59 protein-coding genes, 5 tRNA genes and 1 pseudogene are annotated in these 50,352 nt (G+C 61.4%); 53 read left to right on the plus strand and 12 right to left on the minus strand.

Annotation, left to right across the window (positions count from 1 at the left end):
- Nucleotides 1–113: 113 nt before the first annotated feature.
- On the minus strand, nucleotides 114–362 hold the full coding sequence (locus FWD29_03320) for a YciI family protein (GenBank protein MCL2802977.1): 249 nt from the start codon (nucleotides 360–362) through the stop codon (nucleotides 114–116).
- Nucleotides 363–911: 549 nt separating this feature from the next.
- On the opposite strand from FWD29_03320, the pseudogene FWD29_03325 reads away from it, so the two are divergent.
- Nucleotides 912–1,334, plus strand: a pseudogene (locus FWD29_03325) (metal-dependent transcriptional regulator).
- A 268-nt stretch (nucleotides 1,335–1,602) separates the two neighbouring features.
- Here FWD29_03325 and FWD29_03330 read toward each other — a convergent pair.
- Together FWD29_03330 and FWD29_03335 are read right to left on the minus strand one after the other, a co-directional pair.
- Nucleotides 1,603–2,097 (minus strand): YajQ family cyclic di-GMP-binding protein, encoded by a 495-nt coding sequence (locus FWD29_03330; GenBank protein ID MCL2802978.1) that lies wholly within the window; start codon nucleotides 2,095–2,097, stop codon nucleotides 1,603–1,605.
- Between the two features lie 88 nt (nucleotides 2,098–2,185).
- Entirely contained in the window at nucleotides 2,186–2,626 is a 441-nt protein-coding gene (locus FWD29_03335) for a YbjQ family protein (GenBank protein MCL2802979.1), read from the minus strand.
- A 129-nt stretch (nucleotides 2,627–2,755) separates the two neighbouring features.
- Here FWD29_03335 and FWD29_03340 point away from each other — a divergent pair.
- The 6 genes from FWD29_03340 to FWD29_03365 all read left to right on the plus strand — a co-directional run bounded on the left by FWD29_03340 (nucleotide 2,756) and on the right by FWD29_03365 (nucleotide 8,165).
- Nucleotides 2,756–2,841, plus strand: a tRNA-Tyr gene (locus FWD29_03340).
- 285 nt (nucleotides 2,842–3,126) lie between these two features.
- Nucleotides 3,127–4,212, plus strand: coding sequence for a site-specific integrase (locus tag FWD29_03345; GenBank protein ID MCL2802980.1), 1,086 nt, complete (start codon nucleotides 3,127–3,129; stop codon nucleotides 4,210–4,212).
- A gap of 795 nt (nucleotides 4,213–5,007) precedes the next feature.
- Nucleotides 5,008–5,211: a hypothetical protein gene (locus FWD29_03350; GenBank protein ID MCL2802981.1), complete on the plus strand. Its 204-nt coding sequence runs from the start codon at nucleotides 5,008–5,010 to the stop codon at nucleotides 5,209–5,211.
- Nucleotides 5,212–5,290: 79 nt separating this feature from the next.
- Nucleotides 5,291–6,928, plus strand: coding sequence for a DUF3631 domain-containing protein (locus tag FWD29_03355; GenBank protein MCL2802982.1), 1,638 nt, complete (start codon nucleotides 5,291–5,293; stop codon nucleotides 6,926–6,928).
- A 38-nt stretch (nucleotides 6,929–6,966) separates the two neighbouring features.
- Nucleotides 6,967–7,299, plus strand: a complete 333-nt coding sequence (locus FWD29_03360) for a hypothetical protein (protein ID MCL2802983.1) — start codon at nucleotides 6,967–6,969, stop codon at nucleotides 7,297–7,299.
- A gap of 284 nt (nucleotides 7,300–7,583) precedes the next feature.
- Entirely contained in the window at nucleotides 7,584–8,165 is a 582-nt protein-coding gene (locus FWD29_03365) for a hypothetical protein (protein MCL2802984.1), read from the plus strand.
- Between the two features lie 453 nt (nucleotides 8,166–8,618).
- On the opposite strand, the gene FWD29_03370 is transcribed toward FWD29_03365, so the two are convergent.
- The 4 genes from FWD29_03370 to FWD29_03385 form a co-directional block, all read right to left on the minus strand.
- The gene (locus tag FWD29_03370) at nucleotides 8,619–9,161 is read right to left on the minus strand and encodes a hypothetical protein (GenBank protein ID MCL2802985.1); all 543 of its coding nucleotides are present in this window, start codon (nucleotides 9,159–9,161) and stop codon (nucleotides 8,619–8,621) included.
- Nucleotides 9,162–10,182: 1,021 nt separating this feature from the next.
- Nucleotides 10,183–10,917: a helix-turn-helix domain-containing protein gene (locus FWD29_03375; protein MCL2802986.1), complete on the minus strand. Its 735-nt coding sequence runs from the start codon at nucleotides 10,915–10,917 to the stop codon at nucleotides 10,183–10,185.
- Nucleotides 10,914–11,174 (minus strand): hypothetical protein, encoded by a 261-nt coding sequence (locus FWD29_03380; GenBank protein ID MCL2802987.1) that lies wholly within the window; start codon nucleotides 11,172–11,174, stop codon nucleotides 10,914–10,916. Before FWD29_03380 ends, FWD29_03375 begins: the two co-directional genes overlap by 4 nt.
- The gene (locus tag FWD29_03385) at nucleotides 11,171–11,467 is read right to left on the minus strand and encodes a helix-turn-helix domain-containing protein (protein MCL2802988.1); all 297 of its coding nucleotides are present in this window, start codon (nucleotides 11,465–11,467) and stop codon (nucleotides 11,171–11,173) included. Before FWD29_03385 ends, FWD29_03380 begins: the two co-directional genes overlap by 4 nt.
- Before the next feature lie 272 nt (nucleotides 11,468–11,739).
- On the opposite strand from FWD29_03385, the gene FWD29_03390 reads away from it, so the two are divergent.
- A tRNA-Tyr gene (locus tag FWD29_03390) sits at nucleotides 11,740–11,833 on the plus strand.
- A gap of 35 nt (nucleotides 11,834–11,868) precedes the next feature.
- Here FWD29_03390 and FWD29_03395 read toward each other — a convergent pair.
- A complete protein-coding gene (locus FWD29_03395; GenBank protein MCL2802989.1) occupies nucleotides 11,869–12,117 on the minus strand; it encodes a hypothetical protein in 249 nt (82 codons plus the stop codon).
- 856 nt (nucleotides 12,118–12,973) lie between these two features.
- Here FWD29_03395 and FWD29_03400 point away from each other — a divergent pair.
- From FWD29_03400 to FWD29_03435, 8 genes are all read left to right on the plus strand, one after another.
- Nucleotides 12,974–13,049, plus strand: a tRNA-Thr gene (locus FWD29_03400).
- Nucleotides 13,050–13,066: 17 nt separating this feature from the next.
- Nucleotides 13,067–13,143, plus strand: a tRNA-Met gene (locus tag FWD29_03405).
- A gap of 46 nt (nucleotides 13,144–13,189) precedes the next feature.
- Complete coding sequence (rpmG, locus tag FWD29_03410) at nucleotides 13,190–13,360, plus strand: 50S ribosomal protein L33 (GenBank protein MCL2802990.1); 171 nt, start codon at nucleotides 13,190–13,192, stop codon at nucleotides 13,358–13,360.
- Between the two features lie 2 nt (nucleotides 13,361–13,362).
- Nucleotides 13,363–13,809 carry a MaoC family dehydratase N-terminal domain-containing protein gene (locus FWD29_03415; protein MCL2802991.1) on the plus strand — a complete coding sequence of 149 codons (447 nt, stop codon included), beginning with the start codon at nucleotides 13,363–13,365 and terminating at the stop codon, nucleotides 13,807–13,809.
- Nucleotides 13,806–14,258, plus strand: a complete 453-nt coding sequence (locus tag FWD29_03420) for a MaoC family dehydratase N-terminal domain-containing protein (GenBank protein ID MCL2802992.1) — start codon at nucleotides 13,806–13,808, stop codon at nucleotides 14,256–14,258. The genes FWD29_03415 and FWD29_03420 overlap by 4 nt, the downstream gene beginning before the upstream one ends.
- Nucleotides 14,259–14,316: 58 nt before the next feature.
- On the plus strand, nucleotides 14,317–15,519 hold the full coding sequence (locus FWD29_03425) for an MFS transporter (protein ID MCL2802993.1): 1,203 nt from the start codon (nucleotides 14,317–14,319) through the stop codon (nucleotides 15,517–15,519).
- Nucleotides 15,519–16,604 carry a UDP-N-acetylmuramate dehydrogenase gene (locus FWD29_03430; protein MCL2802994.1) on the plus strand — a complete coding sequence of 362 codons (1,086 nt, stop codon included), beginning with the start codon at nucleotides 15,519–15,521 and terminating at the stop codon, nucleotides 16,602–16,604. Before FWD29_03425 ends, FWD29_03430 begins: the two co-directional genes overlap by 1 nt.
- Entirely contained in the window at nucleotides 16,597–17,637 is a 1,041-nt protein-coding gene (locus tag FWD29_03435; protein ID MCL2802995.1) for an adenosine deaminase, read from the plus strand. The genes FWD29_03430 and FWD29_03435 overlap by 8 nt, the downstream gene beginning before the upstream one ends.
- A 46-nt stretch (nucleotides 17,638–17,683) precedes the next feature.
- Here FWD29_03435 and FWD29_03440 read toward each other — a convergent pair whose 3' ends face one another.
- Nucleotides 17,684–18,892 carry a pyridoxal phosphate-dependent aminotransferase gene (locus FWD29_03440; protein MCL2802996.1) on the minus strand — a complete coding sequence of 403 codons (1,209 nt, stop codon included), beginning with the start codon at nucleotides 18,890–18,892 and terminating at the stop codon, nucleotides 17,684–17,686.
- A gap of 190 nt (nucleotides 18,893–19,082) precedes the next feature.
- Between FWD29_03440 and FWD29_03445 the strand changes: the two genes are divergently transcribed.
- From FWD29_03445 to FWD29_03470, 6 genes are all read left to right on the plus strand, one after another.
- Nucleotides 19,083–19,155: transfer RNA gene (locus FWD29_03445), tRNA-Trp, on the plus strand.
- 64 nt (nucleotides 19,156–19,219) lie between these two features.
- Nucleotides 19,220–19,444, plus strand: coding sequence for a preprotein translocase subunit SecE (gene secE, locus FWD29_03450; protein ID MCL2802997.1), 225 nt, complete (start codon nucleotides 19,220–19,222; stop codon nucleotides 19,442–19,444).
- Between the two features lie 93 nt (nucleotides 19,445–19,537).
- Complete coding sequence (gene nusG, locus FWD29_03455) at nucleotides 19,538–20,383, plus strand: transcription termination/antitermination protein NusG (GenBank protein MCL2802998.1); 846 nt, start codon at nucleotides 19,538–19,540, stop codon at nucleotides 20,381–20,383.
- 58 nt (nucleotides 20,384–20,441) lie between these two features.
- Complete coding sequence (gene rplK / locus FWD29_03460) at nucleotides 20,442–20,873, plus strand: 50S ribosomal protein L11 (GenBank protein ID MCL2802999.1); 432 nt, start codon at nucleotides 20,442–20,444, stop codon at nucleotides 20,871–20,873.
- A 121-nt stretch (nucleotides 20,874–20,994) separates the two neighbouring features.
- Complete coding sequence (gene rplA / locus FWD29_03465) at nucleotides 20,995–21,708, plus strand: 50S ribosomal protein L1 (protein MCL2803000.1); 714 nt, start codon at nucleotides 20,995–20,997, stop codon at nucleotides 21,706–21,708.
- A gap of 294 nt (nucleotides 21,709–22,002) precedes the next feature.
- Complete coding sequence (locus tag FWD29_03470; protein MCL2803001.1) at nucleotides 22,003–23,631, plus strand: CapA family protein; 1,629 nt, start codon at nucleotides 22,003–22,005, stop codon at nucleotides 23,629–23,631.
- Here the strand turns inward: FWD29_03470 and FWD29_03475 are convergent.
- Together FWD29_03475 and FWD29_03480 are read right to left on the minus strand one after the other, a co-directional pair.
- Nucleotides 23,619–24,497, minus strand: a complete 879-nt coding sequence (locus FWD29_03475) for a YwaF family protein (GenBank protein MCL2803002.1) — start codon at nucleotides 24,495–24,497, stop codon at nucleotides 23,619–23,621. The genes FWD29_03470 and FWD29_03475 overlap by 13 nt on opposite strands.
- 2 nt (nucleotides 24,498–24,499) lie before the next feature.
- Nucleotides 24,500–25,318 carry a YwaF family protein gene (locus FWD29_03480; GenBank protein MCL2803003.1) on the minus strand — a complete coding sequence of 273 codons (819 nt, stop codon included), beginning with the start codon at nucleotides 25,316–25,318 and terminating at the stop codon, nucleotides 24,500–24,502.
- 370 nt (nucleotides 25,319–25,688) lie between these two features.
- On the opposite strand from FWD29_03480, the gene rplJ reads away from it, so the two are divergent.
- The 4 genes from rplJ (at nucleotide 25,689) to FWD29_03500 (ending at nucleotide 34,264) form a co-directional block, all read left to right on the plus strand.
- Complete coding sequence (gene rplJ / locus FWD29_03485) at nucleotides 25,689–26,213, plus strand: 50S ribosomal protein L10 (protein MCL2803004.1); 525 nt, start codon at nucleotides 25,689–25,691, stop codon at nucleotides 26,211–26,213.
- Between the two features lie 60 nt (nucleotides 26,214–26,273).
- Nucleotides 26,274–26,666 (plus strand): 50S ribosomal protein L7/L12, encoded by a 393-nt coding sequence (gene rplL / locus FWD29_03490; GenBank protein MCL2803005.1) that lies wholly within the window; start codon nucleotides 26,274–26,276, stop codon nucleotides 26,664–26,666.
- 192 nt (nucleotides 26,667–26,858) lie between these two features.
- A complete protein-coding gene (rpoB, locus tag FWD29_03495) occupies nucleotides 26,859–30,344 on the plus strand; it encodes a DNA-directed RNA polymerase subunit beta (GenBank protein ID MCL2803006.1) in 3,486 nt (1,161 codons plus the stop codon).
- A gap of 44 nt (nucleotides 30,345–30,388) precedes the next feature.
- Nucleotides 30,389–34,264 carry a DNA-directed RNA polymerase subunit beta' gene (locus FWD29_03500; GenBank protein MCL2803007.1) on the plus strand — a complete coding sequence of 1,292 codons (3,876 nt, stop codon included), beginning with the start codon at nucleotides 30,389–30,391 and terminating at the stop codon, nucleotides 34,262–34,264.
- Here FWD29_03500 and FWD29_03505 read toward each other — a convergent pair.
- Nucleotides 34,255–34,443, minus strand: coding sequence for a hypothetical protein (locus tag FWD29_03505; protein ID MCL2803008.1), 189 nt, complete (start codon nucleotides 34,441–34,443; stop codon nucleotides 34,255–34,257). The two genes, FWD29_03500 and FWD29_03505, sit on opposite strands and share 10 nt — an antisense overlap.
- On the opposite strand from FWD29_03505, the gene FWD29_03510 reads away from it, so the two are divergent.
- The 27 genes from FWD29_03510 to FWD29_03640 form a co-directional block, all read left to right on the plus strand.
- Nucleotides 34,434–34,928 (plus strand): prepilin peptidase, encoded by a 495-nt coding sequence (locus tag FWD29_03510; GenBank protein ID MCL2803009.1) that lies wholly within the window; start codon nucleotides 34,434–34,436, stop codon nucleotides 34,926–34,928. The genes FWD29_03505 and FWD29_03510 overlap by 10 nt on opposite strands.
- Before the next feature lie 291 nt (nucleotides 34,929–35,219).
- Nucleotides 35,220–35,594 carry a 30S ribosomal protein S12 gene (gene rpsL, locus FWD29_03515; protein MCL2803010.1) on the plus strand — a complete coding sequence of 125 codons (375 nt, stop codon included), beginning with the start codon at nucleotides 35,220–35,222 and terminating at the stop codon, nucleotides 35,592–35,594.
- Nucleotides 35,594–36,064: a 30S ribosomal protein S7 gene (gene rpsG / locus FWD29_03520; GenBank protein ID MCL2803011.1), complete on the plus strand. Its 471-nt coding sequence runs from the start codon at nucleotides 35,594–35,596 to the stop codon at nucleotides 36,062–36,064. Before rpsL ends, rpsG begins: the two co-directional genes overlap by 1 nt.
- Before the next feature lie 53 nt (nucleotides 36,065–36,117).
- On the plus strand, nucleotides 36,118–38,220 hold the full coding sequence (gene fusA, locus FWD29_03525; GenBank protein MCL2803012.1) for an elongation factor G: 2,103 nt from the start codon (nucleotides 36,118–36,120) through the stop codon (nucleotides 38,218–38,220).
- A 147-nt stretch (nucleotides 38,221–38,367) separates the two neighbouring features.
- On the plus strand, nucleotides 38,368–39,558 hold the full coding sequence (gene tuf, locus FWD29_03530) for an elongation factor Tu (GenBank protein MCL2803013.1): 1,191 nt from the start codon (nucleotides 38,368–38,370) through the stop codon (nucleotides 39,556–39,558).
- Between the two features lie 186 nt (nucleotides 39,559–39,744).
- Nucleotides 39,745–40,116 carry a hypothetical protein gene (locus FWD29_03535; protein MCL2803014.1) on the plus strand — a complete coding sequence of 124 codons (372 nt, stop codon included), beginning with the start codon at nucleotides 39,745–39,747 and terminating at the stop codon, nucleotides 40,114–40,116.
- A 611-nt stretch (nucleotides 40,117–40,727) separates the two neighbouring features.
- Nucleotides 40,728–41,036, plus strand: a complete 309-nt coding sequence (rpsJ, locus tag FWD29_03540; GenBank protein ID MCL2803015.1) for a 30S ribosomal protein S10 — start codon at nucleotides 40,728–40,730, stop codon at nucleotides 41,034–41,036.
- Between the two features lie 18 nt (nucleotides 41,037–41,054).
- Nucleotides 41,055–41,723: a 50S ribosomal protein L3 gene (gene rplC, locus FWD29_03545; protein MCL2803016.1), complete on the plus strand. Its 669-nt coding sequence runs from the start codon at nucleotides 41,055–41,057 to the stop codon at nucleotides 41,721–41,723.
- Complete coding sequence (rplD, locus tag FWD29_03550) at nucleotides 41,723–42,388, plus strand: 50S ribosomal protein L4 (protein MCL2803017.1); 666 nt, start codon at nucleotides 41,723–41,725, stop codon at nucleotides 42,386–42,388. The genes rplC and rplD overlap by 1 nt, the downstream gene beginning before the upstream one ends.
- Nucleotides 42,385–42,696: a 50S ribosomal protein L23 gene (gene rplW, locus FWD29_03555; GenBank protein ID MCL2803018.1), complete on the plus strand. Its 312-nt coding sequence runs from the start codon at nucleotides 42,385–42,387 to the stop codon at nucleotides 42,694–42,696. Before rplD ends, rplW begins: the two co-directional genes overlap by 4 nt.
- A gap of 23 nt (nucleotides 42,697–42,719) precedes the next feature.
- On the plus strand, nucleotides 42,720–43,556 hold the full coding sequence (gene rplB / locus FWD29_03560) for a 50S ribosomal protein L2 (protein ID MCL2803019.1): 837 nt from the start codon (nucleotides 42,720–42,722) through the stop codon (nucleotides 43,554–43,556).
- A 19-nt stretch (nucleotides 43,557–43,575) separates the two neighbouring features.
- On the plus strand, nucleotides 43,576–43,857 hold the full coding sequence (rpsS, locus tag FWD29_03565; protein ID MCL2803020.1) for a 30S ribosomal protein S19: 282 nt from the start codon (nucleotides 43,576–43,578) through the stop codon (nucleotides 43,855–43,857).
- A gap of 19 nt (nucleotides 43,858–43,876) precedes the next feature.
- Nucleotides 43,877–44,275, plus strand: a complete 399-nt coding sequence (gene rplV / locus FWD29_03570; GenBank protein ID MCL2803021.1) for a 50S ribosomal protein L22 — start codon at nucleotides 43,877–43,879, stop codon at nucleotides 44,273–44,275.
- Nucleotides 44,275–45,117 carry a 30S ribosomal protein S3 gene (gene rpsC, locus FWD29_03575; protein ID MCL2803022.1) on the plus strand — a complete coding sequence of 281 codons (843 nt, stop codon included), beginning with the start codon at nucleotides 44,275–44,277 and terminating at the stop codon, nucleotides 45,115–45,117. The genes rplV and rpsC overlap by 1 nt, the downstream gene beginning before the upstream one ends.
- 2 nt (nucleotides 45,118–45,119) lie before the next feature.
- On the plus strand, nucleotides 45,120–45,536 hold the full coding sequence (gene rplP, locus FWD29_03580; protein MCL2803023.1) for a 50S ribosomal protein L16: 417 nt from the start codon (nucleotides 45,120–45,122) through the stop codon (nucleotides 45,534–45,536).
- A gap of 1 nt (nucleotide 45,537) precedes the next feature.
- On the plus strand, nucleotides 45,538–45,789 hold the full coding sequence (rpmC, locus tag FWD29_03585) for a 50S ribosomal protein L29 (GenBank protein MCL2803024.1): 252 nt from the start codon (nucleotides 45,538–45,540) through the stop codon (nucleotides 45,787–45,789).
- A 68-nt stretch (nucleotides 45,790–45,857) separates the two neighbouring features.
- Nucleotides 45,858–46,061, plus strand: coding sequence for a 30S ribosomal protein S17 (gene rpsQ / locus FWD29_03590; GenBank protein ID MCL2803025.1), 204 nt, complete (start codon nucleotides 45,858–45,860; stop codon nucleotides 46,059–46,061).
- A 14-nt stretch (nucleotides 46,062–46,075) separates the two neighbouring features.
- Nucleotides 46,076–46,444 (plus strand): 50S ribosomal protein L14, encoded by a 369-nt coding sequence (gene rplN / locus FWD29_03595; protein MCL2803026.1) that lies wholly within the window; start codon nucleotides 46,076–46,078, stop codon nucleotides 46,442–46,444.
- The gene (gene rplX, locus FWD29_03600) at nucleotides 46,445–46,786 is read left to right on the plus strand and encodes a 50S ribosomal protein L24 (protein ID MCL2803027.1); all 342 of its coding nucleotides are present in this window, start codon (nucleotides 46,445–46,447) and stop codon (nucleotides 46,784–46,786) included.
- Nucleotides 46,786–47,379: a 50S ribosomal protein L5 gene (rplE, locus tag FWD29_03605; GenBank protein ID MCL2803028.1), complete on the plus strand. Its 594-nt coding sequence runs from the start codon at nucleotides 46,786–46,788 to the stop codon at nucleotides 47,377–47,379. The genes rplX and rplE overlap by 1 nt, the downstream gene beginning before the upstream one ends.
- 1 nt (nucleotide 47,380) lies before the next feature.
- Complete coding sequence (locus tag FWD29_03610; protein ID MCL2803029.1) at nucleotides 47,381–47,566, plus strand: type Z 30S ribosomal protein S14; 186 nt, start codon at nucleotides 47,381–47,383, stop codon at nucleotides 47,564–47,566.
- A 64-nt stretch (nucleotides 47,567–47,630) separates the two neighbouring features.
- Complete coding sequence (gene rpsH / locus FWD29_03615) at nucleotides 47,631–48,029, plus strand: 30S ribosomal protein S8 (GenBank protein ID MCL2803030.1); 399 nt, start codon at nucleotides 47,631–47,633, stop codon at nucleotides 48,027–48,029.
- Between the two features lie 18 nt (nucleotides 48,030–48,047).
- Nucleotides 48,048–48,590, plus strand: coding sequence for a 50S ribosomal protein L6 (rplF, locus tag FWD29_03620; protein MCL2803031.1), 543 nt, complete (start codon nucleotides 48,048–48,050; stop codon nucleotides 48,588–48,590).
- A 2-nt stretch (nucleotides 48,591–48,592) separates the two neighbouring features.
- Complete coding sequence (rplR, locus tag FWD29_03625) at nucleotides 48,593–48,952, plus strand: 50S ribosomal protein L18 (GenBank protein MCL2803032.1); 360 nt, start codon at nucleotides 48,593–48,595, stop codon at nucleotides 48,950–48,952.
- Nucleotides 48,953–48,971: 19 nt separating this feature from the next.
- Nucleotides 48,972–49,676: a 30S ribosomal protein S5 gene (rpsE, locus tag FWD29_03630; protein MCL2803033.1), complete on the plus strand. Its 705-nt coding sequence runs from the start codon at nucleotides 48,972–48,974 to the stop codon at nucleotides 49,674–49,676.
- A complete protein-coding gene (rpmD, locus tag FWD29_03635; protein ID MCL2803034.1) occupies nucleotides 49,673–49,855 on the plus strand; it encodes a 50S ribosomal protein L30 in 183 nt (60 codons plus the stop codon). The genes rpsE and rpmD overlap by 4 nt, the downstream gene beginning before the upstream one ends.
- Nucleotides 49,855–50,352 (plus strand): uL15 family ribosomal protein (locus tag FWD29_03640; protein MCL2803035.1); only part of this gene is annotated, 498 nt, incomplete at its 3' end. The genes rpmD and FWD29_03640, both read left to right, overlap by 1 nt.

Raw genomic sequence — 50,352 nt, forward strand, 5'->3', positions numbered from 1 at the left:
GTTCGGGTCACATGCTGGATGCGGCACGCCGTATCCCTGGCAACACTTCAGCCGAAGTCATTGCCCATAGGCCCTGAACAGGCCACAAAAAACAGGCCAAAACCAACGTAACCTCAGTCGCGAGAGGCAACGAGCCCGTCACGGCATACAGGGTCCTGATCTACCATGGCCTCGGCCTCGGCCAAATCGGTGGCCTCGACCAGCAGCAGGCCGGCACGGGGGGCGGCGCCTGTCAATGGTCCGGCCAGCTTGAGCCGACCCTGGTCGAACATCTGGCCCAGCCAGGCCCGGTGGGCTGGCCGGTTCTGCTCCAACTTGGCGGCGTCGTCGCAGTAGCGGTAGATCACGGCGAAGTAGCTCACAGATGCAGCCTACGCCGCCGGTCAATCGACTTGATCGTTTCAATGACGCCTCCAGATCGACTTGACCAATTCAATCAAGGTGGATTGGGTCCACCTGGGGAAACGTCAAGGGCCAATCATCGGGCCGTTCATGTCGATTGGACCGAGTCACACCAGCGTTCAGGTCGATTGGACCGAGTCACACCAGCGTTCATGTCGATTGGACCGAGTCACACCAGCGTTCATATCGATTGGGTGGAGTCACACCAGCGTTCATGTCGATTGGACCGAGTCACACCAGCGTTCATGTCGATTGGACCGAGTCACGCCAGCGTTCATGTCGATTGGGTGGAGTCACACCAGCGTTCAGGTCGATTGGACCGAGTCACACCAGCGTTCATGTCGATTGGGTGGAGTCACACCAGCGTTCAACTCGATCAGGACCTGTCTATTCGACACAGAATCGACCCAGACGGCCCATGGCCGGGCACGGGACCAAGGTGACTGGGCCGCGATAGCGGGCGGGCCGGCATCGGGCGCCTAAGCTAGGTGGCAAGACAAGGGGACCGGATGGAACTAATCGACACCACAGAGATGTACTTGCGCACCATTTACCAGTTGCGCGAGTCAGGTGTGGTGCCGATGCGGGCGAGGATCGCCGAACAGCTGGGCCATTCGGGTCCAACTGTGTCGCAAACTGTGGCCCGGATGGAGCGTGACGGCCTGGTCTGGCTGGGTCAGGACCGGCGCCTGGAGCTGACTGACGACGGTGCCACCAAAGCCATGCGCGTAATGCGTAAACACCGCCTGGCCGAGCGGATGCTAACCGAGATGATTGGCCTGCCTTGGCCCAAGGTCCACGAAGAGGCTTGTCGCTGGGAACACGTTATGAGCCAGGAGGTCGAGCGGCGACTGGTGACGATCCTGCCGCCACCGTTTGTTTCGCCCTTTGGCCTACCGATTCCCGGTCTGGTTGAGCTTGGCGTTGAACCCGTCGCCGCCAGCTCTGGCTGGGAAGTCAATTCGGTGGCGCGCCTGCTTGAGCCGCCCGCCACGGCTGGGCCGCTGGAGGTCCGGCTGGTCATGATTGGCGAAGTGCCGCAGGCTGAATCAGTGTTGCTTGAAAGCTTCGAGGCAGCTGGGTTGTCGCTGGGTTCTGCGGTTGTGATCTGGCCGGACCCAGACGGCGGGTTTGGTATTGGCCTGCCCGATGACGGTCCTTCGGTCCGGCTGACGCCTGTGGAGGGCCGCCACGTGCTGGTCAGCGATAGTTGACGAATTGCAGAGCGGCCTCGAAGTCTTGTTCCTTGACCAGCGCGATTACCGCTTGCAGGTCGTCGCGTGACTTCGAGGTGACGCGCAATTCGTCGCCCTGAATCTGGGTCTTGACTCCGCGCGGTCCTTCGTCGCGGATGGCTTTGGCGATCTTCTTGGCCAACTCGGTGCTGAGACCCTGCTTCAACCTGGCCTCGATTCGGGTTTCCTTGCCGCTGACCCGCGGTTCAGCCGCATCGAGCGCCTTGAGTGAGACGCCGCGCCTGACCAGTTTGGTTTCGAAGACATCCAGCACGGCCTTGACCCGGTCCTCAGCGTTGGCCGCCATTACGATCATGTCCTGGCCTGACCAGGCGATCGAGGCGCCGGTGTTCTTGAAGTCGTAGCGTTGGCGGATCTCTTTGGCCGCCTGGTTCAAGGCGTTGTCGACCTCCTGGTGGTCAACCTTGGAGACAATGTCAAACGAATTATCCTGAGCCATGGCCACCATTGTGGCACTTGACGGCTTCAGCCCGGGTCAGGCGTCAGGGGCCATCCTTGGCACACGAACCGGTACGGACTCGAGTCACCTAAGTCGGTTGGCCCGGCGCCATTGGCTGCGCCGGCGCCGGAGCTTGGTAGCCGGCCTGGCCCAAGCTCTGCCGTTGGGCGGCATCCTGGGCCGATTGCGGCGTGGCCGCATCACCCTGCCCAATTGGCTCAATCATGGCGGCGGTGCCATAGCAGCACAGCTCAGTCCAGGTATCGCCAATCGACGAGGCGCTGTAACGCAAGGCGATCACCGCATTGGCGTTGCGCCGGACGGCCTCTTCAACCATCCGGTTGGTCGCTTCCATCCGGGCCTGGAACAGGTTTTCAGTCATACCTTTGAGTTCTCCGCCAGCCATCGACTTGAAACCGGCTCCCATTTGGGAAAAGACGTTTCGCGACCGGACGGTGACCCCCATCACCTCACCTAACACTGCGGTTACCCGGTAGCCGGGGATGTCGTTCATCGTGACGATCAGCATGGCTGCTCCTCGAATGGTCTTAGTTGGTCTTGTGGCCTTTGGGGCAGCGAAAACTGATTTCCCTCAGGGTTGATCTCATTGTAAAGTTGCCTGGCGTCCGCGACACTGACATCAGTGAGGTGGATGTCCGGCGGGTTGCCCGAGAGGCCAATGGGATCTGACTGTAAATCAGACGCGGAATCGCTTCGGGAGTTCGAATCTCTCACCCGCCACCAGGGCAAACATGCCCAAGACCTGCATCTTCACTTCTAGGCCCCGTTTCGGGGCGTGGTCGCTAGTGTACTCGGTTAGACTTGATTTGACGCTGCATCTTGCATGTATGTTGCACGCATCTTGCACGCCGGGAAGGGGCTTCGATGGGCAAACGTACTTGGGGGCGGGTCAGGAAGCTGCCATCAGGGAAGTGGCAAGCCGGATTCGCCCTACCTAAGGGGTACACATACAGCCTGGAAGACGGTAAAACCTACCAAGTCCCGCCTGGCAGGGTCTACCACGGACCAATGACCTATGACACCAAGGACGCTGCGGATGCGTGGCTGTCCAAGACGCGGACCGCCCTTGGCGACAGCACCTGGATCCCACCAGACGCGCCCAAGACCGAGCCGGCAAGGGTTTGGACGTTCGCCGAGTGGGCAGGCGAGGTAATGAAGGCAAAGCGCGCGAAGCTCAAACCCAAGACCTTGGCAGATTATGAGCGCTGGCTGGACAAGTACCTAATGCCGGCTTTCGGAGGTGTGCCCTTGGGGCAGATAACTCCGGACATGGTGACTGAATGGCACTCTGGCTTGGCACCAGATCACCCGGAGAGGCACACCGGCGAGACCCTGCGTGCCTCGGTCTATCGGTTGCTGTCCAGCATCATGAACCAAGCGGTCAAAGCTAAACCACCGCTACTCGAAGACAACCCCTGCCAGATTGACAGTGCGGCGGATCCACCGGAGCCAGAGTTGAGGGACCTTCCAACGCCCCGTGAAATCGCCAACGCAGCGGACGCGATGCCGGAGGCGTACCGGCTCACTGTTCTATTGGCCGCCTACTGCGCGTTGCGTAGTGGTGAGGTCCGCGCGCTTCAACGACGGGACATCGACCTTCGCGGGAAACAGGCTTGGCTACGTGTGAGGCGAAACAAGGTCGGCCAGGTGGTTGGTACACCAAAGACAAGGACTGGACGCCGGACGGTGCCAATTCCAAGCGGCCTTGTGCCAGTGGTGAAGGCTCACTTGGCGGACAATGTCGAGGCCCCGGGCGATGCCTGGCTGTTTGAGGGACCACGCGGCGGGCCGCTCGCAGAAAGCACCTTCAACACGTACTGGCGCGAGGCACGCGGAAAGGCCGGGATTGGGCCCGGTGACCGTGACGATGAAGATCCCGGCGTAGACTTCCACTCCCTGCGCCGCTGGTGGGCCACCTATGCCCAGGTAGAGGCCGGCGCCACTGACCGGCAAGTCATGGAACAGCTCGGGCAGACCAGTCTTGCTGTGGTGAAGCGGTACGTGAGAGACGTTGAGGCGAAGCGGCACGAGATTTCGGAGGCTGTCGCCGGCCTGCTCGAAGACGCAGCGCCGGACCGAGAGACCTCGGTCTAGGTGGTTCGAGCGCCGGCAGGCAGTGAAAATACCCAGGCTGGTACAAGACTGTAGACATCGGCCAATGGCCCGCCCGTGACCCCGTTCAATCACGCCGCGCCCAGGGTTGGGGCGGGGCCGGGCTTTGCATATGCCGTGCGTAACCTGGGCCGGTCTGACCGAGTGGCGTAGCGGACCCGTGCCACCCACCGGGCAATTGGACGTTTTTGTCTGAGGTCTACAGTTCGGAGGCCCCTTAGAATTGGGCATCTGCGGCTTCAGGGCATTGCCGACACGCTGGACGGCAATAGATAGGAGCGGACGATACCGTCCAATGGTAGTCTCAATGTAATCGCCTTGAAGGGCGCTTCCAAGACCGCAGACCGAGGAAGACGAAGGTCTGCGATGCCAAAAAACGGCAGCTTGCCTACCTACCTATCAGTGGATCAGTTCGCCTATGAGACTGACACATGCACTAAAACAGTGCGCCGGCAAATACGAAAAGGCACCATTCCGGCCAAACGTTTCGGTGATCGAATTCTAATCCCCCGGTCTGCCCTCGATAACCTGCCTGATGTTCCCAATGCGGGCACCTATTCAAGGCGGGTGGCATGACTAATGGGCGAAAAGAAAGTGGCCGCCCTTTCGGACGGCCACAATCATAACCACGTAGTCGGAAAGTCGGAACCCAACCAGACCAAAACAATTCTACCCGACGGTGCAGACATTGGCGAGGAATTCCTGGCTAGTGTCCGTGCAAACGGTGATGCAATAGCCGCGAAGGAACGCAAGAGAGCGTCGATAACCCTGGACCAGATGCAACGGGATATGTACCCGCTGCGGGCACCAAAACCGACGTTGACGCGGGCACAAAGATGGCTTGAAGACGTTGGAAAACTGCCCCCCGAATCGGTGCGCCGGCAGATGGCGCTGGTCTTGGTTGAGGCGGATAGGTGGTCGGTTGAGGTGATTGGCTGCGCCTTGCAGGTTGAACCCCGAATAAGGCAGGTGGCAGCATGAGCGGCGCTGCGCCATTCCGTTTGGTGACCTGCCTCAACCGGTGCCCTTTGCGGTGGTGTGGTTGGCAGTGTTGGCAGGCATGCCACCGGGTGAATTGTCGGCATCGGCGGTGCGGGCCATGACCGGGCAACTGGGCCCGGATCCCAGGTTTGATGAACCGGCCCTGTTCGATGGCCCGGACGATCCCGGCCCGTTGGATGCTGGCGTCGAGGGTCTTGTCGAGCTGGCCAGAGACGCCGACCAAGAGTCGGACGGAACCCACCAGGCCGTGAACCTCATACATCGAACCGGGCGCGGGGCTGCCCTGCTGAACGATGTAGAGGCGTTTCTTGCCAGCTATGTCGCCTACCCCAGCGCCGCGGCCAAAGTCGCGCACACGCTTTGGATCGCTCACACCTGGCTAATGGACCGGTGGGAGTCAACGCCCCGGATCGCGTTTCTCTCACCAGAGCCGGGGTCAGGAAAGACCAGGGCGTTAGAGGTGACAGAGCCACTAGTGCCCCGTGCCGTTTTGGCTGTCAACTGCACGCCCGCCTACCTGTTCCGCAAGGTATCGGATCCGGCGGGGCCGCCAACCCTGCTATATGACGAAATAGACACGGTCTTTGGCCCCAAAGCCAAGGACAACGAGGACGTCCGCGCCATGCTGAACTCAGGGCATCGACGCGGCGCCACTGCTGGCCGGTGTGTGGTACGCGGCGTCAAAGTTGAGACTGAAGAGCTGCCCGCCTATTGTGCTGTCGCCCTGGCTGGAATCGGCAACCTGCCAGACACCATCACGGCCAGATCAATCGTGGTCAAGATGCGCAGACGTGCGCGTGGCGAGGTTATCAAACCATGGCGGCAAAGACTGACCAGCGAGCCCGCCACAAACCTGGCGGTCCGGCTTTTGGAATGGGTCGAGACAATCCCAGCGGTCATTGAGGATTGGCCAGTCATGCCGCTTGGGGTCGAGGATCGTAACGCCGACATATGGGAAGCGCTCCTAGCGGTGGCCGATTTCGCCGGAGGTGACTGGCCAGATCGTGCCCGCGCGGCGGCCGTGACTCTGGTGGCGGAATCGGGCGACGACAGGCTGACCCTTGGCGTGACCCTGTTACGGGATTTGCAGACGGTTTTCGCCGGCCGTGACAGGTTGCCAACCGAGACCATCCTTAACGGCCTCTTGGCCATAGAGGAATCACCTTGGAGTGACCTACGGGGCAAGCCGCTCGATTCCCGCAAACTGGCCGTGTTGCTGCGCCGGTTTGAGGTGAAGCCGGGTAAACACCGGGACGGCGAATCGACTTTCCGAGGCTATTTGGCGGCCGACCTCAAAGACCCTTGGTCGAGGTACCTTCCCCCGTTACCTGGAAAGACCGGAACGGACGGAACAAGTGGAACGGACCAGGTCAACAGCCCGGTATCTGTTCCACACGACGGCCGTGCTCCGGATCGGGCGCCACAAGACGCCGGTCCATGTTCCACCAACGTACCCGGAACAGTCGAACCATGTGGCACAGCCGGCGAGACCGTCACCAGCACTGTTCCAGGCGATCCGCCTGTTCCGCCATCTGGCGGTCACGGGCAGGCGAGCCCGGCGGGTCAACAATCCGGGGCATCTCTGGCCGGGCAGTGCGTCGACTGCGGTAACCCCCTAGACCGCGCCCTAATTGATGCCGGTGAGACAACGCATGCGGCTTGCATTCCGGGCAGCAACCAACTAGCGAACCAGTAAGCGGACCACGAACACTAATCAATGGAAGGACAACGTCAATGTACGATCCAAACGCAATAGAGCATGACCCGCCCCAACTAAACCGGTCGCATCTAGAAAAAATGACCCCGGAACAAATCATGGACGCCCACGAATGCGGCCAATTCCGGGATCTCATGGAAGGGGCGGAATCGGAAACGACCGTCTCAAAACCAACAGGCGGGATTACCGCTCAAACACCAGAGGCTCTATTCCAGGGTGGCGGCGACGTTGGGGCGCAAAGCGACTCGATAATGCAACAACTCACCAAAACAGACCTTGAAAGCATGACCCCGGAACAAATCATGGACGCCCACAGCAAAGGGCTGTTACGTGACCTGACAGGCAGCTAACAGGGGCACACCAGCAAAGCACTAACAATCCCAGGAACACAGGAGACACGATTATGGTCAATATTCCTATTTCAGACAACTACAGGCGATTCAGCAAAGCGGCCTCAGCTGCTGGGGTCGAATTGTCGGCAGAACTCGCCGAGACCGTCAAGTTCGCCCACCAGGTTTATCGTCGGGCGGGCCGTGACTTGAAGGCATCAAAAAGTAGTGCCGTAGGCGCATATCTTGAGGCGTGCCGTCAGTGCCCAGACCAGCCGATTAGCCACCAGCCGCTACAAGAAGCCGTGTTGCAGGCCGCAGCTGAACAGTACGCCGAGTCAGCGGCATGGCGCGCCTGGACAGCCGTCAAAGAGACCGCTACCCAAGAGTTCGACAAAATAACCGAGGTCTGGCGCCCCGGTTTTCGCAAGTTGGCAACCACCCTGACCAAAACGATGACCGCCCTGGCACTGCCGGACCTTGACGAACGGCACATGGCACAAGTCCTATCGCAAGGTGGCCGTGCCGCCGCAGCGTGGAACGAAGCCCACGAAGCGGCGGCCCAGCTTGAAATGGTTGGCCTGGCTTGGATGGCCCTAGCCGAATTCGTTGGACGCGAAGCCGAGGCCGCCCAAAACTGGAACCTATACGGCATGCCGCGCGAACGCATGGTCAAAGTCAAGTACCTGCCGCTGTGGGGAGTAGACGCTCCCACTGAAACGTGGGACGCAGCAGTCAGAGCCGCTAACAAAGCCAACCGACGGGTCGGCGTTGATGAACTGGCCGGGGCCGGCGCGACGTTGAAGCTAGCGACTTGGGCCGAATATGAGGCCCGCGCCCGCGACTACATTTACCCACCGACAGAAGACACGAAAGACGTGGCCTGACCCCGCGCACCTGCGATAGGCGTCATTGGCTCCTAACTCAGGGCCAGTGGCGCCTATCGGCGCGTAGGATCAAATCGTGCGAAAGGCCCCGGCATGCGCCCAATCCTCGCCCATCCCAGAGCCACCAATGGTTCAAGTTGCCTACTACAACTACGGCGACCCGGTGCCGGACGTTCGCCGCTACACCGGGGAAGGCTGGGTCTACTACTGGACGCTACCTTTCCCGCCCAGGGTTGGGATGCGAGTGATAGTGCCAGCCGTAGGCGCGCGAAAAGCTGCCGTGATAGTCGGTATCGGACCCCCCGCGCGTGACCTGAGAGGAATCAAAATTCAAAGACCCAAAAGGGGTCAAATTTCAGAGACCGTTGACACCTCCAAGCGGAAAAGACACAAGCGCGCCTAGGACTACCGGCGCCAAAAGCTCACCGAGTATCCCGGGTCGGCGTCTGGCGCTTAGACAGATCGCAGACCGCCCCGTGGATCCTTGCGCGCGACGGTATGAGCCTTAGCCCGATCTGCCTTCAACCGGCGGACCTCGCCCCGCTCGGTAGCCTCGCCAGCCCGCTCAGTTTCGATACGCAACCGCATTAGCGCCAACGGGGACAACCCAAGCCTGTCTTCCAACTGGCGACACTCAGACTGTGCCGACATGTCACCACTCTCAGCCCGCAACAGCAGCCGACAATACCTAGCCACCACCCGCTCAGACCCGGACTCCAGCCACAACACGGCCTGGGGGCGAGCCCAAAGCTCACGCCAAACGGCTAGCTCTGCTTCTAAGCGCTCATCGGCCACCATCTGCGCCCGGTCAACCTTCAACTGGTGACGGTTCACCGCCGCCTGGGCACTCGCCTTAGCCCGACCCTGGGCGGCGGCCAGCTTCCCATCCAACGCGGCCTGCCGGTCCAACATCACCTGTAACTCGGCCTGGGCCCGTGCCCCAGGGCCCAACGGCCAGGGCGGCGGTTCAGGCAGCCGATCATTAGCCCCCAACACGCGGAACGGGTATCGGGCAGCGTTACGACTACGCGCCCTTAGCGACGGATGCTTTGGAGCAGGACCAGGCATAACGAACCACCTTCAAGGCTCTGGTCTGCGTTCCGATTCTACCAACCGGGACGCCGCGACCGGTGATAGTGGCACGGTCAAACCGGCCTGGGGAACTTTGGCGCCACTTTTTCTACCTCACCCGCGGTCCTATAGGGCGCGGTTTTTTGGGGGGTGCCCCCCTATTGGGGGTGGGGGGTGGTTAGTGGCGTAGTGTGCCGTGTGTTGCTGCGGTTTTCCGGTCGTGGCATGGTTTGCAGAGGCCTTGCCCGTGTTCGGGTGCGTTTGGGTTTTTTCCGGCGCGTTTCAGTTCGTCGCGTTCGAGTGGTGCGTGATCTGCGATTGTTGAGCGTTGTCCGCATTGGCCTTTGTGTGGGCACCAGGGGGCGGCGCATTGGCAGTAGGGGTCGCGTGCGAGAACTTGTTGCCTGAAATTCTTGTGGCCGCGTGTCTTGTATTCGCGGTTGCGGGGGCGTGATGGTGTGGGGTTGGTGTGAGTGCAGTCGGGGCAGTGTCCTGGTTTGTCGGCGAGGTTGGGGCAGTGTGGGTTGCGGCAGGGGTAGGTGGCGGGTGGGGTCATGGGTGGGCCTGGGTGAGGGTGTGGGCCTTGTTGCGGATGGCTTGTTGTGCTTTGTTGGTGTGGTCTTTGTCGGTGCAGTCTAGGCAGGCCCAGGCGACTAGGTAGATGGTGGGGTCACGTGGGAGGTAGTGCCATGTGGTCTGTCCGTGGGGGTGGCCTGGTGGGGGTGGGGCTGGCCCCTACTCCTGGGGGCCGGGGGTTGTCTGTTGGTGCGTGTGGTTGGTTGCTGCTGGTCTCTTTGGTAGTTGCTGCTGGTCTCTTTGGTAGTTGCTGCTGGCCCTGGGGGTGTGTGGGTCTGCCTACCAGGGCAGGGCCTTAGGTGCTGGGAAGGGTAGGCCCCCAGGGTGGGTTGGTGTCCCGCGCCCTGGGGGCCTGTGTCTGTGGTGCGTGTTAGACCGCTACCAGGTCCGACACGTGGGCCCCGATGGCGTCGGCCACGCGCCACAGCTCGCTAATCCCAAAGTCGGAGTGGCCGGCAAGTTTCCGGGACAAGGTCACGCAGGGGATACCTGTCTTTTCGGCAACCTGGCGGCGTGACAAGCCGCTTGCCCGGAGCGCGTCGCGTGTCTTGCCGGCGATCACGGCTCTCAGGGCTGGGGCGTCGAGGTTGGCGGGTGACTTGTGTTTGCGCGCCTTGGCTGCGCGGGCCCTCAGTTCGGCCCGTGTGGCGGTGATAAGCAGCGTGATTGCGTTGTCGGTCTCCGAGTCAATGTTGCTGTTATCCAACAAGCAAACCAACGCCTCTTGTAGGGCGTTGAGTTGACCGGCGTCCAGGTCAATAGTGGCGACGGTTGGCCCGGATTCGTAATCGCCTGAGTCGAGGTGGGCTTCCTCCATGGTCGACCAGTTGAGGCCGAATTGATTGCAGATCTGTTCCTTGTCGCCCGGTCCCATCATGTCATCAGGGCTCCACCATTCGGCTTGGTTGGCGAGGAGGCGCGACGCTGAGTCATTGTCAATTAGGAGGATATCCGCCAACCATTTCGGGGTGATTGGTTTGCCCATTAGTTTGGTCGCATATTTGAGGTTGGCTGTGAATAGGTGGTCTCGCCAGTAGTAGTCGGTGCTATTGGGACGTGTGCCCCTCACTTGGTCGGTTTGCGGTGCCAACGCGGTGCCGGTCATGACATGGCCCCCACGGTGTCGAGGGACCGGACCCATGCAGACAGGTCATCGGCGAGGATCAGGTATCTGCCGGATTTGCCGGTGCTGCTTGGCTGATGCACGCACGGCAGGGGTGGCCAGCCTGTCTCGGTGTTGACTGCCCCAGCCCGGTAGGCGTGGCAAGCGCGGCGGATGGTGGAGACGCTGAGGCAAGTGGCGGTGGCAGCACCTGGCAGGGTGTAAGAAATCTGGCTTAGATTGGTCTTTGTGTTGGTCATGGGTTCTGTCCTTTGCTTGGTTGGTTGACTGCCCAGGTGTCGGGCGCAGCATTGACCGCCTCGCCCGCGAGCAAGTAGTCGGGATCCACTCCCAGGGCGTGGCCGATGCTCTCCAGCTCGTTTGTGTCAAATGGCCGCAGCGCTCGCAGCTTGTATGACAGCGATGCCTTTGGCAGTCCGGTAGCGGCGGCCAGCCCTCCAAGTGAGCGGCTGGCGTGGGCCATGGCTTCATTGACGCGGCGGGCCACTGCCTGCCGTAGCGTCTCGGTGGGGGTTGTAGTTGCGGTGGTCATATGGGTTTCCTTCCAGAGTTGTAGGGGTTGGTTTCCTCGGGTGGTTACCTACGCCGGCCACGATGGGGGTTTTCGGTCTGTGAGTACTCTTGGATTGTCGCCACAGCGCTTGCTGCCGAATCGGCGAGGACGCTGAGGCATTGACCCGGTTGCGGGCCTGACAGCAGGTTCCCAGGTGTTGTGTCGGGCGGGACATGGCCGGGTTAGGATAAGTATTGCGGGCGTCGATTCTGGCTCCTTGGCTTCTGTTAGTTTTGCACGTACATTGCACGGGCGGGGGCCCTAGGGCCTTGACCTGGTGGCCGTGGCTGACTGTAAATCAGACGCGGAATCGCTTCGGGAGTTCGAATCTCTCACCCGCCACCAGGAGGAGGGCCGAGCGAAAGACAGCTCGGTGGCGGCTAGTCTCCCATGCGATTGAAGGCATTTCGCACCTTGATCACGATGCTGGGCGCGACGGTGGCGATCGACGCGCACGCGCTGAGGGCGCCAAGACCACTTTTCCCAGACAGAGTGAGCCACACGAAGGCCACCAAAAATGCGAAAGGCACCAGTCCCTGCAAGACAGTCATAATCAAGAACGCCAGGGACGTTGCCTTGGATTCTAGTGCCTGGCCAGCGATGCGGGACGCCAGGTCGCTCTCGGCCATGCGCAGAATCCTGTCCGCGCTACCAGGTAATGCGTGATCGTAGGCCGCAAAGTCTTCGGGCGGAGGCAGCGGGCCAGATCGGAAAACCTCTGCCGTTGCGTGCTGGACCACTAGGCCTGGGTGGGTTCCCGCCTCATCGCTGTCCTCATCGACTCGCCCACCTGCTGCCAAGAGTCCCTCGTCAGGTTGTTTCTTCGGCTGTTGGGTCCTGCCTGCGTGTCGCGGAACGTCTGGAATGTGGTCTCCGGGTCCGTCGCCATCTGGGCGCTCGCCTTGAGTGCTCGCTGGATCGCTTGGCCGGTGCTCATGTGTCAATTCTATTCCTCTGTGGTTCTACTGTGCCATTCGATGCGTTCCGCTGGGGCTATCTGGGGCCGGTAATGGTCCAACCGTATTCTCCGACGACGCGGCCACGCGTCAAGCTGCCCTGTCTCTCCACATCTTGAACAGCCGGGCTGTTAGGTCGGACTGTCTTGCATATCTGCCGTTGGCATATGCCTCCAATGCCACACCTCAGAGGAAGAAGTCGCGGTGTCAGCATCGAGCCGTGACTTCCTGCCGTCCTCGGGGACTGGCGGGATTTTTTCACTTTGGAGTCTTGCCTGACACAGCTGACCCGGTTTGCTGCTGCGCCTGGCACACTCAATCCCGATGACTGTTTGGGGAGTCAATCAAAGCCAGAGTGACCTGGGCGTTTACCAGGGCGATTGTGCAAAACGTGGCAACGAGTCTCAGGCTGTGTGCCAGGCGCAACAACCAACGCCGGGCAGCCAGGTAGCTGGCTGACTGGTTTGAGGCTTGGCCAGGGGCCAACGTTTTCCGCGGCATGGCAAGGTCGTGTACTCTCTGGGAGGCTGCCCCGATAGCTCAGTCGGCAGAGCGTCTCCATGGTAAGGAGAAGGTCAAGGGTTCGATTCCCTTTCGGGGCTCCACGCGCGTCAGCGCACCGGGCGGGGTAGCTCAGACGGTTAGAGCGCACGACTCATAATCGTGAGGTCGGGGGTTCGATCCCCCCTCCCGCTACCAGGGGGCCTGCCAACCAGCAGGCGGCGAACAGAAGGAGAGCAGAGACATGGCCAGCAAAACGGCGGATGTGCGTCCCAAGATCACCCTTGCATGCACCAACTGCAAAGAGCGCAATTACATCACCAAAAAGAATCGCCGCAACAACCCGGACAGAATGTCGATCAACAAATTCTGCCCGCGCTGTGGCCGCCACACTGAGCACCGCGAGACTCGCTAGCCTTGTCGCCTAACCGCGACTTTGTTGGCCGGGTCTACCGCTCGGATGAGCCCTACCTTGTAGGCCGCGAAAAGCTACGCGAATTCGCCACCGCCGTCGGCATCAAGCACCAGGCTTGTCACAATGTCGCGGCTGCCCAGGCCTTGGGTTACCCAGACATCATTGCCGCCCCGACCTTTGCCGTGGTGGTAGCCCAACGGGCCGAGGCCCAATACGTTGGCGACCCGGCCGCCGGCATCGACTTTGACCGGGTGGTGCACGCCGAAGAAGCCTTCAGCCACAACCGGCCAATCGTGGCCGGTGACGAGCTCAGTACAGCCCTAGAAGTGGTCTCCCTGACCGAGCGGGCCGGCTTGGCCACCATCACCACACAGGTAGACATCACCGATTCGTCCGGTGCCCCAGTAGCCCAGGTGAAATCGGTTTTGGCGCTAGGGGGCGCCCGATGACGGCTCCCGGAGGCGGCATTGGACCTCGCCTTGGCCAGGTGCGGCCCCAGGTGGGCGACAACCTCGGTCCGCTCCTAGTCCAGGTTTCGCGGGCTGACCTGGTCCGTTACGCCGGTGCCAGCGGCGACTTCAATCCGATTCACTTCTCAGACGCCGCCGCCGAGGCGGCCGGTCTTCCCAGTGTCATTGCCCACGGCATGTTCACAATGGGCGCTGCCATTGACCTGGTGGTTGACTGGCTGGGCGACCCGGGTCGCATCTGCGCCTACAACGTCCGTTTCGCCCGCCCGGTACCGGTGCCACCGACTGGTTCGGTCAGCCTTGAGGTATCCGGTCGCATTCGCGCCGTCAATGAAGACACAGCCGAGCTGGTCATAAGCGTGCAACTGGGCGGAACTAGGCTGTTGGGCAAGGCCAGCGCCACTGTGCGTCTGGCACCGGCCGCCTAGCTGATGGCAAGCGGCTAGAGCCAGTCCCAACGACCGGCCAGATCCGGAGGAGTGAGCGTTGACAGCAGAAGTCTCGCGGGCTCGTCTCGGTGTGCTGGCCCTGTTCTTCGCCAATGGCCTGCTCGTCGCCACCGACGCCTCGCGTCTGTGGCTGATCCGCGACCTGCTCAATGCCACCCCTACCCGCATGGGTTTACTGTTGCTAATCAGCTCGGTGGGCGCGGTCTGTTTCATGCCGCTGACCGGCACGGCTTTGACATATCTGTCAAAGCCAACCTTTATTCGCCTGGTTGGCGCGGTCACGGTCGTGGCCCTGCTAGGCATTGGCTTTGGAGCCATGGCTCACTCGACCCCAGCCGTGGCCATCAGCCTCTTCATCTTTGGCGCTGGTGTGGGCCCAATGGACGTGGCCATGAATGTGGCCGGGACCGAGGTGGAGCGGGAAATGGGTCGTACCGCCATGCCCCAGTTCCACGCTGCCTTTTCGCTGGGCACGGTCGCCGCGGCCCTGATTGGGGCTGGCTTGTCGCGTCTGGGCCTGGCTTTGATAGTTCACTTTGCTGGCGCCTGTCTGGTTGTGACGGCTTTGCTGCTTTGGGGTTGCGCCGGGTTGATGGGCAAGTTCGAACGGCACCGGAGCGTCAAGCAAACCAGGCGGGCTCGCCTTCGGGTAGCGCTGGCCGCCTGGACCGAGCGCCGCACCTTGTTGATTGGTCTGGTGGTGCTGGCAGCCGGACTGACTGAAGGCGGCGCTAATGACTGGCTGATCTTGGGCATTGGCCAGGACTTCGTTGTGGCCGAGCCTATTGGCATTGCCGGATTGGCCATTTTCCTGGCCTTTATGACGTCGATGAGGATCCTTGGTGCCCGCCTGGTTGATCGGTATGGCCGGGTGGTGGTCCAGCGGCTTTCGGTCTCCCTGGCCGTCATTGGCCTGTTGGCCTACACTCTGGCTCCCCATTTGGCCTGCGTCATGGCCGGGGCGGCCATTTGGGGACTCGGCTCGGCCATGGGTTTCCCGCTGGGACTCAGCGCCGCCGCCGACGACCCGCTCAAAGCCGCTGCCCGCACCTCGGCCGTAGCCACAATTGGCTACACAGCCTTTATCGCCGGCCCAGCCCTGCTGGGATTGTTGGCCAGCCATGTTGGCTACCGCCTGGCCCTGCTAGTGATCTTGTTGCCGGCTACCTGGGCGCTGGCGCTGGCCGGCGTGTTGCGTCCACCGCCTCAAGACGGGGACTTGGATAGGGTGGCAACGTGATGAAGTTGGCGCCAGCCGGTCGAGCCAATCCCGGTTTGCCGCGCCCCGAGCTGGCTGACTTGACCACCATGCGGGTAGGCGGTCCGGTCCAGCTGGTCGACGCCCACAGCGAAGGCGAGCTGATCGAGGCGCTGCATCTAGCCGGCCCTAGTGCCCTGGTGCTAGGCGGCGGCTCCAATGTGGTCGGAGCCAGCCAGCTGGCCGATCTGACCGTCATCCGTGACCGGCGCACCACTATCAACGTTGAACAAGACGCCAACTCCGTCACCATCATTGCCCAAGCCGGCGGCAGCTGGGATCACCTGGTGGCGCTGGCGGCTGACCTGGGCTGGAGTGGCTTTGAGGCCCTGTCTGGTATTCCCGGTTCGGTTGGGGCGACTCCAGTGCAAAACGTTGGCGCCTATGGCCACGAGGTGGCCGAGCTAATCGAGGCCGTTCTGGTCTACGACCGCCTGTTTGACCGAGTCGAAGAACTGCCAAAACCCCGCCTCGGTTTTGGTTACCGGGATTCGGCTCTGAAACGTTCAATTGGCCGCTTTGGCCACAGCCCCAGCCAGGTGGTGCTCGAGGTCAGATTCCACGTCAAAAGGGGGGCCGAATCAGCTCCAATCGCCTACAGCGAACTGGCCCAAAGCTTGGACGTGCCCATGGGCACGCAGGTGCCAGCCGGCCACGTCCGCCAAGCCGTTCTGGAACTGCGCCGCTCAAAGGGCATGGTGCTTGAGATCGGTGACCAAGACACCTGGTCAGCCGGCTCGTTTTTCACCAACCCGGTGTTGGGTCTAACCCAGGCCAAGGCGCTGCCGGCCGGGGCTCCCAGCTTCCCCGCCGGCCAGGACGCTAACGGACAAGCCCTGGTCAAGACCTCGGCCGCCTGGTTGATTAGCCGGGCTGGGATAGCCAAAGGTTGGGGCCTGGTCCCGCGGGCGACCACCTCCACCAAACACGTTTTGGCCTTGACCAACCGAGGTGGTGCCACCGGCGAGGACATTTTCGAACTGGCCAAAGCCATCCAAACTAGGGTGAAAGAGCTTTTTGAAATTGACCTGGTGCCAGAGCCGGTCTTAGTCGGCTTCGATGCGTGACCTGGCCCTATTACCTAAGGCCCATCTCCATCTCCATTTCACAGGGTCAATGCGCCTGGCCACCGCCCGCCAGCTGGCGGCTGAGCAAGGTATCCGGCTGCCGCGCAATCTGGGCGCCAGCCAGGGGTTGCACCTGGCGCCGGATGAGCGCGGCTGGTTTCGTTTCCAACGCCTCTACGACGCCGCCCGCAAGGCTGTCACCAGTGAAGGAGCTCTGCGCCGAATAGTGCGCGAGGCCGCCCAAGACGACGCGGCCGAAGGCTCAGGCCGGCTGGAGCTGCAGATTGACCCGACCACTTACGGCCAGTTCATTGGTGGGATAACGCCGGCCCTGGAAATCGTGATTGACGAGGCCGCCGCCGCCAGCGCCGCCACTGGTGTCGAAGTCGCCCTGGTTGTGGCTGCCTCGCGCCTGCGCCATCCGCTCGAAGCGCGGACGTTGGCCCGCCTGGCTGTCCGGCACGCCGGTTCTGGGCCAGGCGAGGTGGTTGGCTTTGGCCTGTCGAATGACGAGCGCCGCGGTGCCACGGCCGAATTTGCCCCGGCTTTTGCTATTGCCCGGCGAGCCGGGCTGATCGGGGTGCCACATGGCGGGGAGTTCTTGGGCGCCAGCCATGTCATGACGGTCCTGCACCACCTAAAGCCGCGGCGCATTGGGCACGGCGTGCGGGCCAGCGAGGATCCTCAGGTCTTGGAGGCGCTGGCTCAGGCCGGTGTGGCCTTAGAGATGTGTCCAACTTCCAATGTCGCCCTGGGCGTTTACGCCAGCGCCAGCCAGGTGCCGCTGCGCCAAATCGTCGCGGCCGGCATCACCGTGGCCCTGGGCGCAGACGACCCCCTAATCACCCGCTCGCGCCTAGTCGACCAGTACCGTCTGGCCCGCCACGCCTTCGCTATGACCGATGCCGAACTGGCGGAGTTGGCCAGAGGCTCGATCAGAGCTTCTGAGGCAGGGGAGACGACCCGGCGCCGGCTCCTGCAAGGGGTCGACGCCTGGTTGTCCAGTGCCGGTCCGGGCCACCGGAGCGGCTAGTCGGGCTACCCCCGACTAGCCGCAACGGGCAGCGCTTGTTTGGCGCCTATTTGGCTTCGCTCAGCAGTTCCTGAACGCGGCCGACGCCTTCGACCAGGTCGTCGTCACCCAGCGCGCAGGACAGCCGCACATAGCCACTGGGGCCAAAGGCCTCGCCTGGCACCACGGCCACCTCAACCTTGTCCAAGATGAGCTCGGCCAGCTCGGCGCTAGTGGCCGGGCGGACGCCGCGGATTGACTTGCCCAGCAAACCCTGTACGGACGGGTAGGCGTAGAAGGCGCCCTTCGGCATCGGGCAATACAGGCCGTCGATTTGACGCAACATCGACACCATGGTCTGGCGGCGGCGGTCAAAAGCCACCCGCATGTCCAAAGTCGCATCGAGTGGGCCGCTAACGGCCGTCAAGGCGGCCCGCTGGCAGACGTTGGCCACGTTCGAGGTCATATGGCTTTGCAGGTTGGTGGCGGCCTTGATGACATCGACCGGCCCAATCATCCAGCCGACCCGCCAGCCGGTCATGGCGTAAGACTTGGCCACACCGTTGAGAATGACGCATTGGTTGGCCAGTTCAGGCACGGCCGCGGCAATAGAGGTGAAAACCGCCTCGTCGTAGACCAGGTGTTCATAGATTTCGTCAGTCACCACCCAGATGCCGTTATCCAGGCACCAACGGCCAATGGCGGCGGTTTCTTCGGGAGTGTAAACCGAGCCGGTTGGGTTGGATGGTGAGACGAAAACCAAGAGCTTGGTCCGCTCAGTCCGGGCGGCCTCAAGCTGGTCAATGGTGACCTTGTATTCGGCCTCTGCCGAAGCGATGACTTCGACTGGCACGCCTCCAGCCAAGCGAATGCACTCGGGGTAGCTGGTCCAGTAAGGTCCGGGCAGCAGGGCCTCGTCACCCGGGTCGAGCAGCGTGGCAAAGGCCTGGTAAACGGCATGCTTGCCGCCAACGGTGATCAGGACCTGGCTGGCTTCGACCGGCACGCCGGAATCGCGTTTGGTCTTGGCGGCCACGGCCTGGCGCAAGTCTGGCAGGCCAGCGGCTGGGGTATAGCGGTGGTTGGCTGGGTTCTTGGCCGCCTCGACGGCGGACTGGACAATGTAGTCGGGTGTTGGGAAATCTGGTTCACCTGCACCAAAGCCGATCACAGGGCGGCCTTCGGCTTTGAGGGCCTTGGCCTTGGCGTCGACCGCTAGGGTGGCTGACGGTTCTATGGCACCGATTCTTGCGGAGATTCGTTTGGTGGGATTCACGGCTTGATTGTCCCACACAGGATCGGAAACGAGATCGCCAAGCCGGCTTGTTGCGGGCCCGGCGGGCCAGCCGGTCAAGCCGGCGGTTCGCGCTTGGGCAGCTGATCCCTTAGACTGGGCGGCTGGCGTTCAGGCAGTCCTGGGACATGTCTAGCGGCAACTCGCGGGACCTGTTGTACAACAGGTGTAAAGGGCAGTGGCGCAATTGGTAGCGCACCGGTCTCCAAAACCGGCGGTTGTGGGTTCGAGTCCCGCCTGCCCTGCGCTTGACGGCTTTGGCCTAATGTAGGTTCAAGCCGCCAGCATTAGCTAAGGAAGGATCGGTCGATGGCCAAGACCGCGCAGGATCACGCATCCAAGGCGGGGATTTTCTCCCGCTTGATCCGTTTTGTGCGCCAAGTGATCGCCGAACTGAAGAAAGTCGTTCGCCCAACCCGCCAAGAGCTGATCACCTACGCCTCGGTGGTTGTGGTTTTCGTGCTGATCGTGATGGCCTTTATCTGGTTGGTCGACTTCGTTGTGGGCAAGGGTGTGATGGGGCTATTCGGTTAGGCCACATCGGGGTGGAGATAAGGAGAACTAGTGTCTGACCAGCAAGCCGATGCGGCGGTGGCGGCCGAGGCAGAGCCTCTACCCGGCTTAGAGGTGCCAGCTGAGCCTACAGTCGACGCGGTGGTAGCGGCCGAGGCGGAGGCGCCAGCTGAGGCTGAGGCCGATGCCGCCCCAGCGGCAGAGCCAGAAACTGAGGCCGCGACATCGGCTGAGTCAACACCCCAGGCGCCAGTTGAGGCTGATGCCGCCCCAGCGGCAGAGCCAGAAACTGAGACCGCGACATCGGCTGAGTCAACACCCCAGGCGCCAGCTGAGGCTGAGGCCGAGGCCGAACCGGCCCGCGACCTAATGGCCGAGTTCCGCGCCGAATTGGCCCTCAGGCCCGGGGATTGGTATGTGGTCCACTCCTATGCCGGTTACGAAAACCGGGTCAAGGCCAACTTGGAAAACCGCATCCAGTCGCTCAACCAGGAGCATTCCATTTTTGAGGTCCAGGTTCCTATGGAGGAAGTCACTGAGACCAAGAATGCCCAGCCCAAGGTGGTCAAGCGGGTTCGTATTCCGGGCTATGTTCTGGTTCGCATGGACCTGACCGATGAGTCCTGGGGTGCGGTCCGTCACACGCCGGGTGTAACCGGTTTTGTTGGCCACACTCACCATCCGGTGCCCTTGACCACCGACGAGGTCATCTCGATGTTGGCTCCGAAGTTCGAAGAGGAGCAACTTGGCGACGAGGCGTCCGGTCAGGCCTCCATCACCGCTTCAGACGCCTCCTTCGAGGTTGGCGAGTCGGTCACCGTCACCGACGGCCCGTTTGAGACCCTGGCCGCCACCATCAGCGAAGTCAATGCCGAGGGCCGCAAGCTCAAGGTCCTAGTGTCCATCTTTGGCCGCGAAACCCCAGTTGAACTGGGTTTCAACCAAGTGGCTAAGCTTTAGCCCGCCCACCGGGGCGGGGTATGTCCAAACCGATCGAATCGAAGCAAAGGAACCCCTAATGGCTCCTAAGAAAAAGGTAGCTGGCCTGATCAAGCTACAGATCCAAGCCGGCCAGGCCAATCCGGCGCCGCCCATTGGCCCGGCGCTTGGCGCCCAGGGTGTCAACATCATGGAATTCTGCAAGGCCTACAACGCCGCCACGGAATCCCAGCGCGGCAACGTGGTGCCGGTCGAGATCACGGTTTACGAGGACCGCTCGTTCAGCTTTATCACCAAGACCTCTCCCGCCGCCGAATTGATCAAGAAGGCCGCCGGGCTGACCAAGGGTTCGCCCACACCCAACACGGAGAAGGTTGGCACCATCACCATGGATCAGGCCAGGGAAATTGGCCAGGTCAAAATGCCGGACCTCAATGCCAACGACGTCGAAGCGGCCGCCAAGATTGTGGCCGGTACCGCCCGGTCAATGGGTGTGATAGTCGAAGGCTAAGCCACCGGCCACGCCCAAGGGGCTACTTCAACCAGCCCCGGACTAACTCAATAGCCAAACACCAGTGGAAGGGCCAAGCGCTGGCCCGCACCACGACTGCGACTGAGATAAGGACAAGCAGATGACCAAGCGCTCCAAGAGCTACAACAACGCCGCCCAACTAATTGACCGCCAAGATCGCTACTCACCGATGGCGGCCGTGGCCCTAGTCAAAAAGACCGCCACAACCAAGTTCGATCCCACAGTTGAAGTGGCTTTTCGACTCGGTGTGGACCCCCGCAAGGCTGACCAAATGGTTCGCGGCACCGTCCAGTTGCCTCACGGCACCGGCAAAACCGCCCGCGTCCTGGTTTTCGCCGTTGGCGACAAAGCCAACCAGGCGATTGAAGCCGGCGCTGATGAGGTTGGCGGCGACGAGCTGATCGAAAAGGTGGCCGGCGGTTTCATCGACTTTGACGCCGCTGTGGCCACACCGGACCTGATGGGCAAGGTTGGCCGGCTGGGCCGGGTGCTTGGCCCGCGCGGGCTGATGCCCAACCCCAAGACCGGCACGGTCACCATGGACGTGGCCAAGGCGGTCGGTGACATCAAAGGCGGCAAAATCGAGTTCCGGGTTGACCGCCACGCCAACCTGCATTTCATCATTGGCAAGGCCTCCTTCGAGGAAAAAGCCTTGGTCGAGAACTACGCCGCCGCCCTGGACGAGGTTATGCGGCTGAAGCCTTCAGCCTCAAAGGGCCGCTATCTGATCAAAGGCACCATGTCGACCACAATGGGTCCCGGCGTGCCGCTTGACGTGGCCAAGGTTCGCAACCTGACTTCCGAAGACGCCTGACCCTTAGTCTCTTTTTGGCCGGTTGGCCCGATGCCGGCCGGCCCGGTCATTTCGCCTCGCCCTGGGAGGCTGGTGAACAATTCTTGCCGGATGCTGCCCGCTTCGACCCGCACTGTTGACCAACCCCAAATGGCTGGCGCCGCCAGGCCCTCTTGGCGGTACCTACCGCCTGTTGCCGTTAGACCAGAACCTGCTAGCGTGAAAGATGAGGTCATTGGGTACCGGCCATGGCGGCCGGAGCAGTCAAGCCAATGGCATGGGTCCACCTAATTGCCCCTGAGGGAAGGCCGGAACGTGGCAAAACGCGCCAAGCGCCCGGACAGTTCGGCCGGCCAGGCCGCAGCGTCCAGCGTGGTTACGGTGGACCCTGACTTAGGTGCGGCCCCGTTGGGGCTTGGTGAGGTGAGCCAAACCCCGGCGGCAGAGCCCAACCTACCTGCGGCGGTACGGGCGGGAAAGGGCGAGGCGGACCCAACTGCGCCAGCTCCGGTGCTGCGCAGACGCGACATCCACGGCAAACGCGCCCGGCCACCGGTAGAGACTGACAGCCCGAGCCCAAGTTCGCCGGCCCAGCCCACCGCGCCAGCCGCGGTGCTGCGAAGACGCGACATCCACGGTGAGCGCGCCCGGCCACCGGTAGAGACTGACAGCCCGAGCCCAAGTTCGCCGGCCCAGCCCACCGCGCCAGCCGCGGTGCTGCGAAGACGTGACATCCACGGTCAACGCGCCCAGCGACCATCGGCGCGGCCTAGCCCACCGGCCCCGGCGCTGCGAAGACGTGATATCCACGGCCAACGCGCCCGGCGGCGGCAGAGGCAACCGAGGCCAGCAGTGCTCTTTGCGGCAGCCGCTCTGCTACTAACCCCAATGGCTTGGGATCACCTAACGGCAGGGGCGTCACAGGGAGAACCGCCACTGACTCAAGACTCCCTGGAGATTGGCCCCTCACCTAGCCCGACCGCCGAGGAAGTGACCAAAAGCCCAATGCCGCCACCCCCTTCGGTGCCGGTGCCAGAACCACTAGTCACCAGTATTTCGATCAGCGCCATTGGCGACTGCACGCTGGGTTCGGGAATTGGGTTTGCCCATCAAGGCAGTATCGGTGACTACTATGACCGCTTTGGTCCGGAGTATTTCTTCCAAGGCGTAACCGAGGTCCTCAGCACCGACGATCTGACAATCGCCAACCTCGAGGGCCCGCTAACCCAGCAGGGTGAGCCCACGCCTAAGACGTTCAACTTCCGCGCCCCGGCCGAGTATGTCGAGATTGTCAAACTAGGCGGCGTTGAGGCCGTGACCTTGGCCAACAACCATTCGATGGACTATGGCGAGATTGGTTTCCAAGACACTCAGGCAACCCTGGACCAGGCCGGTATTACCCATTTTGGCTTCGACGACTTGGCCGTAGTCGAGGTCAAAGGGATCCGGATAGGACTACTGGGAGACCTAGGCTGGGACAACACCGAGGAGACCAGATCCTCGCTGGCCCAAAGGCTGCAAGAACTGGACGCCGATATCAAGATTGTGTCGTTCCACTGGGGTATTGAGGGTGAGCACACCCAAAACGCCGCCCAGGTCTCGCTGGCACACTTTGCCATCGATAGCGGGGCGGATCTGGTGCTTGGGCATCACCCGCACGTCCTGCAAGGGGTTGAGACCTACAACGGCAGGCTCATCGCCTATTCACTGGGCAACTTTGCTTTCGGGGGCAACCAAAACCCCTCTGATACCGACTCGATGATTTTTCAGGTCCACTTTGAGCTGACAGGCAGTGTTGTAACCGGTCTGGACAGCCAGATCATTCCGGTCTCAATATCCTCAATAGGGCATCCCAACGATTACTCACCGGTTGTCTTGGACGGCGCCGAGCGGGACCGGGTCGAGCGGAAGGTACTGGGCTCCTCGACCAACTATCCAGTTTGAGGCGCCGCTTCGACCTCATCTAGGCCCACCTCGCCACCTCGAGGCGGCGGGGCGCCAATCGGGTGGCCAACTATGCGCCCGGCCAGTGAGTACAAGGCGGCCTGGAGCAGGACTCCGCCAAAGGCAATCGGCATCACCAGCAGCACATAGACCAGCGGAATTGGCACTACGTTGTAGAGCAGCTGAAGGATAAGCGCGTTCTCTGGGGCAAACTCGTAGAAGTAGTTGACCCCCGGGTCAATCCACGCCCGCATGGCCAAATCGAGCGGAAAGATCAGCACCGCCACGATGCAGAAGTAGCCGACTGATTTCATGGCTTCTTTGTATGACGGCCGGAAAAACCCCAGTGTGGCCAACAAGGTGCCCAGAATGGCGTTGAAGGCGTGAACGGAGTAGAAGCCGTAAGCCGCCAAGGAAAACAGCGGCCGGTCAACGTAGACCTCAATGGGTGAGGTCAAGGCCAGTACCCCAGCCACGGTGCCGGGGAAAACTAGCACCGCCCTAAGCGGGCTCCACTTGACCAGCGGCGCAAAAATCAACCCCCAAGCCGAAAGGATGCAAAAGTGCAAGGGCAGGTTCTGGGCCAGGTTGACCTGTGGGTAGAACGGATTGAGGATCGACTGGAAGGTGAAGGCGGTGTAAATGACGACCGAGAAAGTGGCGATCCCGCTCAGCGCCCAGGCCTTGAACCTCATGGTGCGCCCGCGCAAGGCAAAATGCAGGCAGACCCCAAGCCCCAGCAGGAAAGCCACAAAGACAAACCAAGGCCCGTTGAAAGGCGCCACCGGCCAGCGGACGGTTTCGGGGTACTGGTCGACCGCCAAGATGGCGGCCAGGCCGGACGGGTCGAAAGCCTCCGCGGTCATAGCTACACCCTTTCAGTCATACCCACTGGTTGGCCCATGACCCGGCCGGCCAGCGCGTAAAGGCCGGCCTGGATCGATACGCCACCAATGGCAATTGGCGCCAGCAGCAGAGTGTAGATGAAGGGCACCGGCACCAGGTCGTGGAAGAACTGCAAAATTTGGGCGTTTTCTGGCTCGAACTGGTAAAAGTAGTTGGCGCCTGCATCAACCCAGGCCCGCATGACCAAGTTGAGCGGGAAGATGGCCAGCGCCATCAGGCCAAAGTAGCCAACCGACTTGAACGCTTCGCGGAAAGACGGCCTGAACAACCCCAGCGTGGCCAGCAAAGTGCCCAGAATGGCATTGACGGAGTGGACGGAAAAGAAACCCAAGGCCGCCAGGGAGAACAGCGGCCGGTCAACGTAGACATCAACCGGCGAGGTCAAGGCCAACACCCCAGCCAAGGTGCCGGGAAAACAACACAGGGCCCGCAGCCAGTTCCACCTCACCAGCGGCGCCAAGATCAGAGCCCAGGCCATGATGTTGCAGAAATGAAACGGCAGGTTTTGGCCCAGCGTCACCTGCGGCAAGTCCGGGTTGCCAATCGCCTGGAAGGTGTAGGCGGTGTAAACCACCACATTGGCCCCGGCGATGGCGGCCAAGGTTCGCGACTTGAAACGCATCGACCGGTGACGCAGAGCAAAATGCAGCCCAATCCCGGCCAGGGCCAACAGCGCAATGTAGGCGCACCAGGGCCCATTGAAAGGTGCCACGGGCCAACGCACGCCGCTACCGGCATCGGCCGCCAACCACCCGGCCAACCCGGTTCCTTCCAAGGTCACTGCGGCCACCCTTCTATCCCTTGGCCAAGACAACTGCGCCATGACGCTACCAAAGCGACGCCCGTTCCCAGCTGCCGAGCCGAACAGTGTTACGTTTCCCAGGTCCGCCAAGACAAAACCGCAGGTCGATTTGCGGTGGAACCTGGCCCCAGCGTGACAATGATCTGGAATCAAACATGCGGTATGCTGTCCGTTGCCCAAGACCGCCGGTCTTCCACCAAGGTGGAGCGAAGTGGCCCGGAGCTGATAGCACCGGACCGGCCTGCGCAGGTGTATCGAGAGCTTGTGAGCCCCGTGCCCTGCGCGGGGCTCGTTTCATTGCGGCAGGCAGACTGGCGCTGTCAAAGATATGACAACCCGAAGGAGCGCCATGGCTAGGCCAGACAAGGTTGAGGCAGTAGACCAGATCGCGAAGTGGTTTAGCGAAGCCAACGCCGCCGTGCTGACCGAATACCGCGGGCTGAGCGTGACTCAGTTGCGCGAACTGCGCGGTGCGCTCAGAGCCAACGCCGACTACACCGTGGTTAAGAACACCTTGACCAAAATTGCGGTCAAACAAGCGGGAATTGACGGCCTGGATGACGCCCTGCAAGGGCCAACCGCCGTCGCCTTCGTCACCGGCGACCCGGTTGATGCGGCCAAGGCTCTACGCGATTTCTCCAAATCCCACCACGCCCTGGTAATCAAGGCCGGCGTTATGGACGCTCACGCCATGACGGCCGCCGATGTCGGCAAACTAGCTGACCTGGACTCCCGTGAGGTCACACTGGCCAAACTAGCCGGCGTAGTCAAAGCCGGCATGGCCAAGGCGGCCGCCACTCTGGCGGCACCGGCCTCCAAGGCGGTGCGCACTATTGACGCGCTGCGTGACAAACAAGAACAAGCTGCGGCCTGATCGGCCGTCTTAGGACAAACACAAGCCGGTCAAGGCTGGAAAAAGGAAGGTACAAACCAAATGGCAAAGCTGAGCATCGACGAACTGATGGACCAGTTCAAAGAGATGACCCTGATCGAACTGTCCGATTTCGTCAAGAGGTTCGAAGAGGTCTTTGACGTGACCGCGGCCGCACCGGCCGCCGTGGCCGTGGCCGCCGCGCCGGGCGCTGGTGGCGCCGTTGAGGAAGCCGCCGAGGAACAGTCGGAATTCGACGTCATTTTGGAATCCTTCGGTGAGAAGAAGATCCAGGTCATCAAGGAGGTCAGGGCTCTGACCTCACTAGGCCTGGGTGAAGCCAAAGCCCTGGTCGAAGGCGCTCCCAAGCCGGTCCTGGAAAAGGTCAACAAGGACTCGGCCGAAAAGGCCAAGGAAGCCCTGGAAGGCGTTGGCGCCACCGTCACGCTGAAGTAGTCCAGGCCAAAATAGGCAAAAAGTGCTGCCGCAATGCGGCAGGAGCGGCTACAATCCGAGAGGGTAGCTCTGCGATTGGACATGGCTTGCCGCACGCGCTAGGCTACTGCTTCGCGCGTCCTGTGTCTTTCGGTCTCTCCACTTGGGTCACCTGCCGCGCTGCGTGCCAACACTAGCTGGGAAGGATGCCCATTGGCTGCTTCGCGCATCCCACGTTCCACCATTGACGCCAACGCACCACTGACCGGGTCAGGTCGAGTCTCATTCGGCAAGATCCATGAACCACTCGAAGTCCCAGATCTATTAGGCCTCCAGCTGGACAGTTTCGACTGGTTGCTGGGACATGAGCGCTGGCGCGAACGGGTCGAAGTCTCACGTCAGGCCGGGTTGTCTGATGTGCTGGAGACCTCCGGATTAGAGGAGATCTTCGCCGAAATCTCGCCCATCGAGGACTTCAGCGAAACCATGTCGCTGTCCTTCCGTGACCATCGCTTCGAGCCGCCCAAGTGGACGGCCGAGGAGTGCAAGGAGAAGGACTTCACCTACGCGGCGCCGCTGTTCGTGACGGCCGAATTCACCAACTACATCACCGGCGAGATCAAGTCGCAAACCGTTTTCATGGGTGACTTCCCGCTGATGACCGAACGCGGCACCTTCATTATCAACGGCACCGAGCGGGTGGTTGTCTCCCAGCTGGTGCGCTCGCCCGGGGTCTACTTCGAAAAGTCAGCTGACAAAACCTCTGACAAGGACATTTATTCGGCCAAGATCATTCCTTCGCGTGGCGCCTGGCTTGAGTTCGAGATCGACAAGCGCGATGCCGTCGGTGTGCGGATCGACCGCAAACGCAAGCAATCGGTGACGGTGTTCCTCAAAGCGCTCGGTGTGCCGGTGGCCCAGATTCGCGATGAGTTCAAGGACTACGCCACGGTCATCGAAACCCTGGACAAGGACCATGTCGAAACCCAAGACGAGGCCCTGGTTGACATCTACCGCCGGATCCGGCCAGGTGAACCGCCCACCATCGAGGCTGGACGCAACCTGATCGACTCGTTTTACCTCAACTCCAAACGCTACGACCTGGCCAAAGTGGGCCGGCACAAGGTCAACAAGAAGCTGGGCCTGACCGCCGCTTTGGATGAGTCAGTGCTGCGCATTGACGACATTGTGGCCACCGTCAAATACCTGGCTGCGCTGCACGCCGGCCACGCCGAAATGCCGACCCAAACAGGTTCGATCCGGCTAGAGACTGACGATATCGACCACTTTGGCAACCGCCGTATCAGGGCGGTCGGTGAGCTGATCCAAAACCAGGTCCGCACCGGGCTGTCCCGGATGGAGCGGGTGGTGCGCGAACGCATGACAACCCAGGATGTCGAAGCCATAACCCCACAAACCTTGATCAACATTCGCCCGGTGGTGGCTTCGATCAAAGAGTTCTTCGGCACCTCGCAGCTATCTCAGTTCATGGACCAGAACAATCCCTTGGCCGGGCTAACCCACAAGCGCCGGCTTTCGGCCCTGGGCCCTGGCGGCCTTAGCCGGGATAGGGCCGGTATGGAGGTGCGTGACGTTCACACCTCTCACTACGGCCGGATGTGTCCCATCGAGACTCCTGAGGGGCCCAACATTGGTTTGATTGGCTCGCTGGCCACCTACGGCCGGATCAACCCCTTTGGATTCATCGAAACGCCCTACCGTGTGGTCAAAGGCGGCAAGGTCACTGACGAGGTCCACTACCTGACGGCCGACGAAGAAGACCAATACGTCATTGCCCAGGCCAACGCGCCACTGGCGGATAGTGGCAATTTCGTGGAGTCCAATGTGCTGGCCCGCACCCGCGGCGGTGAGGTCGAATTCGCTCACACCGCGGACATTGGCTACATGGACGTCTCGCCGCGCCAAATGGTCTCCGTGGCCACGGCCATGATCCCGTTCCTTGAGCACGATGACGCTAACCGCGCCCTGATGGGCGCCAATATGCAGCGCCAAGCCGTGCCGCTGCTGCAAAGCGAGACCCCGCTGGTCGGCACCGGCATGGAATTGCGCGCCGCCATTGACGCCGGTGATGTCATCGTGGCGGAAAAGGACGGCGTGGTGCGTGAGGTCTCGGCTGACTCGGTGGTCGTGGCCAACGACGACGGCACCGAGCGGGTCTATCGCGTAGCCAAGTTCCAACGCTCCAACCAGGGCACCAGCTACAACCAGAAGGTTGCCGTAAACCAGGGCGACCAGATTAAGGCCGGTCAGGTTTTGGCCGATGGCCCGGCCACCGCCAACGGTGAACTAGCCCTGGGGCGCAATCTACTGGTGGCCTTCATGAGCTGGGAGGGTCACAACTACGAAGACGCCATCATCCTGTCCCAGCGCCTGGTCCAAGATGACGTACTGTCGTCGATTCACATTGAAGAACACGAGATCGACGCCCGGGACACCAAACTGGGGCCGGAGGAAATCACTCGAGACATTCCCAATGTTTCTGAAGAAGTCCTAGCGGACCTGGACGAACGCGGCATCATCCGGATTGGCGCCGAGGTCACCGCCGGCGACGTGCTGGTCGGAAAGGTCACCCCCAAGGGCGAAACCGAGCTCACGCCGGAAGAACGGTTGCTGCGGGCCATCTTTGGCGAAAAGGCGCGTGAGGTGCGTGACACCTCACTGAAGGTGCCTCACGGCGAGTCAGGCACCGTCATCGGCGTTAGGGAATTCTCCCGCGACGACGGCGACGAACTGGCCCCAGGCGTCAACCAAGTTGTCCGGGTTTACATCGCCCAGCGGCGCAAGATCACTGACGGTGACAAACTGGCTGGCCGCCACGGCAACAAGGGTGTCATCGCCAAGATCCTGCCAGTGGAGGACATGCCGTTCATGGAGGACGGCACGCCAATCGACGTCATTTTGAACCCGCTAGGTGTGCCCAGCCGGATGAACCTGGGCCAGGTGCTCGAACTGCATTTGGGTTGGGTCGCCGCCCAGGGTTGGAAGGTCGACAATCCGAAAGCCGATTGGGCCAAAAACCTGCCCCAGGCGGTGCGTGAGGGCAAAGCCGGTGCGGCCGTGGCCACGCCGGTCTTTGACGGTGTGCGCGAGACCGAACTAAGCGGGCTGCTCGGTGTCACCACCCCCAACCGGGATGGCAAGCGCCTTGTCGATGTCGATGGCAAGGCTCGTCTAATCGACGGCCGGTCTGGTGAACCTTTCCCCGAGCCGGTGGCCGTGGGATACATGTACATCCTCAAGCTGCACCACCTGGTTGACGACAAGATCCACGCCCGTTCGACCGGTCCGTACTCGATGATCACGCAGCAACCATTGGGCGGCAAAGCCCAGTTTGGTGGCCAACGCTTCGGGGAGATGGAGGTCTGGGCCTTGGAAGCCTATGGCGCCGCCTACGCCTTGCAGGAACTACTGACTATCAAATCTGATGATGTCGTAGGCCGGGTCAAGGTCTACGAGGCCATCGTCAAAGGCGAGAACGTGCCGGAACCGGGCATCCCGGAATCCTTCCGCGTGCTAATGCAGGAAATGAAGTCGCTGTGCCTAAACGTCGACGTCATCTCCGCCGACGGATCGATTATCGAAATGGGCGACACCGATGACGAGGTCTTCCGCGCGGCCGAGGAGCTGGGGATTGACCTGGCCCGGCGGCCGGACGCCTCATCGGTCGACGAGATCTAATTCAACTGGCTTGGCTGTAGAAAACTAAGGAAGCAGGGACTGACGTGCTGGACGTCAACTATTTTGATGGGCTCAAAATTGGCCTGGCCACCGCTGACGAAATCCGCCAGTGGTCTCACGGTGAGGTCAAGAAGCCGGAAACCATCAACTACCGCACCCTCAAACCGGAAAAGGAGGGGCTGTTCTGCGAGAAGATCTTTGGCCCCACCCGGGATTGGGAATGCTCCTGCGGCAAGTACAAGCGGGTCCGGTTCAAGGGCATCATTTGCGAACGCTGCGGCGTAGAGGTCACCCGAACCAAGGTTCGGCGCGAGCGGATGGGGCATATTGAGCTACATGCCCCGGTGACACATATTTGGTATTTCAAAGGTGTGCCCTCGCGTTTGGGTTACCTGCTTGACCTGGCGCCTAAGGACCTGGAAAAGGTCATCTACTTTGCCGCCTACATGATCACCGAAGTTGATGAAGAAGGCCGGCGCGATGACACCGACTCGCTCCAAGCCGAAATCGACCTGGAGCGCAAGGCCATCGAATCGAAGCGTGACCTGGAGATCGAGGCTAGGGCGCAGCGGCTTGAAACCGACCTGGCCCAACTCGAAGCGGCCGGCGCCCGGGCGGATCAGCGGCGCAAGGTACGGGATTCAGCCGAACGTGAGATGAACCAGCTGCGCCGCCGGGCCGATGCTGACCTGGAGAAACTCCAGCGGGTCTGGGACCGCTTCCGCGACCTCAAAGTGGCTGACCTGGAGGGCGACGAGGCGCTCTACCGGGCCATGCAAGACCGCTACGGCAACTATTTCAAAGGCGCCATGGGTGCGGCTGCGATCCAACACCGCTTGGAGCATTTCGACCTTGAGGGCGAAGCGGCCAAGCTCAAGGATGTCATCAAAACTGGCAAGGGTCAGCGCAAAACCCGGGCCTTGAAGCGGTTGAAGGTGGTCAACGCCTTCTTGTCAACTGACAACAAACCCCAGGGCATGGTGCTGGACTGTATTCCGGTGATTCCGCCGGATCTGCGGCCCATGGTTCAGCTAGACGGTGGCCGTTTCGCCACCTCTGACCTAAACGACCTCTACCGCCGGGTGATCAACCGCAACAACCGGCTCAAGCGCCTGCTCGACCTGGGCGCACCGGAGATCATTGTCAACAACGAAAAGCGCATGCTGCAAGAGGCGGTTGACTCGCTTTTCGACAATGGCCGGCGCGGCCGCCCGGTAACTGGTCCTGGAAACAGGCCTTTGAAGTCGATCAGCGACATGTTGAAGGGCAAACAGGGCCGCTTCAGGCAGAACCTGCTGGGCAAGCGGGTCGACTATTCTGGCCGCTCGGTTATCGTGGTTGGCCCACAGTTGAGGCTGCACCAATGTGGGTTGCCCAAGGCCATGGCCTTGGAGCTGTTCAAGCCGTTCGTGATGAAGCGGTTGGTGGAACTGAACCACGCCCAGAACATCAAATCGGCCAAGCGCATGGTTGAACGTCAACGCTCCGAGGTTTGGGATGTGCTCGAAGAGGTCATCACCGAACACCCGGTGCTGCTCAACCGCGCGCCCACGCTGCACCGCCTGGGTATCCAAGCCTTCGAGCCACAGCTGGTTGAGGGTAAGGCCATCCACCTGCACCCTCTGGTCTGCGCCGCCTTTAATGCCGACTTTGACGGCGACCAGATGGCGGTCCACCTGCCGCTTAGCGCCGAGGCTCAGGCCGAGGCCCGGATCCTGATGCTGTCTTCGAACAACATTCTCAAGCCATCTGATGGCCGGCCGGTCACCATCCCGACCCATGACATGATCATCGGCTTGCACCACTTGACAGCCCGCCTTGACGGCGTTGCCGGTGAGGGGCGCCGCTTCTCCTCAGTGGCGGAAGCAATTATGGCGCACGATGCCGGTGACCTTGACCTTAATGCTTGGGTCACCATTCGGATGACTGATCTGGTGCCACCAATTGGATTTGACCTGCCCGAAGGCTACGTGCCGGGCGACCCGATCGACCTGGAATCAACCCTAGGCCGGTCGCTGTTCAACGAAGCCCTGCCCTTGGACCATGTTTTCGTCAACGAAGTGGTCGACGGCAAACGCCTTAGTGGACTGGTCAACGGCTTGGCCGAGAACTATCCAAAAGTCGAGGTGGCAGCCTCACTTGACGCGCTGAAAGAGGCTGGCTTCCACTGGGCCACTCGCTCCGGTGTGACCATCGCCATTTCTGACGTTGTCACTCCTCCGTCAAAGCCCAAGATCCTTGAGTCATACGAGGTCAAAGCCGGACAGGTCCAAGACAAGTTCGAAAACGGCATGATCACCGATGACGAGCGGCGTCATGAGCTGATCGACATTTGGACCAAGGCCACCGATGAAGTCGACCAGGCCATGCGGGATGAGTTCCCAGAGCGCAACACGGTCTTTAGGATGGTTGGTTCTGGCGCGCGTGGCAACTGGATGCAGGTGCGCCAGATCGCCGGTATGCGCGGACTGGTGGCCGACCCAAAGGGTCAGATCATCCCACGTCCAATCAAGTCGAACTACCGTGAGGGCCTATCGGTGGTGGAGTACTTTATTGCTTCCCACGGCGCTCGCAAAGGCCTGGCTGACACGGCCTTGAGGACGGCTGATTCGGGCTACTTGACCCGCCGTCTGGTTGATGTGTCACAGGACGTGATTGTGCGTGAAGAGGACTGCGGCACTGAGCGCGGCCTGCAGGTTGATATCGCCGAGGTTGGTGAAGACGGCCAAATCCAGCGCCATCGGCTGGTCGAGACCTCAGCTTTCGCCCGGACTTTGGCGGCTGACGTGTCCGGGGCAGATGGCGCGGTCCTGGCCAAGGCTGGCACTGACGTTGGTGACGTCATGATCGCCACCTTGATGGCGGCCGGTATCACCAAAATCAAACTACGCAGCGTCTTGACCTGCGAATCTAGAGTTGGCACCTGCGCGATGTGCTACGGCCGTTCGCTGGCCACGGGAAAGCTGGTCGACATTGGTGAGGCCGTTGGCATTATTGCCGCCCAGTCGATTGGCGAGCCCGGCACCCAGCTGACTATGCGCACCTTCCACCTGGGTGGTGCGGCTGCGGCCGATGACATCACCCAAGGTCTGCCTCGTGTTCAAGAGTTGTTTGAGGCTCGTGTGCCTAAGGGTGAGGCGCCCATCGCCGAGGCCTCTGGCCGGGTGGCGATTGACGATTCGGAGCGGATGCGTCGGGTCATTATCACGCCCGATGACGGTTCTGATGAACTGGTTTACTCCGTCACCAAACGGGTCGAGTTGCTGGTCGAAGACGGCCAACACATTGGTGTGGGCGAAAAGATCACCAAGGGCGCGGTTGACCCGAAGAAGGTTCTGCGTGTGCTCGGTGCCCGGGCGGCCCAGAAGCACTTGGTCGATGAGGTCCAAAAGGTCTATCGCTCGCAGGGCGTCGACATTCACGACAAGCACATCGAGGTCATTGTGCGCCAGATGCTGCGCCGGGTGACCGTTCTCGACCAGGGCGACTCGAATCTGCTGCCAGGAGAGCTGGTAGCTCGCGAGCGTTTCGAGGATGAGGCCCGCCGGACAGTTTCGGAAGGCGGTCAGGTCGCCTCTGGTCGCCCCGAGCTAATGGGCATCACCAAGGCTTCGCTGGCTACCGATTCGTGGCTGTCTGCCGCCTCCTTCCAGGAAACCACCCGGGTGCTGACCGAGGCGGCCATGTCTGGCCGCCAAGACCCGCTGCTGGGCCTGAAAGAGAACGTCATCATCGGCAAGCTAATCCCGGCCGGTACCGGCCTATCGCTTTACCGCAACGTCGTGGTCGAACCGACCGAGGAAGCCAAGGCCGAGCTCTATCCGACCTTCGGCTACGAGGAAATCGACTACCCGCCGATTGGCGCTTCGGAGATCGACTCGCTAATGCTGGATGATTTCGGCTTCGAGGGCTACCAGTAGCCCACAGCCACCAGCCCCATCACCGCGAGGTTGAGCCTTGGCATGATCTCGCCGTTGATCAGCCCTAATACCGCGAAGTTGAGCTCTTGCATAATGCGCGGCGGCCCAGTCGGTGAGACAAGGGCCGGCGGTGCCGGCAGGACGGCGCGCCATGCGCTGCGATGGTCGGGTGAACTCATTGGCGGCCGCTGTTGGTCCAGGCCTGGCTTGGCCGGCCTACCTCTACCTTGGCGTAATTGCGCTGGTTGCCTCCTGGATTGATGGGCGCAGTGGCCTGATCCCAAACCGGCTGACCTTGCCGTCCTACCCGGTACTGGTGGCACTGTTGGCGGTGGCGGCTGCGACAGGCGGGTCCTGGCCCAGCTTTGGACGGGCGTTGGCCGGTGGCGTATCGCTTGTGGCCTTCTATTTGCTGCTGGCCTATCTGGCGCCCGGTTCGCTCGGAATGGGTGACGTCAAACTAGCCGGCCTGCTCGGGCTGGGACTGGCCTATTCCAACTGGGCGGCGCTTGGCCTTGGGACTCTGGCAGGGTTCATCATCGCCGGTGGCCTTGGTCTATTCCATCTGCTACGGGGCCACGGCGCCGGCCACTCCTTTCCTTTTGGCCCGGCCATGTGCCTTGGGGCCTTGGCCGGACTGCTGGCCGCAGCACCCTTGACCTAGCCAGTAGATGGCCAAAACAGCCCAATGCCAAAAGGCAACTGCACGCGGCCACGGAAGGGACGGCATCGGGCAATACCTAGGGTTAACGGGCCACACGGCGCGATTTTTGACGCGTTAGCCGCATGACATGTAGCCTTGGGGGCTGTGTGTCTGCCCGGGGGCGCCCCGGGATCCGGCGCACTTAGCTTTGCTGTCCGGACGGAACGCCGGCCGGCAGCCCGGCTTAGACCCTGGGGCGGCTAGCGGGCCGCCCTCCAACCACCAGCTTTGACAACAACAGACGGAGTCCTAGTGCCCACTATCCAGCAGTTGGTCCGCAAGGGTCGGACCGCCAAGGCGGGGAAGACCAACACCCCGGCCTTGAAGGGTTCGCCGCAGCGGCGTGGCGTTTGTACGCGTGTCTACACCACAACGCCAAAGAAGCCGAACTCGGCGCTGCGAAAGGTGGCCCGTGTGCGGCTGTCAAGTGGCATTGAGGTGACCGCATACATCCCAGGCGTTGGCCACAATCTGCAGGAGCACTCGATTGTGCTGGTGCGCGGCGGGCGCGTCAAGGATTTGCCTGGCGTGCGCTACAAGATTGTGCGCGGCGCATTGGACACCCAAGGTGTCAAAGGGCGGGGCCAAGCTCGTTCGCGGTATGGGGCCAAGAAGGAGAAAAGCTAATGCCGCGCAAGGGACCCGCTCCGAAGCGACCGCTGATCCACGATCCGGTGTTCGCTAGCCCGCTGGTGACTCAGCTGGTCAACAAGGTTTTGCTAGACGGTAAGAAGACAATCGCCCAGTCGATCGTCTACGGCGCGCTGACCGGCGCGGCCGAGAAAACCGGCAAGGACGCGGTTTCAGTTCTGAAGCAGGCGTTGGACAACATTCGCCCCTCACTTGAGGTCAAGTCGCGGCGCGTTGGCGGCGCCACCTATCAGGTGCCGGTCGAGGTCAAGCCAGGCCGGGCCACCACTTTGGCCTTGCGTTGGTTAGTTGGCTACTCCCGGGACCGGCGCGAAAAGACCATGACCCTGCGCCTGATGAATGAGCTGATCGACGCTTCAAATGGCTTGGGCGCCGCCGTCAAGCGGCGCGAGGACACTCACAAAATGGCGGAGGCCAACCGCGCCTTCGCTCACTATCGTTGGTGAGGCCTGGCCCCTCCTCCCAAAGGCTTTGAGAAGCTAGGAAAGGTAACTCTTACGTGGCACTTGATGTGTTGAGCGATTTGAGCCTGGTCCGGAATATCGGCATCATGGCTCATATTGACGCCGGCAAGACCACCGTCACCGAGCGGATCTTGTTCTACACGGGCATCAATTACAAGATTGGTGAAACCCATGACGGCGCTTCGACCATGGACTGGATGGAACAGGAACAAGAGCGCGGTATTACCATCACCTCCGCCGCCACCTCGTGCTACTGGAAAGACCACCAGATCAACATCATTGACACGCCTGGCCACGTCGATTTCACGGTCGAGGTAGAGCGCTCGCTCAGGGTTCTGGACGGAGCCGTGGCCGTGTTTGACGGCAAAGAGGGTGTCGAGCCGCAGTCTGAGACCGTTTGGCGCCAAGCCGACAAATACTCAGTTCCTCGTATCTGTTTCGTCAACAAAATGGACAAGATGGGGGCGGATTTCTTTTTCACCGTCAAGACCATCGTTGACCGCCTGGGCGCCAGGCCGCTGGTGCTACAAGTACCAATCGGGGCCGAGTCAGACTTCCGCGGCGTCATCGATCTGCTTGAGATGCGGGCCCTGGTCTGGGATGGCGACGTTCAGAAGGGCGAAGACTACCGGGTTGAGGAGATTCCTGCGGATCTGGTGGAGCTGGCGCAGACTTACCGGTCCAGCTTGCTTGAGCAGGTAGCGGAGGCCGATGACACGCTCCTAGAGAAGTACCTCGAAGGCGGCGAGTTGGCGCTGGGCGAGGTCAAATCGGCTATTCGCAAGTTGACAGTTAGCGGTGAAGTCTTCCCGGTGCTTTGCGGCTCGGCCTTCAAGAACAAGGGTGTCCAGCCCATGTTGGATGCGGTCCTTGACTATTTGCCTTCCCCCTTAGATGTGCCTCCTATGAAGGGCTTTGACACCCGCGACGAGTCTGTGCATCTAGTCCGCCGGGCCGATGCGGCCGAACCCTTTGCGGCGCTGGCCTTCAAAGTGGTGGCCCACCCCTTTTACGGCAAGCTGACCTATGTCCGGGTCTATTCCGGCCAGGTGGCCGGCGGCGCCCAGGTGATGAACTCAACCAAGGGCCGCAAAGAACGCATTGGCAAACTGTTCCAAATGCACTCCAACAAGGAGAATCCGGTCACGGATATCACCGCCGGCCACATTTACGCGGTGATTGGCTTGAAGGACACCACCACCGGCGACACGCTATGTGATTCGGCCCATCCGGTGATCTTGGAGTCGATGACCTTCCCCGATCCGGTTATTGAGGTCGCGATCGAACCAAACTCCAAGGCTGACCAAGAGAAACTCTCCACCGCCATCCAGAAGCTGGCCGAAGAGGATCCCACCTTCAAAGTTTCGTTGAACGAGGAAACTGGCCAAACCATTATTGCCGGCATGGGTGAGCTGCACCTGGACATCCTGGTCGACCGGATGCGCCGGGAGTACCGGGTCGAAGCCAATGTCGGCAAACCTCAGGTGGCCTACCGCGAGACCATTCGCAAGAAGGTAGCCAAGGTCGACTACACCCATAAGAAACAGACCGGCGGTTCGGGCCAATTCGCCAAGGTGCAGGTTGCCTTCGAACCACTGGGGCCAGACGCTGAGGAGAACTTCGAGTTTGTCTCCAAGGTCACCGGCGGGCGTGTGCCCAAGGAATACATCCCCTCGGTCGAGGCCGGCATCCTAAACGCCATGTCCTCCGGCCCGTTGGCCGGCTATCCGGTAGTTGGCATCAAGGCGACTTTGCTGGACGGCGGTTACCACGAGGTTGACTCTTCGGAGATGGCCTTCAAAATCGCTGGTTCAATGGTTTTCCGTGAGGGGACTCGCCATGCCGACCCGGCGCTGCTCGAGCCCATCATGGATGTTGAAGTGCGTACCCCTGAGAATTACATGGGCGATGTGATCGGCGATTTGAACTCGCGTCGCGGTCATATGCAGTCGATGGAAGACGCCTCTGGCGTCAAAGTGGTGCGGGCCCTAGTACCCTTGTCCACAATGTTCGGCTACGTCGGTGACCTGCGTTCCAAGACTCAGGGGCGTGCGGTGTATACGATGCAGTTCGATAGCTATGCTGAAGTTCCCCGAGGCGTTGCCGAGGAGATCATCAAGAAGACTAGGGGCGAATAGCCCCAACGCGCAGGGCAAGCCAGCCCTGAGCAGGCAAAACTGAAAACCCGAAGCAAGAACCGTAGATGACCAAACGTCTCCGCGGCCGGGCAACTGGCCAAAGGGGCGGGAGGAGTCCAACTACCCGAGTCCTATAGGAGGGACCAAGTGGCGAAGGCTAAGTTCGAGCGGACAAAGCCGCATGTGAACATCGGCACCATCGGTCACGTCGATCACGGCAAGACGACCTTGACGGCTGCGATCACCAGGGTGCTACATGAGGAATTCCCCGAGCTGAACCCTTTCACGCCGTTCGACGAGATCGATAAGGCGCCGGAAGAGAAGCAGCGCGGCATCACCATCAACATCGCTCACGTCGAATACGAAACCGCGAAGCGCCACTATGCGCATGTGGACGCCCCCGGTCACGCCGACTACATCAAGAACATGATCACCGGCGCGGCTCAGATGGACGGCGCCATTCTCGTGGTTGGTGCTGACGACGGCCCCATGGCCCAGACCCGTGAGCACGTCCTGCTGGCCCGCCAGGTCGGCGTACCCTGCCTGCTTGTCGCCCTGAACAAGGTCGACATGGTGCCAGACGAGGAAATCCTCGAACTGGTCGAACTTGAGGTCCGTGAGCTGCTGACAGCTCAGGGCTTTGACGGTGACGATGCACCTGTGGTCAAGGTTTCGGCTCTCAAGGCGCTTGAGGGTGACGAAGAGTGGACGCCAGGGGTCAAGGAACTGATCGACGCGGTCGATGACTACATCCCCGAGCCCATGCGTGACATGGACAAGCCATTCTTGATGCCAATCGAGGATGTCTTCACCATCACCGGTCGCGGCACCGTGGTCACTGGCAAGGTCGACCGGGGCAAGCTGCCCATCAACACTGAGGTCGAGATTCTGGGTATTAGGCCCACTCAGAAGACCACCGTTACGGGCATCGAGATGTTCCACAAGATGATGGACGAGGCTTGGGCTGGCGAGAACTGCGGGCTGTTGCTGCGCGGTATCAAGCGCGAAGAGGTCGAGCGTGGCCAGGTCGTGGCCGTGCCCGGCACCATTACGCCACATACCGAGTTCGAGGCCCAAGTTTATGTGCTGAACAAGGACGAGGGCGGGCGCCATAACCCGTTCTATTCGAACTACCGGCCGCAGTTCTACTTCCGCACCACCGATGTCACCGGCGTTATCACTTTGCCTGAGGGCACCGAGATGGTCATGCCTGGCGATAACACCGAGATGACTGTCCAGTTGATTCAGCCCATCGCGATGGAAGAAGGCCTTGGCTTTGCTATCCGCGAGGGTGGCCGCACCGTTGGTTCCGGCCGTGTGACCAAGGTCATTAAGTAGCGTTTCGGCTTTCACCTGGCCTTCCAGGTGTTGCCCGATGCCGGCCCGTCCCCAGCCATGGGGGCGGGCCTTTGGCATTGGCCGGGTTTTTGTTTGGGAGGTCCTAGACACCGGCCTGATAGCCCAAGATTGGGCCTGGCGACGGCACTAGAATGAAGCCAAGTTCGACTCAGTGAGGAGCGCATCATGGCAGAACCAGGGGTGGATCAAATCAACTCCTTAGCCTTCCAGTTCGAGATCGAGCAGGTTTTCCTGGCCCCCAGGCAAGGAACCGCGGTCACCGGACTGGTCGAACTGGGTGTGGTCACATCCGGCGCGCGAATAGACATTCACGGTATGCATGCCAGGCGACAAGGCATCGTGGCCGCGATTATGAAAGACGGCGAACAGCTAGTCGAAGCCAAAACTGGCGAACTGGTCACTCTACTGCTAACGGATCTGTCTCCAGGTCACATTGCCAACGGCATGCTGGTTACCCAAAGGGGGGGCGAGCGTCACAAGGAACTGCGCGGCCGCAGCCACCGCGAGTATCAAGGCTTGGCCGCCCTAGCCTCATAGCCCAGACAGCCCTCCAGCTAGCGCTGTCAGGACTTCGTCGTGGCCAAGCGCAGCCAGTTTCGTCTGGCCAGTGCCGCGGCCATGGTGGTCCCCTCTTGTGATGCATTTGTTGCTGCGAACTAGCGCAAAAAGCAGCCTACTTGGCGGTTGGTCAGCCTGCCAGCGCAAAACCAGTGGTATCCACGCAGTCATACTTTCCCGATGACCAAAAGCCGCATTTGGCCCTGGGATGTGCGCACGAGGGCGGCCGCAGCTAGTGGATTTCACTTGGATTAGCTGGCGGTCAAGGGCCCAAAGGCAAGCTGGTTTTCACTTTCTATGAGTTTTCTGGCAAGATGGTCCGGTTGCCTAGCGCGAGTTGGGCAAGCCAGTGCCTGTTTGGGGCCACCTTGGTCCCACGGGCCATCGACCCAAGCGATCAAAAGCGGGGGTTAGCCCCGCTGTGTTGGCGCGGGCGGCGCGAAGCGTCGGCCAAAGCCAAGACAGCAGATAGTCGCAGGGGGGTCGCCACAGGAGGCTTTCTTGGCAAGGAGCCTCCGGGGTGCGACACACCCGAGCGCGGGGGACGGTGGACTGGCACGTAGGAACGATGTTTGAGGAGTGGCCGGGAGATGGCGCGACAGAAGATCCGGATACGGCTGAAGTCGTATGACCATGAGGTCATCGATTCTTCGGCGCGCAAGATCGTCGACACGGTGACCCGTGCCGGAGCCACTGTGGTTGGCCCGGTGCCGCTGCCCACTGAGAAAAACGTGTTTTGCGTCATCCGCTCGCCGCATAAATACAAAGACAGCCGCGAGCACTTCGAGATGCGCACCCACAAGAGGTTGATCGACATCATCGACCCCACCCCAAAGGCGGTCGACTCTTTGATGCGATTGGACCTGCCGGCCGACGTCAACATTGAAATCAAGCTGTAGGCACGAGGACTGACGAAGATGACAACTACTTCCCAGAAGGTAAGGCCGGCCGCGGCCCTGCTGGGCGCCAAACTGGGTATGACCCAGGTTTGGGACGCCGAAGGCAAGGTGGTGCCACTGACTGTGGTCAAGGTCGGCACCAACGTGGTGACGCAGGTCCGCACCGATGAGGTCGACGGCTACAGCGCAGTTCAACTGGCTTTTGGCGAAATCAAACCCAAACGTGTGACCCAGCCTATGGCCGGGCATTTCGAGAAGGCCGGGGTTACCCCGCGCCGTCACCTTGTTGAGGTGAAGATGGCCGATGTCGGTAACTTCGCCTTGGGCCAGGAGCTGACAGTTGAGGCCTTCGAGGCCGGCAGCAAAGTTGACGTGACTGGCACGACCAAAGGCAAAGGCACCGCTGGTGTGATGAAGCGGCATGGCTTCTCCGGCGTTGGGGCTTCGCACGGCGCTCACCGCAACCACCGTAAGGCCGGCGCCATCGGCGCCTGTGCCACGCCGGCCCGAGTCATGAAAGGCCTGCGTATGGCCGGTCGCATGGGCCGGGTACGCCAGACGACCCAGAACCTGACCATTTTCGCCGTTGATGGAGAAAAGGGTCTTCTTTTGGTTAAGGGCGCCATTCCGGGTCCCCGCGGCGGCGTTGTGCTGGTCCGCAGCGCCGTGAAGGGAGGTGCCCTCTGATGGCACAGGTAGCGGTGATTGGCCCCAAGGGCAAGAAGGCCGGTCAGGTCGATTTGCCAGACGAGCTGTTTGACGTCCAAACCAATGTGCCCTTGATCCACCAGGTTGTGGTGGGCCAAATGGCGGCTGCCCGCCAGGGCACCCATTCGACTAAGAGCCGCGGTCAGGTGCGTGGCGGTGGCCGCAAGCCTTATCGCCAAAAAGGCACCGGCCGGGCCCGGCAAGGCTCAATCAGAGCTCCCCAGTTCGCCGGGGGTGGCGTTGTCCACGGACCCTCCCCAAGGGACTACTCCCAGCGCACGCCTAAGAAGATGAAGGCCGCCGCCCTGCGCGGTGCGCTTTCCGACAGGGCCAGAGCCGGACGCATCCATGTGGTCAAGGCCCTAGCCGAAGACAAGATCTCGACCAAACAGGCCGTCGCCACCTTGGCTGCCATCACTGACCGAGCCCGCCTGCTGGTGGTCTTGGAGCGTGGCGCCGAAAACGCCTGGTTGTCGTTGCGAAACGTGCCGGCAGTTCATCTGCTCCACCCTGATCAACTCAACGCCCATGACGTCATGGTCAGTGACGACGTGGTCTTCACCGAGGCCGCCCTGGCGGCCTTTGTCGGTGCCGGGGAACAAGACGCTGCCGAAACCGAGTCAGCCGAGGAGGTGGCCAAGTGACCAAGCCAGCCGGCCCTAAGAATCCGCGCGACGTGGTGTTTGCGCCTGTGGTTTCGGAGAAGAGCTACACCCTGATCGACACCCAGGGCAAGTACACCTTTTTGGTTGACCCCAGGGCCAACAAAACCGAGATCCGCATCGCCGTGGAGAAGATCTTTGGCGTCAAAGTGGCCTCGGTTAACACCCTCAACCGCCCGGGCAAGACCCTGCGCACACGCTATGGCACCGGCCGCCGTAAGTCGACCAAGCGAGCCATCGTGACGCTGCGCGAGGGCTCGATCGACATTGACGGCGCTGCCCTCGCCTGAGGTAGGAAGTTAGGACCGTAGAGATGGCAATCCGCAAATACAAGCCGACCACACCGGGCCGCCGCGGCTCGTCGGTGGCCGATTTTGCCGAGGTGACCCGCGCCACGCCGGAAAAGTCACTGGTCAAGCCGCTGACCAAATCCGGTGGGCGCAACAACGCTGGTCACATCACCACCCGGCACCGGGGCGGCGGCCACAAACGGGCCTACCGCGAGATCGACTTCCGTCGCCACGACAAAGACGGTGTGCCGGCCAAAGTGGCGCACATAGAGTACGACCCGAATAGGACCTCGAGAATCGCCCTGCTGCATTACGCTGACGGCGCCAAGCGTTACATCCTGGCCCCTAGCCGTCTCAAGCAGGGTGACCGCATCGAGGCTGGGCCAACAGCAGACATCAAACCCGGCAACAACCTTCAAATGCGCCATATCCCCTTGGGCACAGTGATTCACGCCGTTGAGCTCAGGCCCGGTGGCGGCGCCAAACTAGCCCGCTCGGCCGGGGCTTCGGTCCAATTGGTGGCCAAAGAGGGCAAGTTCGCCCAGTTGCGCCTGCCCTCTGGTGAGATCCGTAATGTCGACCTGCGCTGCCGCGCCACTATTGGTGAGGTTGGCAACGCTGAGCAGTCAAATATCAACTGGGGCAAGGCTGGCCGGATGCGGTGGAAGGGCCGGCGGCCCATAGTCCGCGGTGTGGCCATGAACCCGATCGATCATCCGCACGGTGGTGGAGAAGGCAAGACCTCCGGTGGCCGCCACCCGGTTAGCCCCTGGGGCAAGCTGGAGGGCCGCACCCGCAAGCCCGGTAAGCCATCCGACAAGCTGATTGTGCGCCGCCGGCGCACCGGCAAGAAGCGCTGATTAGGAGAGAGCCAGACAGATGCCTCGAAGCTTAAAGAAGGGCCCGTTTGTCGACGACCACTTGCAGAAGAAGGTCGACGAGCACAACGAAAAGGGTCTGAAGACTGTCATCAAGACCTGGTCACGCCGTTCCATGATCACGCCGGACTTCCTCGGCCACACTGTGGCCGTTCACGACGGCCGCAAGCATGTGCCGATTTTCATTACTGAATCGATGGTTGGTCACAAATTGGGGGAGTTTGCCCCCACAAGGAACTTCCGTGGTCACGACAAGGATGACAGGAAGGGTCGCCGGCGCTAGAGCCTGGGCAGGAAGCATCATGAGCAAGGAATCACGCAGAATCACCGACATGTCGGTGGGTAAGGCACAGGCCCGGTTTGTCCGGGTCACGCCCATGAAAGCCCGGCGCATGGTAAACCTGGTGCGCGGCCAAGACGCCGCCCAGGCTGTCACCACCATGAAATTCGCTACCCAGGCGGCCAGCCTGCCCGTGCGCAAGACAATCGAGTCGGCTGTCGACTCGATTATCACCAAACGCGAGTCAAACGGTCTTGAAGTCGACCGGACCAAGCTCTATATCGCCGAGGCCTACGTTGACGAAGGCCCCACTTTGAAGCGTTTCAGGCCGCGGGCTCAAGGCCGCGCCGGCCGCATTTTGAAGCGGACCAGCCATATCACCGTGGTGGTCCGGCAAGCCGATGAAAAGGAGAGCCTGTAGTGGGACAGAAGGTCAGCCCGCTGGGCTTCCGCCTGGGCATAACCACAGACCACCGCTCAAGGTGGTTCGCCGATTCAACCAAACCGGGCCAGCGCTACCGCGACTACGTCAAAGAAGACGTCGCCATCAGACGGTTGATGGCCACCGGCCTAGAGCGGGCCGGTATTGCCAAGGTCGAGATCGAGCGCACCCGCGACCGGGTCAGGGTCGACATCCATACCGCCCGCCCAGGCATTGTGATTGGCCGGCGCGGCGCCGAGGCTGACAGGATTCGCGGCGAGCTGGAAAAGCTAACCGGTAAGCAGGTCCAGCTCAACATTCTTGAAGTTAAGAACCCCGAGATCAGCGCCCAGCTGGTGGCCCAGGGCATCGCCGAACAATTAGCCAGCCGGGTCTCTTTCCGCCGGGCCATGCGCAAGGGGCTGCAATCAGCCCAGCGGGCCGGCGCCAAAGGCGTGCGGGTGCAGTGTTCGGGCCGGTTGGGCGGGGCAGAAATGTCGCGCTCGGAGTTCTACCGTGAAGGCCGGGTGCCATTGCATACGCTGCGGGCCAATATCGACTACGGCTTCTTTGATGCCCGCACCACCTTTGGCCGGATTGGTGTCAAAGTTTGGATCTACAAGGGCGATATGACCGAAAGAGAATTCGCCCGTCTCCAGGCGGCGGCGCCTAGGCCGTCGCGTGGCGGCCGCGGAGAACGCGGCGAACGGGGCGACCGTCCCAGGCGGGGCCGTGGCGACCGCGGCGATCGCCCAGAGCGCGGCGAACGTTCAGAGCGCAGCGGAGCTGGCCCCGACCAGGCTGCCCCCGCCAGCGCCCCAACAGCTGGGACGGAGGGCTAGCCATGCTGATTCCCAGGCGACTAAAACACCGCAAACAGCACAGACCAGGGCGCAGCGGCATGGCCAAAGGCGGCACCACTATTGCCTTTGGCGACTATGGCATCCAGGCTGTGGAGCCGGCTTATGTCACCAACCGGCAAATTGAGGCTGCACGTATCGCCATGACCCGTCACGTCAAGCGTGGCGGCAAGGTTTGGATCAACGTTTTCCCCGACCGCCCACTGACCAAAAAGCCGGCCGAAACCCGAATGGGTTCAGGCAAAGGCTCACCAGAATGGTGGGTGGCCAACGTCAAGCCCGGCCGGGTTTTGTTTGAGCTTTCGGGCGTGTCGGAGCCGTTGGCTCGCGAGGCCATGAGCCGGGCCATGCACAAGCTCCCAATGAAATGCCGGTTTGTGCGGCGCGAGGGCGGTGAATGAAATGGCCATCGGTTCAAAGGACCTAATGCCAGAAAAGCTCGATCTGCTGGACGACGAACGCCTGCGGGCTGAACTCGACCGGGCCAAGGAAGAGCTGTTCAACCTTCGTTTCGCCAGTGCCACCAGCCAGCTTGAATCGCATGGCCGGCTCAAGGCGGTGCGCCGTGACATTGCCCGCATTTACACCATCATGCGTGAGCGCGAACTTGGGATTCGCACCGCACCAACTGCGACTGTGGAGGCAGACAAGTGAGCGCTGAAGCCGAGACCACCGCCAGAGCCCACCGCAAAACGCGCCGCGGCGTGGTGGTGAGCGACAAAATGTCCAAGACCGTAGTGGTTCGTGTGGAAGACCGAGTCAAGCACCCGCTCTACGGCAAGGTGCAAACCCGCTACTCCAAGGTCAAGGCCCATAACGAGGACAACAGTGCTGGCACTGGCGACTTGGTCTTGATTATGGAAACCCGTCCCCTTAGCGCAACCAAGCGGTGGCGCGTGGTGGAGATCCTGGAAAAGGCCAAGTAGGCAGGGGCAAGTAGATGATTCAGCAGGAATCGCGGCTCAAGGTAGCCGACAACACCGGGGCCAAGGAAATCTTGTGCATCCGGGTGCTGGGCGGTTCCGGCCGGCGCTACGCCGGTATTGGCGACGTCATTGTCGCCACCGTCAAGGATGCCATCCCAGGTGGCGGCGTCAAAAAGGGCGAGATTGTGAAAGCCGTGGTGGTGCGCACCAACAAGGAGCGCCGCCGCCCTGATGGCTCATATATCCGCTTTGATGAGAACGCAGCGGTCATTTTGAAGCCCGATGGCGAACCAAGGGGCACGCGCATTTTCGGTCCAGTTGGCCGGGAGTTACGTGACAAGCGGTATATGAAGATCATTTCGCTGGCGCCGGAGGTGTTGTAGATGGCCAACATAAAGAAGGGTGACCAAGTCAGGGTCATTGCCGGCCGCGACAAAGGCAAAACCGGTCGCGTCCTTGAGGTCCTCAAAGACAAAGACAAGCTGATTGTTGAGGGCGTCCAACGGGTGACCAAGCACACCAAGGTGGGCCAGTCGGCTCGGGGTGGACGTACCGGCGGCATTGAGACTGTTGACGCCCCAATCCACGTTTCGAACGTCATGCTGGTCGACCCGGCTTCGAAGGAGCCAACCAGGGTTGGTCACCGGATCGAAACCATCACCAGCCAAGGCCAAACCAAGCAGATCCGTGTGCGGTATGCCAAGCGCTCAGGTAAGGACGTCTAATGGCAGCTAAGACAAAAGAAAAACCGCCGGCACCGGCAGTCGAAGCACCAAAGCCCAGGCTGAAGGAACGCTACCGCAGTGAGATCCGGCCGGCTTTGCGCCAAGAGTTCGACCTGGACAACGTCCACCAAGTGCCATCTTTGACCAAGATTGTGGTCAATATGGGTGTGGGCGAGGCGGCCAGGGATTCGAAGCTGATCGACGGGGCGACTGCTGACCTGGCCAAGATCACCGGCCAGAAAGCCACCGTGACCAGGGCGCGGAAGTCCATTGCTCAGTTTAAGCTGCGCGAGGGCATGCCGATCGGAGCGCATGTGACGCTGCGCGGAGACCGGATGTGGGAGTTCTTGGACCGGCTGCTAACCATCGCCTTGCCGCGTATCCGCGACTTCCGTGGCCTGTCAGACCGCCAATTCGACGGTCAGGGCAACTACACCTTTGGCTTGACCGAACAATCGATGTTCCATGAGATCGACCAAGATCACATTGACCGCGTCCGCGGCATGGACATCACGCTAGTGACCACCGCAAGCAACGATGAGACAGGCCGGGCGCTGCTAAGGCAGCTGGGCTTCCCGTTCAAGGAGAACTGAAGTGGCAAAAACCGCACTGATCGTCAAGGCCGCGCGCAAACCTAAGTTCAAAGTGCGCGGCTATAGCCGCTGCAGCCGGTGCGGCCGGCCGCGCAGCGTCTACCGCAAGTTTGGCCTGTGCCGGGTGTGCCTGCGTGAGATGGCCCACCGCGGCGAACTACCAGGTATCACCAAGTCGAGCTGGTAACCACCTACGCCACAGGTGCTGGCCAGGCCGGCAAACCGTGGGGAGAAAGGGCAACACAACCAATATGACCATGACAGATCCGATAGCGGATATGCTCACCCGCATCCGCAACGCCAATTCGGCTCACCACGAAGAGGTGGAGATGCCGTACTCGAAGATGAAGGCCGCGATCGCTGAGATTCTGCGCAAAGAGGGCTACATCTTGGGCTGGGAGCAGACCGAGGCCCGCGTCGGTTCGACGCTGCGCGTGGAGTTGAAGTATGGACAGGACCGCGAGCGGGCTTTGTCCGGGCTGCGGCGCATTTCCAAGCCGGGCTTGCGGGTCTATGCCAAGTCAACCGGCCTGCCCAGGGTTCTAGGCGGTCTGGGCATTGCGATCTTGTCGACCTCGTCGGGGTTGCTGACAGATAGGCAAGCGGCCAAGAAAGGCGTGGGTGGGGAAGTCCTCGCCTACGTCTGGTAGGAACGGGGGCGAAAGCAGATGGCTTCACGAATTGGCAAGATGCCGGTGCCGGTACCCGGTGGCGTTGATGTGAAGATCGACGGTCGCCAGGTCACGGTCAAAGGTCCCAAAGGCACACTCAGCCGCCAACTACCCGAGCCAGTCAGCGTCAAACAGGGCCAGGACGGCGCCATTGTCCTGACCGTGCCAGATGAAGAGCGGCGCTCGCGGGCTATGCACGGGCTGTCACGGACTTTGGTGGCCAATATGGTCACCGGCGTGACCGAAGGCTATTCAAAGGTTCTCGAGATCGTTGGTACCGGTTACCGCGTTGTGGCCAAGGGCAGCGATCTGGAATTCTCGCTCGGTTTCTCCCACCCTGTGGTGGTCAAGGCGCCAGATGGCATCACCTTTGCGGTCGAATTGCCAACCCGCTTTTCGATCTCCGGAATCGACAAGCAGCAAGTAGGCGAAGTGGCGGCCAATATCCGCAAGTTGCGCAAACCAGAGCCCTACAAAGGTAAAGGCGTGCGGTACCAAGGCGAACAGGTCAGGCGCAAAGTTGGAAAGGCCGGTAAGTAGTCATGGCAACGGTTTCTCGTAGCGCTGGACGGGCCAAGCGGCACCATCGGGTGCGTAAGCATTTGGCCGGCACTGCCGCCCGTCCCCGCCTGGTTGTAACCAGGTCCGCCCGGCATATGTTGGCTCAAGTGGTCGACGATTCGCTGGGCCAGACTCTGGTCTCGGCTTCGACAATGGAGGCCAGTCTTAGACAAGAAAAGGCTGACAAGACGGCCAAGGCCAAGCGAGTCGGCGAATTGATCGCCGAGCGGGCCAAGGCCCAAGGCATTGGCGCGGTTGTGTTTGACCGGGCCGGTAACAAGTACCACGGCCGGGTTGCCGCCGTGGCCGATGGCGCCCGTGAGGGCGGGTTGGCGCTCTAATGGGAAGGCAGACCAACTGATGGCAGAGCTGCAGCAGACCGGGGCTGGCGATTCCCAGCGCCGCGACGGCGACAAGCGTGATGACCGCCGCGATGACCGCCGCGAAGGCGGTCGTGACGGTGGCCGCAATGGTGGCCGCGACGGTGGCCGGCGCGACCAGTCGCGCCGCGGTGGACGTGATGGCGATGATCGCAATCAGTTCATGGAGCGGGTGGTTTCGATCAACCGCGTGGCCAAAGTGGTCAAAGGCGGCCGGCGGTTCTCCTTCACCGCCCTGGTGGTGGTCGGTAACGGCGACGGCATGGTTGGCGTTGGCTACGGTAAGGCCAAAGAAGTGCCTGCGGCTATCGCCAAAGGCGTCGAGGAGGCCAAGAAGGCCTTTTTCAAGGTGCCGCGGATCCAGAAGACCATCCCTCATCCCATCCAGGGCGAGTCCGCAGCTGGTGTTGTTTTCATGCGCCCAGCCGCGCCTGGGACCGGTGTTATCGCCGGTGGACCGGTGCGCGCAGTGCTCGAATGTGCCGGTATCCACGATGTTTTGTCTAAGTCACTGGGCAGCGCCAACGCCATCAACATTGCCCATGCCACGGTGGCGGCGCTCAAAGCCTTGGAGGAACCGCAAACCGTGGCCGCTCGCCGCGGCCTGCCGGTCGAAGATGTGGCGCCAGCGCCACTGCTGCGGGCGATTGCAGCCGGTGCCAAGGCTAACGAGGAGCAGCCATGACCACTCTGGTAATCAAGCAGATCAGATCGGCTATTGGCGGCAAGCGGAACCAGCGCGAGACGCTGCGTACGCTGGGCCTGCGCAAGATTGGTCAAAGCGTCGAAAAGCCGGACCGCCCGGAAATCAGGGGCATGGTCCGCACGGTGGCTCACCTAGTGAGTGTGGAGGAGATTGACTGATGGCAACGGACAAGGATTTCGATCCGGCTGCCGGCGCTCCGGCCGAGCCCAAGGCCGACCAGGCCAAGTCAGCCGAACCCAAAGCCGACCAGGCAGAAAAGCCTGAGCCGAAGGCTGACAAGGCCGATAAGCCTGAACCCAAGGCGGAAAAGCCAAAGGCCGACAAGCCCAAGGCTGACAAGGCTGAGCCAGCCGAACCCAAAGCCGACCAGGCAGACAAGCCTGAACCCAAGGCGACCGTCAGCGAGGCTGAGGGCGAGGACGTCACGGAAGACACGACATCGGACAAGGTACAGGTACTCAAACTGCACCACCTCAGGCCGGCCCCAGGCGCCAAAAAGGCCAAGATACGGGTCGGTCGCGGCGAGGGCGGCACCAGAGGCAAAACCGCCGGTCGCGGCACCAAGGGCACCAAGGCTCGCGGCCGGGTGCCGGCCCGCCTAGAGGGCGGCCAGATGCCACTGCATATGCGCCTGCCCAAGCTGCGCGGCTTCAAA

The organism is Micrococcales bacterium (assembly GCA_009784895.1).
Lineage (GTDB): Bacteria > Actinomycetota > Actinomycetes > Actinomycetales > WQXJ01 > WQXJ01.

What these genes read in the sequence shown, in the direction of transcription:
- rplA (MCL2803000.1), top strand. Translation starts at nt 20,995, where the DNA reads ATGACCAAGCGCTCCAAGAGCTACAACAACGCCGCCCAACTAATTGAC.
- FWD29_03535 (MCL2803014.1), top strand. Translation starts at nt 39,745, where the DNA reads ATGGCAGAACCAGGGGTGGATCAAATCAACTCCTTAGCCTTCCAGTTC.
- FWD29_03335 (MCL2802979.1), bottom strand. Translation starts at nt 2,626, where the DNA reads ATGCTGATCGTCACGATGAACGACATCCCCGGCTACCGGGTAACCGCA.
- FWD29_03435 (MCL2802995.1), top strand. Translation starts at nt 16,597, where the DNA reads ATGCGTGACCTGGCCCTATTACCTAAGGCCCATCTCCATCTCCATTTC.
- rplV (MCL2803021.1), top strand. Translation starts at nt 43,877, where the DNA reads ATGAGCAAGGAATCACGCAGAATCACCGACATGTCGGTGGGTAAGGCA.
- rplN (MCL2803026.1), top strand. Translation starts at nt 46,076, where the DNA reads ATGATTCAGCAGGAATCGCGGCTCAAGGTAGCCGACAACACCGGGGCC.
- rpmC (MCL2803024.1), top strand. Translation starts at nt 45,538, where the DNA reads ATGGCCATCGGTTCAAAGGACCTAATGCCAGAAAAGCTCGATCTGCTG.
- rplB (MCL2803019.1), top strand. Translation starts at nt 42,720, where the DNA reads ATGGCAATCCGCAAATACAAGCCGACCACACCGGGCCGCCGCGGCTCG.
- rpsG (MCL2803011.1), top strand. Translation starts at nt 35,594, where the DNA reads ATGCCGCGCAAGGGACCCGCTCCGAAGCGACCGCTGATCCACGATCCG.
- rpmG (MCL2802990.1), top strand. Translation starts at nt 13,190, where the DNA reads ATGGCCAGCAAAACGGCGGATGTGCGTCCCAAGATCACCCTTGCATGC.
- rpsJ (MCL2803015.1), top strand. Translation starts at nt 40,728, where the DNA reads ATGGCGCGACAGAAGATCCGGATACGGCTGAAGTCGTATGACCATGAG.
- rplX (MCL2803027.1), top strand. Translation starts at nt 46,445, where the DNA reads ATGGCCAACATAAAGAAGGGTGACCAAGTCAGGGTCATTGCCGGCCGC.
- rpmD (MCL2803034.1), top strand. Translation starts at nt 49,673, where the DNA reads ATGACCACTCTGGTAATCAAGCAGATCAGATCGGCTATTGGCGGCAAG.
- rpsS (MCL2803020.1), top strand. Translation starts at nt 43,576, where the DNA reads ATGCCTCGAAGCTTAAAGAAGGGCCCGTTTGTCGACGACCACTTGCAG.
- FWD29_03350 (MCL2802981.1), top strand. Translation starts at nt 5,008, where the DNA reads ATGCAACGGGATATGTACCCGCTGCGGGCACCAAAACCGACGTTGACG.
- secE (MCL2802997.1), top strand. Translation starts at nt 19,220, where the DNA reads ATGGCCAAGACCGCGCAGGATCACGCATCCAAGGCGGGGATTTTCTCC.
- FWD29_03360 (MCL2802983.1), top strand. Translation starts at nt 6,967, where the DNA reads ATGTACGATCCAAACGCAATAGAGCATGACCCGCCCCAACTAAACCGG.
- rplD (MCL2803017.1), top strand. Translation starts at nt 41,723, where the DNA reads ATGGCACAGGTAGCGGTGATTGGCCCCAAGGGCAAGAAGGCCGGTCAG.
- FWD29_03430 (MCL2802994.1), top strand. Translation starts at nt 15,519, where the DNA reads ATGAAGTTGGCGCCAGCCGGTCGAGCCAATCCCGGTTTGCCGCGCCCC.
- rplE (MCL2803028.1), top strand. Translation starts at nt 46,786, where the DNA reads ATGGCAGCTAAGACAAAAGAAAAACCGCCGGCACCGGCAGTCGAAGCA.
- FWD29_03505 (MCL2803008.1), bottom strand. Translation starts at nt 34,443, where the DNA reads ATGAGTTCACCCGACCATCGCAGCGCATGGCGCGCCGTCCTGCCGGCA.
- rpsH (MCL2803030.1), top strand. Translation starts at nt 47,631, where the DNA reads ATGACCATGACAGATCCGATAGCGGATATGCTCACCCGCATCCGCAAC.
- rpsE (MCL2803033.1), top strand. Translation starts at nt 48,972, where the DNA reads ATGGCAGAGCTGCAGCAGACCGGGGCTGGCGATTCCCAGCGCCGCGAC.
- FWD29_03330 (MCL2802978.1), bottom strand. Translation starts at nt 2,097, where the DNA reads ATGGCTCAGGATAATTCGTTTGACATTGTCTCCAAGGTTGACCACCAG.
- FWD29_03345 (MCL2802980.1), top strand. Translation starts at nt 3,127, where the DNA reads ATGACCTATGACACCAAGGACGCTGCGGATGCGTGGCTGTCCAAGACG.
- FWD29_03355 (MCL2802982.1), top strand. Translation starts at nt 5,291, where the DNA reads ATGCCACCGGGTGAATTGTCGGCATCGGCGGTGCGGGCCATGACCGGG.
- rplJ (MCL2803004.1), top strand. Translation starts at nt 25,689, where the DNA reads ATGGCTAGGCCAGACAAGGTTGAGGCAGTAGACCAGATCGCGAAGTGG.
- rplR (MCL2803032.1), top strand. Translation starts at nt 48,593, where the DNA reads ATGGCAACGGTTTCTCGTAGCGCTGGACGGGCCAAGCGGCACCATCGG.
- FWD29_03385 (MCL2802988.1), bottom strand. Translation starts at nt 11,467, where the DNA reads ATGACCACCGCAACTACAACCCCCACCGAGACGCTACGGCAGGCAGTG.
- rplK (MCL2802999.1), top strand. Translation starts at nt 20,442, where the DNA reads ATGGCTCCTAAGAAAAAGGTAGCTGGCCTGATCAAGCTACAGATCCAA.
- FWD29_03475 (MCL2803002.1), bottom strand. Translation starts at nt 24,497, where the DNA reads ATGACCGCGGAGGCTTTCGACCCGTCCGGCCTGGCCGCCATCTTGGCG.
- FWD29_03375 (MCL2802986.1), bottom strand. Translation starts at nt 10,917, where the DNA reads ATGACCGGCACCGCGTTGGCACCGCAAACCGACCAAGTGAGGGGCACA.
- rpsQ (MCL2803025.1), top strand. Translation starts at nt 45,858, where the DNA reads ATGTCCAAGACCGTAGTGGTTCGTGTGGAAGACCGAGTCAAGCACCCG.
- FWD29_03380 (MCL2802987.1), bottom strand. Translation starts at nt 11,174, where the DNA reads ATGACCAACACAAAGACCAATCTAAGCCAGATTTCTTACACCCTGCCA.
- rplF (MCL2803031.1), top strand. Translation starts at nt 48,048, where the DNA reads ATGGCTTCACGAATTGGCAAGATGCCGGTGCCGGTACCCGGTGGCGTT.
- rplC (MCL2803016.1), top strand. Translation starts at nt 41,055, where the DNA reads ATGACAACTACTTCCCAGAAGGTAAGGCCGGCCGCGGCCCTGCTGGGC.
- FWD29_03395 (MCL2802989.1), bottom strand. Translation starts at nt 12,117, where the DNA reads ATGGCCGAGAGCGACCTGGCGTCCCGCATCGCTGGCCAGGCACTAGAA.
- rplP (MCL2803023.1), top strand. Translation starts at nt 45,120, where the DNA reads ATGCTGATTCCCAGGCGACTAAAACACCGCAAACAGCACAGACCAGGG.
- FWD29_03420 (MCL2802992.1), top strand. Translation starts at nt 13,806, where the DNA reads ATGACGGCTCCCGGAGGCGGCATTGGACCTCGCCTTGGCCAGGTGCGG.
- rplL (MCL2803005.1), top strand. Translation starts at nt 26,274, where the DNA reads ATGGCAAAGCTGAGCATCGACGAACTGATGGACCAGTTCAAAGAGATG.